Here is a 57,671-nt window from a genome sequence, read left to right on the forward strand (position 1 = left end):
TCCGATGTCGAACAACAGCTGAGCGACGACCTGCGGGAGCTCGTCGCCGGGACCGAGAGGCGGGGCTGGGCGCGGCGGCTGTGGAATATCCTCCTGTATCCGATACAGGGGACGACCTGGCGTCTCGGGCACGATGTGGTCGGGCTCGCGAAGGTATGGGAGCTCAGTGAGCGATACCCCGTGGTCTTCCTCCCGACGCACCGCTCCTATGCCGACTCCCCGCTTCTCGATAAGTCCCTGTCCAGTGCCGGACTTCCCGGCGCCTATCGGCTGGCGGGCGACAATCTGTCGTTCTGGCCGCTGGGCGCTCTCGGCAGACGCAACCGAACGATCTTCATCCGACGCGATTTCGGCCGGAATCCGACCTATCACCTGGCGGTCCGTGGATATCTCGCCCACCTGTTGGAGCAGCGCGCCGACCTGGAATGGTTTCCGGAAGCGGGCCGCAGTCGTACCGGCCGCCTCCGCCGGATCCGGCCTGGGCTGCTCCGCATTCTGATCAATGCCTTCCGCGACGCCCGGCTCGATGATCTGTATCTGATGCCGGTTTCGATCACCTACGACCTCTTACCGGAGGCGCGGGCGCTGGTCGATGAGGACCGGGGCGGGACCAAGCGGCCGGAGGGGTTGCGCGAGATGGTCCGCTACTACCGGGCCAACCGGGTCGCGCGCGGGAGTACGGCGAGAGTGGTTTTCGGCGAACCGATTTCACTGCGACGGCAGTTGATCTCCGCCGGCAGCGGCGGCGACTGGGCCGCGGTGGAAGCGATCACGCGCGAGCTGGCGCACCGGCTGAACGCCGCGACGCCACTCACCATCGAATCGCTGCTGACCCTGGTCTTGGCCGAGGGCGAGCGGGGGCCGCAGGATCTGCGGCAGATCAACCGCGCACTCGACCCGCTGCTCGCCTTCGCCGCGCATCGAGGGATTCCGGTAGTGGGCCTGGATCGTCTGCACGGCCCGCGCAGCCTCCAGCCCATCCTCGATCGGCTGGTCCGAGCCGGCGTCCTCACCGCAGTCCCGGGCTTCTCCCGGCCCGACTACCGGATCGGCTCGGACCAGCACCAGCTCGCGGCCTTCTATCGCTATTCCGGCAGCCACTGGCTGGTCATGCGCGCGATCGCCGAGCTGACCCTGCTGACCGCCGAGGAGTCCGTCGACCTCACCGCGCGGGCACGGCGCTTGCGAGAGCTCCTCGGGCACGCCTTCGTGCTGCCGGAGCCGAAGGATTACGACGAGGCGTTCCGATGTGAGGTCGCGGACCTGGTCCGCGCGCGAAGACCGGAAGACTCGATAGTGGCGGGCCTGGTGAATCAATCGTTTCTCCTCGCGCCCCGGCTCCTCGGTCCGGTACTGGAGGCATTTCATCGAGTGGCGGTGTGGCTGCGAGACAATCCCGAACCACTGCGAGACCGCCGTCGCTGGTCGTTGGGCGAGGTGTTCGCCGAGACCAGCACGGCCACCGTGCAGTGGCCGGAGTCGATCTCTCGTGAGCTGTGCCGGGCCGCCTTGGCCGCCGCGGCCTCGGAGGGGCTGCTGGAGTCCGAACACGCTGCGGCACAGGCACGTTCGGATTTCGCCGAGGAGCTGGGGGAGTTCGTCGATCAACTCGCCCAGCTCGTCCGCTTCGACACCGTGCCCGGACTCCTGAGGGGGTTGGATGAACGCCTTTGAGGCCTATGTCGAGGGCGTCCTGCGGGGGCAGGAGGGGCCGCGGATCGCGGCCATGTTCGACTTCGACGGCACGCTGGTGGACGGGCAGTCGATCACCGCGTTCCTGCCCGCGACGCTGCCGACACTGCCCGCACGGCTGCTCGATCGGCTCCGCCGGCCCGGTATTCCCTCCGCGGAGTTGATGCGCGAACTGGTCGATACCGGACTTCCGCTGGCCCGGCTGCTGGCCTCCGCGTGGCTCGGCGGGAGAGACGGCGAGGGCATTCGATCGGCGTATCAGTTGACCCTGCGACTTTGCGCGGGTACGCGGGAAGTGGATATGCGGCGGGTCGGCGAGCGGGTATTCACCGAAACTCTCGCGAGTCGGCTGCGCGCGGGGCTGTGGGCGCTGGTTCAGGCGCATCAGCGCATGGGCCACACCATCGTGCTGGTCTCCGCCGCGACCCGATATCAGCTCGCCCCTATGGCCGGGGAGCTGGGTATCGAGCATGTGTTGTGCACGGAGCTGGAGGTCGCGGACGGCCGGGTCACGGGTCGACTGTCGGGGCCCCTGCTGTACGGAAAGGCCAAGGCCGCCGCGGTCCGAACCTTCGCCGAAGCCCACGATATCGATCTCGAATCCAGTTACGCCTACGCCGATACCCTGGACGACGTCCCCTTCCTGGAGACCGTGGGCAGACCCTGTGTGGTGAATCCGGGTGCGCCGCTGGCGAACCTGGCCGCCGACCGCGGCTGGGACGTGCTGCGGCCGGATCCGGGACGACTGCTACCCGCGGCCCTCGCCTCGGTGCGCTCGATGGCCGCCTACGGCGGACTCGTCGTGGGGGCGGGCACCGGCCTGTGCGTAGGGGTTCTCGGCGCCGATGGCCGGCGCGCGGCGGAACTCGGCGTGCTGCTGGCCAGCGATACCTACCTCGGTCTCGCCGGAGTCCGGTTGCGGGTGGAAGGCGCCGAGTATCTGCGGTCGAGCCGGCCCGCGGTCTTCCTGTTCAACCATCAGAGTCCGCTCGATCTGGCCATCATGATCAAACTCCTGGGACAGGACTACACCGGATTCGCCAAGGCCGAACTGGCCGCGACTCCAGGCCTGTCACAGCTGGGCAGGCTCATGGACGTCACATTCGTCGACCGCGACGCCAAGCTGCTGTCTCCGGATCTGCTGAAGCCCGCGCTGGCATGTCTCGCGCGGGGGCTGTCGCTGGTTGTCGCCCCGGAGGGAACCCGGTCGCGGACGCCCATGCCGGGCCCGTTCAAGAAGGGCGGCTTCCTCGTCGCCCGGAAGGCGGGTGTTCCGGTGGTGCCCATCGTCATTCGCAATGCCGGTCAGCTCATGGCCCGTAACGCCTGGACCGTCCGGTCGGGCCTGCTCGAGGTCGTGGTCCACGAGCCAATCGACGTGCGCGGCTGGAAGATCCGTGAGCTGGAGACTCGGATCGAGCAGGTCCGCCAGCTCTACCTGGACACTCTGGTCGGCATACCGAAGTCGTCGCCCCACCGCACGCCAGGGGATGAGGAGGCACGATCGTGAGACCCGCGGAGCAGTTCGGCGCCGCTGCCTGGAACCTTCCCCGGCAGCTGAACGCGCTGGATTCCCTGATGTGGCGCTGCGAGGCCGATCCGCGGCTGCGCTCGCCCCTGATCGGGCTCTTCCTGCTCGACCGGATACCCGAGTGGGACCGGCTGCTCGCCGGTCACGACTGGGCGACTCGCATGATTCCCAGGCTGCGGGAGCGGCCCGTCACACCGCCGCTGTTTCCCGGATCACCGGTGTGGACCGCCGATCCGGAGTTCGATCTGAGCCACCACGTACACCGGCTACGACTTCCCGAACCGGCCGGGCGCCGCGAACTGCTCGACCTCGCCGAGACGATGGCGGCCGCACCCTTCGATCCGAATCGACCCCTGTGGGAGAGCGTGCTCGTCGAGGGCCTGTGCTGGGAGGGCACATCGTATGCGGCGGCCTGGATCCTGCGGTTCCATCACAGCATGGGCGACGGTCAGGCCGCGGTGACGTGGCTGACCACGCTGCTCAGCCGTCAGCGTGAGCCCAGATCCGATAAACCCCAACCACCCCCGCCGCCGCAGTCCGCGCAACCGTCGATGCTGTCGGTACTTCCTGCGCTGCTGGGGGCCGACGTCGGCGCCGCCGGTCTGACCCGGCTCGCCGAGGAGGCGCTGCGCGCGATGACACGGCCCCGGGACGCGGCCATGGAGCTCACCCGAATACTGCTGACCGTGGCGGATATGGCGCCGCGGTCGGTCGGCCCGCAGTCGCCGCTGCTGAGCGGGCGGGGCACGACCCGCCGCCTCGACATGACCTCCGTTCCGGTCGACGGGCTGCGCGCGACGGCCAGTGCCGCGCGGACATCGGTCAACGATGTCTTCGTCTCCGCGATGCTGGGCGGCGTGCGCCGGTATCACGAGCTGTACGGTGCGATCCCCGAGACGCTGTCGATGGCGATGCCGCTGAATATCCGTGGGACACGGCCCATTACGGGCAACCGCTTCGGCGGCCTGCGGGTCGCGGGCCCGCTGGCCGAGAAGGATCCACTCATCCGGCTCGCCGGAGTTCATCGTCTGCTCGCGCAGGCGCAGGCGGCCTTCGATCCCACCGGCCTCGACCTGGTCACCAACCTCCTCAATCGAATGCCGACGCCCGTGGTGCTGGAGGTCGCGCGCCGGATCGGGCTGAGCTTCGACCTGCAGCTGAGTCAGATCGCCGTCTTCGACCGGGGCTTCTATCTGTCGGGGGCGGCGATCGAGGATTTCTGGTGCTTCGGACCCGTACCGGGCTGTGCGGCGACCGCGATCATGATCTCGCGCCGGGCGGGCGCGTCGCTGGCCGTCACGGTGGATGCGGCGGCCGTCGACGATCTCTCCGCATTCATGCACTGTGTCGAGGAGAGCCTCATGGAGCTTCGCTAGGCGGGGGCGAGCCGGTGGCCGGCCCGCTCAGGATCATCGCGATGACCTGTGACCGGCCGGTCACCTTGAGCTTCATGAAGATCGAGTGCAGGTGATTCTTGACGGTCGCCTCGGCGATTCCGAGAGTCCGGGCGATGAGCCGATTGGTGAGCCCCTCGATGAGCAGTCCGAGGACCTGCTGTTCGCGTTTGGTCAGCCCCGCAACGGGAAAGTCGATTTCGACGCGGGGGCGCGGAGCCGTATATTCCCCCGGTCGAACCGATAAATGAATCGTTGGATCCACTTCGCAGTGGACGGCTGTTTCCTCGAGCTTCTTGAGGATGTCCGTCAGTTTAGCCAATTGGAAGGATGCCTCCCGGACCAGCTCAATGGTCGTAGCACTGGGCTCGAGAGAATCGGGCACAGGCGTCAATGTGTCACTCTCCTCCATACCGGGACTGCACCACAGGGGTGGAGGGGGCGCGAAGGCGGATCATGGAGTACTTCGGTTCAACAACGCACTATCACGACGTAATTACAATACTATTACGACACTACTATTGCGCAGTCATGATCGACGATCCAGGCCAGGCAACCCTTGAATAGCAGTCAAACCGTTTCGTATCGAACCGATTCTAGGTGTTCCGCTTGCCGAGCGGAAGCTATTCGGGGCAGCTAGATCGCCTAGATAAGTCGTAGTCCGCATCCTTTGGTCCGGATCGTATTTCGTATTTCCGTAAGGGTCGATGCCTGGTTATGTTGCAAATCGTGAAGAACGTTCCTATCGACGTGGCGGTGACGGGTGTCAGCTCCCTGATGCCGGGTTCGGCGGATGTCCCAGGTTTCTGGCGGGATGTTCTGGGCGGTCGCGACATGATGACCGAGGTTCCGCCCAGCCATTGGCTGCTGGCCGACTATCACGACCCGGATCCGCAGGCGCCCGACAAGACCTATGCCCGTCGCGGCGCCTTCCTGTCGCCCACCAGTTACGACCCGCTCGCCTACGGCACCCCGCCGGCCACCCTGCCCGCCACCGATGTCGCGCAGCTGCTGGCGTTGCCGGTGGCCGAGCGGGCGCTGCGCGATGCGGCGGGTGGCGGCGAGCTGTCCGAGGCGGTGCGGGAGCGGACCGGCGTGGTCATCGGCACCGGCGCGCTGGAGCTGCTGCTGCATATGGCCTGCCGGTTGCAGCGCCCGATCTGGCGTAAGGCGTTGCACGACAGTGGGATCACCGGGGAACAGGCCGAACGGATCTGCGACCGGATCGCCGACCACTACGTCCCCTGGCAGGAGGCGACCTTTCCCGGACTGCTCAGCAACGTCGTGGCCGGTCGCATCGCCAACCGGCTCGACCTGCACGGCATCAACGCCACGACCGACGCCGCATGTGCCAGCTCGCTGGCGGCGTTGTCGGCGGCGGTCGGCGAATTGCAGTTGGGCCGTGCCGATCTGATGCTCGCGGGCGGTGTGGACACCCTCAACCACATCACGATGTACATGTGCTTCAGCAAGACCCCCGCGCTGTCGCCGTCCGGGGATTGCCGCCCGTTCTCCGATAAGGCCGACGGCACCATGTTGGGCGAGGGCCTGGCGATGTTCGCCCTCAAACGGCTCGCCGATGCCGAGCGCGACGGCGACCGGATCTACGCGGTGCTGCGCGGCCTGGGCACCTCGTCCGACGGCCGGGGTACGGCGATCTACGCGCCCGTACCGGAGGGGCAGATGCGCGCGCTGCGCCGGACTTACGCGATGGCCGGCTACTCGCCGTCCACGGTCGAACTGGTCGAGGCGCACGGCACCGGCACCACCGCGGGGGATGCGGCCGAGATCGCCGCGCTGGCCGAGGTCTTCGCCGAGGCCGGGCCGCCGGGTCGCCGGTGGTGTGCGGTGGGCTCGGCCAAATCGCAGTTCGGGCATACGAAATCGGCGGCGGGCGCGGTCGGGATGCTGAAGGCCGTTCTGGCGCTTGCGCATCGGGTGCTGCCGCCGACGATCAAGGTGGATCGTCCCAATCCCGAACTGCGTCTGGAGGACGGCCCGTTGTATCTCAACACCGAACAGCGGCCGTGGGTCAGAGGTTCCGGCCACCCTCGCCGGGCTTCGGTGTCCAGCTTCGGTTTCGGTGGCAGCAACTACCACCTCACATTGGAGGAGTACGTGCCTGCGCACGGCGGCCGGGCCGCGTCGCGCATGTACCCACTGCCGTCCGAGCTCGTACTGCTCAGCGCCGGTTCGGCGGCCGAGCTGGTCGAGCGGCTGCGGCGCGGCGACCGAGCGGGGTTCCAGGCGGACGACCCCGCGCGACTGGCGCTGGTGGCGGAGCCGGACCGGATGGACGAACTCGCCGGGGAGGCTGCGGCGCGGCTCGCCTCCGGCTCGACCGAATCCTTCCGGACCCGGTCGGGCATCCAGTTCCGGAGCGGTCCGGCGTCGCCGGGCAAGGTGGCCTTCCTGTTCTCCGGGCAGGGCGCCCAATACACCGGTATGGGAGCGGATGTGGCGATGGCCTTCCCTCAGGCGCTCGCGGCCTGGGACGAGACGGCCGACCTGATGTTCGACCACCGGCCGGTCCACGAGATCGTCTTCCCGCGCCCGGTCTTCGACGAGGACGACCGGCGGCAGCTGGAGGAGACGCTGCGCGCGACCGAGTGGGCACAGCCCGCACTCGCGGTCCAGTGCGCGGCCCAGCTGCGGCTGGCCGCGGCGCTCGGACTGCACGCGGAGTTGCTGGCCGGGCACAGCTTCGGAGAGCTCGCCGCACTGCACGCTGCGGGCTGCTTCGACATCCACACCTTGGTACAGCTGGCCCGTCGACGCGGCGAACTGATGCGCGACGCGTCCGACCGGCCCGGCGGCATGTCGATGATCGGTGGCGATGCCGCACTGACCGCCGGGCTGATCGGCGACGATGCCGAGCTGTGGGTGGCCAACCTCAACAGCCCGGATCAGACCGTGGTGTCGGGAACCCTGGACGCCTTGTCGGCGCTGGAGATTCGGGCCGCCGAACAGGGCGTCACCACGCATCGGTTGAACACGTCGACCGGCTTCCACAGTCCCCTGGTGGAACCCGCGAGCGAGCCGCTGCGGGCGTATGTGGACGGGTTGACCATCACTGCGCCCGAGCGATCGGTGTACGGCAACTCCGACGCCGACCGCTACCCCGATGATCCCGACCAGATTCGGAAACGGCTGGTCCGCCACCTCAGTTCGCCGGTTCGCTTCGCCGAGCAGATCGAGGCGATGTACGAGGCGGGGGCGCGCGTATTCGTGGAGTTCGGCGCCGGTGCTGTGCTCACCGGCCTGGTGGACCGGATCCTCGGCCCCCGCGAACATCTGGCGGTGGCGCTGGATCGCAAGGGGCGCAACGGCGTAACCACGCTCCAACAGGCCCTGGGCGAGCTGGCGGTGCACGGTGTGGCCCTGGATCTCGCGGCGCTGCGGTCGGCGCCGCCCGCCGCGGCGCCGACCCCCGCGAACCGGATGACGGTCGAACTTCTCGGCACCAACTATGGAAAGCCTTATCCGCAGCCCGAAGACGAAGTGGAGATCTTGATGCCGAACCACCAGGCCGAGCCGATCCGGGTCGACACCGACCCGGCAATGCCGTCGCGGTCCGCCGCCGAATCCATCGAATGGCTGGGCGCGCTCCAGGAGATCCAACGGCAGACGAGTGAGGTCCACTCGTCGTATCAGCGTGCCTTGGCCGACGGCCATATCGCCTATATGCGTACCAGCGAAGCCACTCTCAACGGCATGGTCACCGCGCTGGGCGGCGCGCCCGCCCTCGAGCACACACCGATGCCGGTGCGTGAGCCGCAGCAGATACCCCCCGCAGTGGCGGCCGCCCTGCCCGCGGCCCCGCCGGTGCCCGAGCGGACCCTCGGCAATGGGCACTCCGCCGCGGCGCCCGCACGACCTGCCCCGATCGATCTGCCAAATGTCCCGCGGCACAGTGCGACCGAGCATCAGGACTTCTCGCCTGCTCCTGCGACTCATACTCCGCCGCCGCCCTCGGTGCCCGCGCCGGTCGCCCCCGCGCCAGCCCCCGCGGTCGACCTCGAGGAAACACTGCTGTCGGTCATGGCCGAACTGACCGGCTACCCCGTCGACATGCTGGGTACCGATATGGATCTCGAGCACGACCTGGGCGTCGACTCGATCAAACGAGTGCAGATCCTGTCGAGCATCCGGCAGCGTGTCCCCGAGCTGCCGAAGGTGGACCCCGCCGAACTGGCTCGGCTGCGGACGCTGGGCGAGATCTCGACCTACCTGCGCAGGCCGGGCGCCGGCCGGGAACCGGCGACCCAGACCCGGCACCGCGGCGGCAGCGGCGGGCACGACGACGAGGAGGGTGACTCACCGGCTCGTCCAGCGCGCCTGACGCCACAGCTGGTCCCGGTGTCGCCACCGGGTCTGACACTGCGAGGACTGCTGCGGGGCACGGTCGCCGTCACCGATGACGGTGGCGGCATCGCGCGGGCGCTGATCGCCAGACTCCGGGACGCGGGCGTCACGGCCGTGCTCGCCACCGAAGCGGATACGGGCACAGTCGTTTTCATGGACACCGTCGTCTTCCTCGGTGGACTGCGTCGCATCTCCACCCGGGACGAGGGAATGCGGGTGGAACGCGAGGCATTCCGGTGCGCGCGAGCGATGGCGTCCCGGATGACGGCGACGGGCGGCTCCTTCGTCATCGTGCAGGACACCGGTGGCGACTTCGGACTCGGCGGCAGCTATCCGGAGCGGGCCTGGGTGGGCGGACTCGCGGCACTCGCCCGCACGTGTGCCCGGGAGTGGCCGGACGCGGTGGTGAAGGCGATCGACTGCGAGTGCACGGGGCGCAGCCCGGCCGCCGCCGCCGAGGCATTGGCCGCGGAACTGCTCGGCGGCGGCTCCGCACGGGAGGTGGGACTGCGCGCCGACGGCAGCAGAACGCATCTCCGATTACGGCCCAGCGCACTGGTTTCCGGGCGCACCGACGAATTGATCGGCCCGGACTCGGTGATCGTCGTGACGGGCGGCGCGCGAGGGATCACCGCGGCCTGCGCCCTGGCGCTCGCCCGCGCTCGCCGACCGCGACTGGTCTTGATCGGACGAACGACACTGGACGAGGAGCCGGGCGATCTTCGAGACGCCGTCGACGAATCCGGAATTCGGCAGGCACTCGTCGCCCGCGCCCGCCGGGACGGTCGGCAGCCGAAGCCCGCGGCCCTGGAGGAGGAGATGCGCCGCGTGCTGGCGGGCCGGGAGGTTCGCCGCACGGTGGAGGCGCTGCGGATAGCCGGTTCCCCGGCCCGCTACTTCGCCGCCGACGTGGCCGATGCGACCGCACTGCGCCCGGCGCTGGAGCAGATTCGCGCCGAATGGGGCCCGATCACCGGACTCGTCCACGGCGCGGGCGTGCTGGCCGACCGGCTGGTCGCGGATAAGACGGATGAACAGTTCGACCAGGTCATGCGCATCAAAGCCGAGGGGTTCGGTGTGCTGTGTGAACAGCTCGCGGCCGATCCGATCCGGCTGGTCTGCGTCTTCTCCTCCGTCGTCGCCAGCTACGGCAATCCGGGGCAATGCGACTACGCCATGGCCAATCGGATTCTGGACCACCAGGTTTCGGCGTGGCGGGCGCGAGATCAAGGGGCCCTGGTGCGATCCCTGGCGTGGGGACCCTGGCAGGGCGGGATGGTCGGGCCCGAACTCGCCGAGCAGTTCCGGCGGCGCGAGGTTGAGTTGATCCCGGCCGAGGCCGGTGCCGCATCGTTCGTGTCGGAACTGACGACGGATTCGCCGGACGTGCGGGTGCTCCTCGCGGCCGGGGACGCGGCGGCCATGGATCCCGCCCCGGACGAAGTCACCGTGGAAATCGCGCTGAGCGATAAGTCGCATCCGCACCTGCGAGACCATGCGATCGCCGGACGCCGGATCGTCCCGCTGGCGATCATGCTCGACTGGTTTCTGCGGGCCGCCGCCGATGCCGAAGGCCCGGCGGAGCGCGGCACCGTCCTGCGGGACGTTCAGGTGCTCGCCAAGGTCACCGTGCCGGAATCGGGGCGCACACACCTGACCGTCCACACGCACCGGGAGGCAGGGGAGAACCTCCGGATCGAGCTGTCCGGTCAGTACGGCGAACGGCACTGCCAGGCAACGGTTTTCCCCGCCGCCGCGACCGCACCTCAGCCGCCTCGCCACGTCGAGGATCCCGTCGGGCTCAGCCCGGTGGACCGGGCCGAGATGTATGCCGGATCGGTCCTGTTCCACGGGCCGAGCTTCCAGGCGATCTGCGAGATCGAGGGAGCCACAGCGGCCATGGCCGCCGGCACGGTGCTCGGCGTACACCGGCTCGGCTGGCCGGTCGAGCCGTGGCGCATCGATCCGGCCGCCGTCGACGGCGCGATTCAACTCGCCCTGGTCTGGGCCGAGCAGGCGCTCGGCACGACGACCCTGCCGATGTCGGTCCGCGAGTGCCGTTTCCACCCGCTCCCATGGGACGACAAGCCGCTGCGCTGCGTCGTACGGGCCGTCACCGTCGACGACACCGTCGCTCACTGCGATGTCGTACTCACCCGGACGGACGGTACGACCGTCGCCGAGCTGTCCGGACTCGAACTCGTCGCACGTCCCCACTGACCCGAGCGCCATCCCCTTTCTTCGGGCCGAAGTATCCGGTGGTCGCGTGACCGTCCGCCCCTGGCAGCCCGATTCGGCAACCACCACCGGATGAACACCCGCCCGCTCGAGCACGGCATCGGCGCCGTCGAGCACCGCGGCGGGTGCGGAGGTGGCCCACCGGGCAACGGCGCCCGGGCGGATCCGGGATCGACATCGGCGTCGATCCCGGGTTCGACCCTCCGGAACGAATAACGGTCCCCCACCGAATATCGGTGGGGGACCATTGATTTCGCGTCGGTGACGCACCATTCAGGTGGTGCGTCGTCCTCTGCGCTGTCCGGAACCGTCTCGCACGACCGTCGGCCGCTGAGCGTCTTTCGCGCCGGTGGCCGATTTCCGGGCACTCGGTTCCGCGCTGTCCGTCACGGTCACGCTCTGCGCCGGCGGTTCTGTGCCGCGACGCGCGGCCTCGTAGCGGATGCCCGGGATGGGTAGCTGGTTCACGGCGAATTCGGAGAGCTGCCGCAGGGCCTGCATCCCGGGCACGGACCACCCCGCGCCCGCGCCGCCGCCGTCCAGCCGGGCCGCGATCTGCTCGAAATCCTTTGCGGCAGTGCGACAACGGGCGGCATATGTGGTCATGAAGGAGCAGAACTGCGCGGTGACGCCGGGCGCCCCGTGCAGATTGGTCTCGAGTTCCTCCAGCCGGTCGGCGCACTCCGCGAGTGTCGTGGCCGCCGCGGTCAACGGCTGGGGCCGGTCCGGGGCGGTCATTGCGCATCCCGGCGGGTCATGGTCACCAGACGCGGCTGCAGATCCTCGGGTGTGTTGCGGTGCAGGATATCCGATACGGTCCGCGTGTTCTCGATGACCTGCATGCCCGCCGGGGAGAACGTCTCGGTGTGCAGGATGCGCGGCGCGACCAGGGGATTGGTCAGCGCTTGTGAGAACGCGTCGATGGCGATGATCTTGGTGAGCAGTGGGCCCAGGATTGCCTGATCCGATCCGCCTTCCTCGGCGAAGAGTCCGACGTAGAGGTCGACGTCGTCCACGGACCGGTAGAGCTCGTGCAGCGCGCCGTTCACCCTCGCATCGCTGGAGATCTGCCGGAAGTCGTGGACCGGACGCATTTTCAGGTGTTTGCGGTAGGCGTTGTACGGCGCGAGCCGCAATGTGCGGGAGCGGGCGATGCTGGCCAGATCCGTGGGCACCAGGGAGGCGTCGGTATTGAACAAGCCGATCTGTCCGGCGCCCTGCCGCGATGCCTCCTCGAACGTCCGGGCCAATCCGGCCTTGGGCAGCAGCGGACCGGCGTACAGGGTCTGCGTGACGGGAATCTCCCGGCCGCCGACGACGAGCGCGGAGGGGATGAGGCTGTGCCAGCGGTAGACGAGATTGAACTCCACCGAGGCCCAATTCTGCCGCTGCCAAGGTGCTTCGGCCACATCGCGGCTCAGCTTCGGGGTCAGCTTGAATTGGAAATGGTAGGGCGTGATGTGGTTGATGTACTCATCCACCACCAGTTTGAGCAGCAGCAGGATCATGACATTGCGGGTCGTCTGGAACAGCCGCTCGTCATCCCAGGCGGGATTCTCCTCGGCCAGCACCCGCGCCAGCCGATTGTGCTCACGCAGGAACAGAACGGTGAGCATGGTGAAACCGATCTGACTGTTACCGCGGTCGCTGCCGACGGCGAACAGGGTGTCGCGCTGGGCCTTGCTGAGCTCGTTCCAATGGACCACGGACAACGCGGAGAATTCCTGTTTGATCTTGCCCTGTTCGCACAGGTAGGGCGGGAATTCGCCACCGTTGACCGATTGGCTCTTGAGTCGTCCGCCCTCGAAGGCGCGGAGTTGGTTCGTGGCATCGTCGTTCAGCCCGTACAGCTGATTGAGGTCGATGCTGTGGTTCGAGGAATTCTTGCGGGGATCCGGGGGAACATGGCTGTCGCTGCGCAGGAATCCGTCGGTGAACCATTGGGCGAAGTAGGCGAACATCACCGTCGAGCGCCGACACGGGATCATGCCGTTGTCCCGGGTGAACAGGGGTTCGGTCGCCTTGACCGACGGCCGGCCGGTCTCGGCGTCGGCGATCGGCGGCAGATGCCGCCCGCTGTAGGTGCGGTCGGTCAGCGAGGACCAGGAGGTGTACGACGCCATGGTGCTCAGCGGTTCGGGCCGGGGCGGCATCTCGCGGATCGCGGAATCGATGAGAAAGGTGTTGAGCGTCTCTCGCACCGGCGCGATGCGCTGGGCCAGATCCCACGCCGGCTTACCGTTCGTCAGGGCCAGATACCTGAGCCGGTTGGCGGCGCCGTCGGTGGTCATGCTACGGGCTTTCATTTCGCCATTCCTCCTTTTGTGTAACACAACGTCCATGGTTTTATCCGTGAACACGATTGTCGAACCTTTCTTCGTGTCCGATCATTCTCGTTTGTCGCTCTCTTTGTATTGTTTGTGAGCTCGACGGCGGCCCTGATCCGGCGATTCAGGATCCGAGCCGAAACGGCTACGGGCATCGCTCAACGCATTCAGTGTGACCACGGCCGGTGAGCAGGTCAATATTCGTGCTCTGCAACCTTGTATCCCTCCGGACCGGTCCGGTCCCATTACTTTCTTCTCATGGAATGGAGCATCGCACTGCCCAAGAATTGATTTCGGATGGATATTCCGCTCCGACGCCGACAGTGAAGGCCGTGCCTATGAGTACCGAAGTGCTGCCGCGAACACGATCGACCGCGCTCACCTGGAATCCCGATGGCGAGTCGGCGGTCTTCGCCGGGGCCGGGATGGTCGAGCTCGCGGCACGTATCCGTGAGCCGGTGTACATCGTGACCACCGATCACAGACCGGAGATCGGTGTGGCCGTCGGCGGTACGGTCACCGCGCCCGGTACCGGTCCGTATCGAGTCGCTGGGCTGCTGCCACCGCTGCATCCGGAGTGGTTGGGCGACCGGTCATTCGGTGAGACCCACGGGGCCCGCTTCCCCTACATAGCGGGCGAGATGGCCAACGGCATAGCCACCACGACCATGGTCATCGCCATAGCGCGGGCGGAGATGATGGGGTTCTTCGGCGCCGCGGGACTCGCGCCGGCGCGAGTGGCCGACGCGGTCGCGGAACTCGGTGCGGCACTGCCGGATCGGTCCAACTGGGGGGTGAACCTCATCCACTCACCCGCCGAACCGGCGACCGAGGAGGCCGTGGCCGATCTGCTGCTGGCCCATCACGTCCCGGCGGTCTCGCTGTCGGCGTTCATGGACCTCACTCCCGCGGCCGTGCGCGTCGCGGCGAGCGGGCTGACACAGGATGCGCAGGGCCGAATTCGCCGCCCGCGCAACGTCTTCGCCAAGGTCTCCCGGCCCGAGGTGGCCGCCCATTTCATGGCTCCCGCACCGGCGGAACTGCTGCGCGGACTGGTCGACCGAGGTCGATTGAGCTCGGCGGAGGCCGATCTGGCCACGCGGGTGCCGGTGGCCGAGGACATCACCGTGGAGGCCGACAGCGGGGGCCACACCGACAATCGCCCGCTGACGGCCATGCTTCCGGTCATCCTCGCATTGCGCGACACCCTCGCCCGCCGCCATGGCTACGACCGGCCGATCCGGGTCGGCGCGGCCGGTGGGCTCGGAACGCCCGGATCGGTCGCCGCGGCGTTCGCCCTCGGCGCCGCATACGTTCTGACCGGATCCATCAACCAATCCGCGGTCGAGTCCGGACTGTCCACCGAGGGCAAACAGATGCTCGCCGACGCGGGTGTCGCCGATGTGGCGATGGCGCCCGCGGCGGATATGTTCGAAATGGGTGTCAAACTCCAAGTTCTGCGCAGGGGCACCATGTTCCCCTTGCGCGCCGAGCAGCTCTACCGGATCTATTCGAACCACACCTCATGGGCCGCCGTTCCGGAGCGGATCCGGGCCAAGATCGAAAAGACATGGTTCCGAACGTCGTTCGAACAGGTGTGGGCGGATACCCGCACGTTCTGGCTGACGCGGGAGCCGGATCAGGTGGCTCGCGCCGAACGCGACGATCAGCATCGGATGGCCCTGGTCTTCCGCTGGTATCTGGGCATGTCCAGCCGGTGGGCCATCGAGGGGGAGAGCACCCGGCGCGGCGATTATCAGATCTGGTGCGGCCCGGCCATGGGCGCATTCAACCAGTGGACCGAAGACGGTTTCCTGGCCGATCCGGTCAACCGCTCCGTCGTCCAGATAGCCCGGAATCTGCTCGAGGGCGCCGCCGCGATTACCAGGGCGCAGCAATTGCGCAGCTGTGGGGTGGCGGTACCCGAGGGGGCCTTCGCCTTCGCCCCTCGTGATCTCTGCTGAAGACCGAAGTACCGAATTCAACCGATAGATAACCTGTTTGGAGGTCGATCGCATGACGAGTACGAAGACAGTGTCGGATAGCTATCTGGTGAAAGGCCGGTTCCGAACGGAGTCGCAGAATCTTTTCGTCGGCCTGGGTGAGCGCCCGTGACCTCGACCATTGTCATGAGCCCCGCCGTGGTCGAGAACCCCACGGCGCCAGCTCTTCCGGTGCGACGGCGGATGGATGTGACCGGCGTGAATCCGCTGCGGGCACGGCCACGGGTGCAGGAGCTGCTGTACCGCGAACTGCTCACCCCGGCCGATCTGATCGCACCGATCCTGGTGCAACCCGACCACCGGGATCCGGCCCGCTATCGGTACCTGCCCGGCGCGGTCTCGATCTCGGAGGTCGCCGGTCATGCCCAGCAGTTGCGTTCGGTCGGCGTGCGCGCCTGCAAGATACTCGTCTACATCGAGCACCGGACCCCTCACGCCGAAGATGCGTTGAATCCGGACAATCTGATGATCGCCGCCATCCATGCCGTGCGAAATGCAGTGCCGGATATGGTGATCGCCACCGAGGTGTGCGGATGCGCCTGGACCGACAGTGGTGAATGTGTGCTGCTGGGGTCGCGGGGGCGCACCGCGATCGACGCCACCTACGAACTCATGGCGCGGATGGCCGTACTGCACGCGCAGGCCGGTGTCGACATCGTCGGACCGGCGGCCGTGCTGGACGGGTCGGTGCAGGCGACCCGGTTCGAACTCGACGAGGCCGGATTCACCGACGTGGGTGTCGCACCCTCGGTGATCTTCGATTCGGCACTGTTCGACATCTACAAATCGGCGATGAACACCGATCCGGGCCGCGGCAACCGCCGCGGTTTCCAGATCGATCCCTCCCAGCTCGGCCAGGCCCTCGATCAGGCCGAACGCTGGATCGATGAGGGCGCCGATTCGGTGCTGGTACAACCGGCCATGACCTCGATCGACCTGCTCACCCGCCTGCGCGGGGTGATCAGGGCGCCGTTGATCGCGTTCAGCACCTCCGGTGAAGATCAGCTGTTCGCCACGGCGCCGATCGCGGTGCAACTCGAATACGCGCGGGCGCTCAAACGCGCCGGCGCGGACCTGATCATGACCTATGGCGCGCTCCGCCTGGCACGAGCGTTGGAGGACGGGCAGTGAACGATGAACCCTCGATATTGCCACCGCTGGTGGTGCAGGCGCAGAAGGCCGCGGCGAACGCGGGTTTCGCGATGTCGTGCACCAACCGGACCGGTGCGCTGCTGCGAACTCTGGCCGCATCCAAACCCGGCGGGCGGATTCTCGAACTAGGTACGGGGGCCGGTGTCGGCGCCGCATGGCTGCTGTCGGGCATGACGACCAATTCTCAGCTGGTCACCATCGAAACCGACCGTGCGGTGGCCGATCTCGCTCGCGGCGTGATCGGTCCGGATCCCCGGCTCACCCTGTCGATCACCGATGCCGACAGCTGGCTCGACGACTACACCGGCTCCGGTTTCGACATGGTGTTCGTCGACTGCCGGGCCGGTAAGTTCCGTCGCCGTGACGATCTGCTCGAGTATCTGCTGCCGGGCGGTATCTACATCGGCGACGATCTGCTGCCCCAGCCGACATGGCCGGTCGGCCAGCAGACCCGGGTCGGTCGATTCCTGGCCGAGATCCCGACGCAGTCGGGTTTGCGGGTGGCCCTGCTCAATTGGGACTCGGGCCTGGTGATCGGCACTCGAACCGGGCAGCGGTAAGGCCAGGCCCATGTCGCAGACGCGCGTCATCCGAATCGCCACTCGATGCAGTCCGATGGCCGTGGCTCAGGCCGAGCTGGTCGCCGAGAATCTCGCGAACCTCGGTATGCCAACGGAACTGGTCAAGGTCACCTCGGCCGGTGATCGGTGGATGGGCGACCTGTCGCGATTGGGTGGTAAGGGCGCGTTTGTGAAGGAGATCGACGATGCGCTGCACGAGGGGCGGGCCGATCTGGCGGTGCACTGCCTCAAGGACATTCCCGGTGACGCTCCCCTCCCCGCCGGGCTGGCCCTCGCCGCGTATCCACCGCGCGAGGATGTCCACGACGCGGTGATCACATACCTCGGCGTCTCGCTCGCCGAGATGCCGGACGGAGCTGTCGTCGGCACCAGCTCCGTCCGGCGCACCGCCCAGCTGCGCCTGCACTATCCGCATCTGACGGTGAAACCGTTGCGCGGCAACGTCAATACCCGCCTGGCACGGCTCGGCGAGGGGCATTTCGACGCATTGATCGTGGCGGTGTCCGGACTGTATCGGGTCGAGCAGCACCATCGGATCACCGAAACACTGCCGATCTCGACCATGTGCCCGCCGATCGGCGCCGGAATCATCGCCCTGGTGTGCCGAGCCGATGACACCGAGCTGCTCGAGCTGGCCGGACGGCTGGACGACCCCGACACTCATCGGCAGGCGGACGCCGAACGCGCCATGCTGCACGCCCTGCAGGGACACTGCAATTCGCCGATCGCGGGCCTGTGCACCACCGATGCGACAGGGCGACTGTCGTTGCACGGCAAGGTGTTCGACCTCGACGGCTCGCGAGGATTGGACTCCCACCATTGGGGAGTGCCGGAGGACCCCCAGGCTCTCGGCTTCTTCGTCGGCTCGGACCTGCTTCGGCAGGGAGCCCGTGCCCTCATCGACTCCATTCCGCACTGCGGAGTCTGATCAGCACTTCTGATTCTGTCGGTTTCCGTCGTGGGTGAGGATGTGGTGCGCGGCGGCGATCGTCGCATGGGTGGTGGGGGTGGGGCCGTGGTTGATGATGTGGTGCGCGGTGGTGGTGAGAGCCTCGGCGAGGGTCTGCAGGATCGTGGGATGGAGGTTGTGCAGGGGGCTTCTGATGGGTTTGGTCGTCGGCGATAGAGCCTCCTGTTCGGCCTGTTCGACCTGTTCGGTCTGTTCGGCGAGGGCATTCAAGTGGTCGGCGGCGTGGTACAGGGTGGTGATATCGGCATACCGCTGCAGCCAGTACTGGGATGGGTCCGAGTGCGGAAGTTGAGTGGTGAGGTAGATGCCGCGGCCGGGTTGTGTGGTGGTCAGTCCGTGGTCGCGGAGTTTGCGCAGGGCGGCGGCGGCGGTGGCCATGGCGACTCCGTAGGTGGTCATGATCTGGGTTTGGGAAGGGAGTTTGTCGCCGGGCTGATAGTGACCGTTGTAGATGGCGGTGATGAGGTCGACGGCGATTGCGGCGGCTGTGGCGCGGTTGGTCGGGGAGGTGGTCACGGTTGAAGATTTTAATTCAAGTGATCTAGATAGCTTGAATTCGCCGAGGGCCCGAACGAACCTTCACGGGAATTGCCGAACAAGTCCCGGGGAAATCAGACTCGCGGGGTCGCCGTGGCGGCCGGTCGACAACCCGATCCGATAGCGAGGAGTTGCTGTGGCGATGCATCTCGTCAATTGTCCGATCTCGGACGAAAGCGATCAAACCGACGTTCTGGAATCGCGACTGGTTGGTATCGATTGATTCGACTGCCCGGCCATGACCGTAGACCCTCCGGCCTATTTTACCGATTCCTGTGACAATTGGCCCAACTGCGATCCGTTGACTCCGGGGCCGCCCTTAACTAACGTGACTGCTAGACATTTCGCATTCCTGCGTCGCGCATATCTCTTCGAAGCCGCCGTCCGTTACTGCGCCGAATGCGGTGCTCCGGATAAAGCTGAATGCCTGAGCTTTTCGACTGATAAAGGGCATCGAAGGCACGCCATTCTCGGCCGACGAAATGCTGCGCCGCATTCCCATTTCGGACATCACCTCAGGAGGCCGATATGACCCATCCCGATCGCACGGACGCCGACGCCGCGATCCTCATCAAGCTCAGCACCAGAATTGCCGCACCGATCGAGCGGGTCTGGGCAGTGCATACCGATATCGACGCCTGGGCCAGTTGGCGTACCGATATCACCGAATCGCATATGGACCAACCAGTGGAGCCCGGCTCGAGTTTCCACTGGAGCACTCCCAGGCTCGCCATCGACTCGACGATCTACTCCGTCGACGCCCCGCACCGGATCCTGTGGGGAGGATCCGGACACGGCATCACCGGCATCCATCTGTGGACCTTCGAGACCGATGGCGACCACACCGTCGTGTATTCCGAAATGTCATGGGACGGTGAACCTGTCCGGTCCGATCTGGAGAATCAGCGCAACGGGCTGACCCACTCGCTGTCGTCGTGGCTCGACAAGCTCCGCGAAACAGCGGAATCCGCATCCTGATCATCGGCTCGGGGCTGGGCCGCCCGGTGTGGCGGCCCGGCCGAGGGAACGAAAGTGGTCGAGTGATAAGCATTCCCATGGCCGGTGCCCGGGCGGCCGCCGCCGGGGTATTGATTCCGGTAGCCGTCTTCTATCTCGGGCCTCGGATGTACGAGCTGGTCGCCATGCCTTATCGGCTCGATCGCGCGGTGGTCTCGGCGAGTCACTACAACCCGGCGCTCAACGAGATAGTCGACAACGAGAAAAGAACGCTGACGGCCTTCGACGCACTGGCCGAGGCCGAGGCGGCGCTGAAGAGTGTCCTGGTCACCGACGCGACGGTCGCCGCGGAACTCGACGAGCTCATCGGTCGGATCACCGGGGATCTGCAGGCGGTTCTGGACAGCGCCGCAACGAATGTCTCCGCCCTGATCACCGCACTGCGCACCCTGTCGGCCAGCGTCGGCGGACTGCAGAACCCGGCACGGGGCGCGACCACCGCACTCGCCGCCGATCGCGCCACCCTGGCCGCCGTCCTCGACGACGTTCGCCGTACCGCTGCCTCGGTGCACAGCGCTCGCGTCTCGGCCGAGAGTGCCGCCCGAGATCTCGACGGACAGTAGGGAGTAGCACTGTGAACTTCTTCGGACGACTCGGCGGGCCCGCCCGGCTGATCCTGTCGACCGCGGCGGCGGCCGTCCTCGGTGTGTTCATCTTCGTCATAGCCAACCTCGATACCCGCCTCGACAACCAACAGCGCGTCAACGAAACCAGCATCACCGCCTCCCGGAACATCGTCGACGTCAACGACAGGCTGACCAACCAGCTGCGGCAATTGACACAGCTGACCCATACCGCGCAGGACGCACTCGACGCCACCGCGGCGCTGCAACCACTGCTGGTGAAACTGCATGAGGCGATCACTCCGGCCGCGCGTCAGCTGGGCGCGAGTTCCGGGGGAGCGCAGTACACCAATGCCCAACTGGCCGACATCAGCGGCGTTCTCGGCGAGGTTCAGAATATCGTTGTGCCCCTGGTGTCCTCGGCCGATGCGTTCGGCGACCAGGGCAAACAGCTGCTCGCCACCGTGCGAGGGCTGGTCGGTGACCTTCAGACCGCCGTGACCGCCGCGCAGACCATCAACCGGATGCTTCCCCTGCCGGGCTGAGGCGTACCGCCTCGGCCCGTAGCGTTCCCGATCGTCGATTGGACCCACCATGCGCTACGACAAACGCCTGCTATGCACCTTCGTGACCAAGTGGATGGGGTGGCTCGCCGCTGTCCTGGCCGCGGTTCTGCTCGCATTGGTATTGGTTGCCATACAGAAAGGACTCCGAGTCCAACACAGCGCGCACACCGTGGTGAGCGACCTCCGCACCACCAATCAATTCTTCTCCCAGCGTGCCGACTTCAGCGCACCCGCCGCCGCGCAGCGGCAAGTGGAACAGCTCGAAGTCCTACTCACACAACTGAATACCACCGGCGCCGCGGACACCGACCAGCTCGCCGGTCTGCTGCCCGATATGCGATCACTGCTCGCCGCGGGCCAGGGTGACGTGACCATCGCAGGCCGGCTGCGAACAGTCGCGACCACCCTGCAGGGCGGCGCCGCGTCGTTACACCGGATCGCGGCGGATGCGAATACGACGGTCACTGGCGTCGACGATCAACTCGCCGTGGCGATCGATCTCGTCGGCCGATTGAATACCGAACTGCGCCGGACCACAACCAAACTCGCGCCGATACCCGCCCAGGATGCGATCATCCCGGCGCCCGGAGGTGCCCGATGATCACCGGGAAAGCCTTTGCCTCGACGGTGCTGCTGGTCGGCATCGCACCGGCGGTACTGCTGTCGGTCGCGCACGGTTTCGTTCCCACGCAGCGCGATCTCCGTGATCCACTCGGCCGCCCCTCGGCACTGAGCAATCAGCTCGTCGACTCCGCGAGCCAACTCGAAACGCTCGCAACGGGTCTCGTACCCAAACATGCCCAACTGGCCTCCGGCGCATACACTCTCGTACCGCTGTCGAACGACCTGGAACAACTCACCGGTAAGGCCGGCGAACTCTCCGGGCACGCGGCTGAACTCGACAAGTCCACGGCCACTGTGGTTTCGATCGCCGGACCACTGCCCGCCTTGCTGACTCATGTCGCCGACCGGGTCGACCAGATAAGCCCGGCCGTCGACGGGTTGTCGACCTCGGTGGGTTCGGTGGCCACCCAACTGGAAGCCGTCGACCACGGCCTGCTCACCATCCGGACCACGCTCGCCGCACTCGGTCCCAAAGCCGCCGCGATTGCCGCGACACTGGCCGACATTCAGGAAGAAGCCGACCACGTGCGTGAATTCGGTCCGCTGCTCGCCCTCATCGGGCCATGGATCAACGACCTCGATCTGCCGCCGCTGCCGCACAACTGATCCGACCACTCACCGTCACCCTGTGAGAAGGAACCGATGCTCCGTCTCTCCTGGGCGCTCGCCCTGTCCTTTACCATCTCGGCTCTCGCCGGAATCCTGATCCTCACGCGAGATCTGAGCGTAACCAACGACATCTTCAAAGATGGCGTCTCACAAGCGATCACCGTGGACCACACCACCGATGACGCATTGGAGGGTGTGACACACCTCGGTCCGGCAGACGCCGCGGTCAATCAGGGTATGCCCCAGGTAGTCGGCGTGATCGACTCGCTCTCCCGCGCCGACCACACCCTTGGCGACCTCGGCGACCAGCTGCAAGCGCTCGCCGCCGCTCTCTCATCCGCCGACGCGCCGCTCGCCGACATCCTCGGAGCGGGGGGATCGGCAACCGGCCAGGCCGATGCGGCAGCCGGTCAGGCCGCACAGATCGCGAACACCCTCGCGCAGGCCGATTCCCGCGCACAACAACTCGGCCGACTACTGGATCAAACGTCCACACTCGGCAAAACCATCGACTCGAAACTACGAGTGGCCCTACTTCTGCCGACGGCCGGGCCGTAAAGGACCGGTGAGGTAGGTCACGGAACTCTTCGGTCGTGTGCGTTGACCAATGCTACGGCGGTGTAGGAAGCTAAGCAATCGCTTGGCTATCTGTAATCCTCACATAGCAAAGGGGATCTCATGAACGGCACAGGGGTAAAATCGCGACAGATACGTAACATTGGCGCAGCTCAGCGGTTCCCGCGCTTTCCGGGGCTTGTCGCATTCGCATTCATCACATGTGTGTTCACCGCTGCGCCCGCTACGGCAATAGAACTGGATCCGAGTCCCGTCGCAGACATTCCCAGCTGCGCCGGCATCAAGGATACGTCGGGGGTACATGATGCGTCGGGCGCTGGTCCGACCAGGCTGTTCGCCGATAACTTCACCCCGCCGCAGCCCGAGAATTGGTGCAATATCCATTACGGCACCGATACTCTCACCGTCGATTCCGACGGCCTGACCTTCCACAACCCGCCGGACAGCGATACGGGTGTGCAATGGCGGTACGCCGAAATCGTTGGTATTCCAGCGTTTACGGCCGGACAGGCGATGAGCTATACGATCAAGGGGGCCGATCTCGGTAACCTCAACGGCTCGATGGCGTTCGGACTCTTCAATCGCTTCGGTGACCCGGCGTACGTCAGTCTGGCGATGTTCGTGTACCAGCACAGTTCCAGGTTTTCGCCGATTATGAAGCCCTTGCAGCCGATTCTCGACCCGACCACACTGGCCGTGCCCGACGGTTTCTTCCTGATAGTCCGTAAGGCGGGTACCGCGCAGCTCGCGCTGATTCGGCTGGATGAGAAGCTGTTGACCCAGGATCACCGGTACACAGTGCGGCAATCGGACCGGTCCGTCGAATTCCTCATCGATGGTGAAAGCCGTGGCATCTTCGACTACCCGCAGAATGCGGCCGATGCGGCGTATCCCGGAATGGCGAGTATGTGGCTGGACGATCAGTACTGGCCGGAGGATCTCGTACTCGGCACGAACGACAAATCGGAACCGAACACCGTGGAAACCGCAGTAACACTACGGTGTTTCGCGCAGACCGATTACGACGCCGGTGCGACTTCGGGAACCGATTGCCCTGCGGCGTGATCACGAGACGAATTCTCTGGTGTGCAGGGCTGCTATCAGACGGCGTGCCGCCGGTAGCGTCGTATCGGTCGTGGCTTGCGCGCCCCAGATGTAGCCGTCGGGGCGAACGAAGATGCTCTCGACGCCGTGCCGTTGGGTGAAGTCGATGAAAGTGCCCTCGACGTCTTCGAGTAATCCGGGTCCGATCGCCAGGACGGCGATGTTGTGACGATCCAATAAGGCGTCCAGCTCGGGGCCCGGGCGCCGAGAGGTCAGCAGCCTCATCCTCGGTCCAGTCCAATCGTTTGCGAGAGAACACCTTTCACCGCTTCGCAACATCGGTTGCACTGCGATCACACCGGCAAGGCCGGAAGTATCCTCGGCATCGAGGAACCCGTTCTTCAGTGGCGGGATGAGATTCTGGCGCACCGTTTCCATGCGGCCACTGTCCATCTCCGCCCGCAACCTACGGTCGCGCGCGGCGGCCTTGACGGGATCGGTTTCGCCGGCGATCTCGCCTAGTGACTTCGTGATCTCGGTCAAGACGCGGATATGCGGTTTTCTCTCGGCCTCGTAGGTGTCGAGAAGGGTATCGGGTGAGTGCCCGCGCAGGACCCGATCGAGCTTCCACCAGAGATTCGCGGCGTCGCGCACACCGGAGCAGAGTCCCTGCCCGAGAAACGGTGGCATCTGATGGGCGGAATCTCCGGCCAGCAGAATCCGGTCACTGCGCCACCGATCGGCCACGCGGGCATTGAAGTGGTACACGGCCGACCGCCAGAACTCGAGCGCATCGGGATCGACGTAGACCGACATGCGCTGGGTGACCTTGTCATGGTCGTGAAAGGTTTCGGGATCCTCTCCCGGCAGGATTTTCATCTCCCAGCGCCGCAGCGAACCGGAGCAGACGACATATGCGCCGGGCGCGTCAGGGAAACAGTATTGAGTTGTGCGCGGCGGAAGCGGTGTCGGGCGCCGTAGCCACGCATCGACCACGATCCACCATTCGGAGAAGCCCAGGTCGTCCTGTCCGATGCCCAGTCCCTCGCGTATCGGACTGTTGGCGCCGTCGCATGCCACCAGCCATCGACCTCGGATCGACTGGGGGGAGCCATCTTTCGCGTTCAGTGTCACGGTGACGCCCTCGGCATTCTGCGTGACGAGGGATGCCTCGTGCGCCAGATACTCGGTGACATTGTGGAAACGGCGGACCCCGCGTCTGAGCGCACGTTCGGCCGCCGGTTGGACGAACATGAGATTCGCAGGCCAACCGAGGGGATAGGGAGCCGGTGCGGAGTAGAGGTATTTGATCAGCTCACCGTCCATGCCGAGGAAATCGGTGCCGGTGTGGGGCTCGCAGCCCGCGGCGATCTCGTCGGCGAGTCCGATGCTCTGCCAGGTGCACAGCACCTCTTGGTCGATGTTGATCGCGCGCGGCTGTTCGAATATGCCGGGAAACATGTCCACGATGGCCACTCGATGCCCTGCTTGTCCCAGCAGATTGGCCAACGTCGCGCCCGTCGGACCGTAGCCGACGATGATGACGTCGAAAGTCATACTCTTTCCTTCCCCGCTGCCCGACGCTCCAGATAGTCCTCCAACGTCGGCGCTGTCCGCTTGATTCTGGGTTCCTGCCGGTCGGCCCCTTGAAATGGGGTGGCCTCGAAGTACCAGCTCGCCTGCCCCGGCAGCCCCCAGGGCTGCGCGCTGTCCTCGACCTGAACGACGTGCGGCGCCAACTCGGCGTCGATGGTCTGATAGTGACCGTCGAACAACTCGACGCGGTGGCCGTCCGGGTCGCGGAAGTAGGTGTAGAGCGCCCCAGCGAACGGATGGCGTCCCGGGCCCCGCTCGATCGTGTGGCCGTAACCGCGATCGCCGGCCATATCGCAGGCACGCAGCACCTGCGCCGGTTCGGATACGAGGTAGGCGAAATGGTGCAGGCGTGGGCCGGATCCGGTGAACAGCACCAGATCATGGGTGTTGCCTTTACGCCACAGGAAAGCGCCTTCGACATCGTCACCGGCCATCACCGCGTCGGAGATGCGGAAACCGAGTTCGGCGTAGAACGCGGTCTGCGCGTTGTTGTCGGGTGAGAACAGCTGATAGTGATCCAGGCGCTTGGCATAGGTCGCCGGAGCTGTGTGATCCCCGAAGCGGCGATCGACGACATCCATCGTCGCGCACAGCTCGACCGGTACCCCCACGACATCGCGCGTGCGCAGCGTACGTCCCTGATGCGGAACGTCGATCCAGTCGGCGGGAAGCCCTCGCTGTCCGAACCACGTGTGGGCCTTGTCGAGTTCGTCGTCGGTCAGCACGCGCATACCGATTGCCGTGCATTCCGGTCGCGCCTGCGGCGCGCACAGTTCGAGCACCAGCGAGTGATGGCAGGCTTCTTCAGCGGCACGCAGATAGCAGGCCTCCGGCGTCTCGTCCGACACGATCAGGCCCAGGACTCCCGAGTAGAAGTCACGCGAGGCGGCGAGGTCGCGGACAGTCAAACGCACGTGACTCGCGCGGGTGATGAGGAATGGCGGATAGAAGATAGCTTCTGGAAGTGTGGTCATCCGAGACTCCATCGTAGGTTTGTTCGATTATCATGGGACGATGCCCTGCAAAGCGGTCTTCCTGCGATGCGAGGGAAATGATCGATCAAAACACCTGAGACTCATATCGGTGATCTATCCGGAGGGTTCCGCCCATGGCTCACAGTTCGGCTTCGGCGACCAAGCGCACGCTTGCGAGCTCCACCCACGACGCGTTGCGCAAGGAGATCATCGCCGGGCAGATCGAGGCGGACTCGCGACTCAACATTCGCCACCTCGCCGCCCGGTTCGAGGTCGGCTTGGCACCCATCCGCGAGGCACTGAGTCGGTTGTCGACCGAGGGACTGGTCACCCAGACCGATCATCGTGGCTTCACCGTCGTACCGGTCAGCGTCGAGGAGTTGTGGGATCTGCATCACGCCCGTGTCCAGCTCAACGCATTGGCGTTGCGGCAGTCCATCGCGCGGGGCGACGCCGCCTGGGAAGAGCGCATCGTCGTCGCCCGCCACCGTCTGCTGCGCAGTAAACGACCCGCTGACGATGTGTTCGATCCGGAGGCGGATCAGTGGGCGATGGTGCACAAGGATTTTCACCATGCGCTGCTGTCCGCGTGCGAGTCGGCGCGGATCCTGCGTTACTGTGATCAGCTCTTCGATGAATGCGAACGCTATCGCCACATCGCCCGTCGGGTATCCACCGAGCGTCCGGGGGTGTCCGAAGAGCATCGAGCGATCGCGGAGGCAGCGATCGACCGCGAAGCGGACCTCGCGATCGAGTTGTTGACCGAGCACTTTCGCCGAACAGCCGAACGCGCCGAACAGGGGCTCGTCGCGCGTGCCGCAGGGAGCGTCACCGCGGCTGACTGACACGTCACGGCGTATGTCAGAACGCCTGGGGTGAAGATCCCCCGTCGAATCCGATGTTCTGACCCGAGATGTAGCCCGCGTGTTCTGCGCACAGGAAGGCGCAGACTTCACCGAATTCCGCCGGCTGTCCCAGTCGTCGAGCCGCGATGCTCTGGACCTGCGCGACACGTGCTTGTTCATAGGAAATTCCTTCCCGGACCATGGCTGCGCGAGCCAGCTGCTCCTGCCGGGGCGTATCCACCCGCTCGGGCAGCAGATTGTTGAGTGTGACGTTGTCCGCCGCGACCTCGAAGGAAATCGCCTTGACTGCCGCGGTCAACGCCGCGCGGGCGCTCGTGGACAACACATGATGCGGACGCGGGGTCAGAACCATCGCGGAGGTGATGTTCACGACCCGGCCGAAGCGGCGTCGACACATTCCGGGGACGACAGCGCGAATCATCTCCAGCGGCGCCATCAATTGGGCTTCCAACGCGATGGTCCAATCTTCGGTCGTCGTCTCGAAGAAACGCCGCGGCGGCGGCCCCGAGAGGTTGTTGACCAGAATGTCCGGATCGGGGCACAGATCGAGCAGTGCCCGACGGCCCACCGCCTGGGTTACATCGACAGCGACACCGGTGACATCGAATTCGGCCAACGACCGCAACTCGGTAGCCAAGCGATCGTCGTGACGTCCGCAGATGACAACGCTCACCCCCTCTTTCGCGAGCGCTGTGGCGCATGCCAGTCCGAGCCCGGACGTCGAGCCGGTGACGATTGCGCGTTTCCCCTTCAGTCCGAGATCCATGTCCATCCTTAGATCGACCATTTTGAGGTCATTGTAGTATGATCGATCATCACACTCAACGGCTTCGGATATCGATCATTAGCTCGCCCATCGATTGCCGCGCAGGTGCGAGCCGACAGGAAGGTGCGGCCATGCCACTGGATCCAGCTCTCGATGCCCTGATCAAACAGGTCGCGGCCGTGCCGACGCCGGCTACTCCGCTGACGCTTGCCGAGCAACGTGCGGAGCGGCGACAGCTGGCGCTGGCCGTGGCCCCGAGCCCGCCGCTCGCGGTCGGCTCGGTCCGCGACGACACCCTGGCCGGGGTGCCGGTGCGGATCTACTCGCCCCAGGCGACCAGCCCGATGCCGACCGTCGTCTACTTCCATGGCGGCGCCTTCGTCTACGGCGACCTGGACCTCTGTGACCAGATCTGCCGCCGACTGTGCCGGGACGTGCGCGCGGTGGTGGTTTCCGCGGACTACCAGTTGGCGCCGGAACATCTCTACCCCGCCGCACACGACGACTGCCTGGCGGTGACCCGCTGGGTCGCCGAGCACATCGCCGACTACGGTGGCGGGAATCTCGCGGTCGCCGGAGACAGTGTGGGTGCGAATCTGGCTGCCTCGGTAGCTCTCTGCTGCCGGGACGAGGGCGTGCCCTTGGCCGCTCAGCTGCTTGCTTATCCCAGCGTCGACCTGTCGGGCCACACTCACTACCCCTCGCAGAGCATCGACATCACCGGGAATCTGATGAGCCCCACCGAAGCCGCTGAATGCGCCGAGGTCTATCTCTCCAGCGACCCCACCGCCGGGGACCGCGCCCCCGCCTCACCGCTGCTGGCCGAGGACTTCACCGGCCTGGCCCCTGCCGTGATCGGCACCGCCGAATTCGACCCCGTCCGCGACGAGTGCCTCGCCTACGCCGACACTCTCACCGCCGCAGGCGTACCGGTCATCACCCACGTCTACCCCGGACTCATCCACGGCTTCCTCAGCCTGAGCACCATCTCCCCGGCCGCCGACAAAGCCACCGCGGAGGTGTACGCCGAACTCGCGGCACTGCTCGCCGCCTGACAGGCCGGGACCGCGAGCATGTGTCCGTCCCGAATTCGCATCACACACAACATCTTTGACATATGTATTCGAGTACATCGAATGGTAATTAGCCTTTGGGTAGCGGTTGACCTGTCGCTGGTTGTTGTTTGCTGGTAATGGGTTGGGAAAGAGATGTTTTCGTCCGTGCATGTGGGGGAGCTGAATTCGGTCGCTATGTCCGGCGCTGTTGCTGAAGACCTGCTGTGACTCTTCTTAGAAAGGCGGAAACACGGTCTGCTGCTGTTTCACCAGGATTTACGGTGGATGCGACGGTCGGATAGATCGTCGCTAGTTCGAACAACTTGAAGGAATTTTGGTGAAACGCAAGGTAATCGGTCGCGTATTCGCGGCGGTAGCGGTGGGTGCGATGATGACCGCCTCGTTCGCGGGGACGGCGAGCGCCGAAGCGGTGGTGCCGATGCATCAGGATTGGCCCGACTCTCACGATTGGCGCGATCCCGGTGCTCCCTGGGGCGTGGACCGGCACTGCGACCGTCACGGCTTCTGGCACGACCACGACCACGATCAGTTCGGTCACCCCGATGGACGTTGTCACCCGTGGTGACATCGACGACGAGTAGGTGAGTTCCACACACCCCGTCTGATAGCGAGGCACTCTGAGCCCGCATCCGCGGATTCGGAGTGCCTCTGCGTTATCGGTGATCAGTCGCGGGAGGCGCGGCGAGCCGTGCCGCGGTGTGCGGGGACGGTGGTGGGGTCCTCCGGCCACGAGTGTTTGGGGTAGCGGCCGCGGAGTTCGGCGCGGACCTGTGGCCAGCCGGTGCTCCAGAAGGAGGCGAGGTCGGTGGTGACGGCTACCGGCCGCTGGGCCGGGGACAGCAGGTGCAGCAGGATCGGGATCGTGCCGTCGGCCAGTGCGGGTGTGTCGGTCCAGCCGAAGACCTCTTGTACTCGCACCGCGAGTACCGGGCGTTCGGCGGAGTAGTCGACGCGAATTCGGCTGCCGGAGGGCACTTCCAGGCGTTCCGGGGCGAGCTCGTCCAGACGGGCGGCCGTCGGCCAGGGCAACAGGCGGCGCAGCGCGTGGCCGACGTCGATGCGTTCGAGGTCGGCGCGGCGACGTGCGGTGGCGAGTTCGGGGCCGAGCCAGGCGTCGATATCGGCGAGCAGCGATTCGTCGTCGACCGGCGGCCAGGGCGCGCCGAGCGCGCGGTGCAGGAAGTCCAGGCGCTGGCGGAGTGTGAGAGTGTCTGCGTCCCAGCGTAATAGGGCGAGCCCGGTCGAACGCAGGCCAGTGCGCAGTGCGGTGGCGATCAATTCGGGATTCGGGTCGCGTAAGGGCCGCTCCGACAGGACGATCGCGCCCAGTCGCGCCACGCGCCGGGCCGCCACGTCGCCGTTGACCCAGTCCACCTCCTCGGCCGTGGTCAGCAGGCTCGGGGCCGCGCGCCGGGCCAGCTCCACATCGGCGTTGGCGGCCAGGCGAATACGGCCCTCGGACCGGCCCGGATCACGCACGGCCACCGCGACGGCCAGCCATTCCGAATCGGCCAGGCCGGAACCGGGCGGCAATGTCACCGCCGTACCGCTGGCCATGAGGTAGCTGGCCGATCCGGGGGCGCGGCGCCGGGCCAAGTGTTCCGGATGAGCAAGCGCGACAACGAAAGCCGGATCGTCCTCGCCCTCCGCTGTGCCGTCCACCAGCCGGGCGAGTCGCCCCACCTCCCGTTTCCACCGCGGTGGGGATTCGCGGCGCAGCGCGCGGAGCGCGGCCACCACATCGACTCCGGGGGCGAGGGTGTCGTCATCGAGGAGTGTGACCACCTCCGCCGCGGTCCTCGCACCGACCGCACCGGCACCGTCGAGTAGGGCGCGGGCGAGTCTGGGGTGCAGGCCGAGCGCGGCCATCCGCCTGCCGCGGTCGGTCACCGTCGCGTCCTCGGATACGGCTCCCAACGCCCGCAACACTTCTCGGCCCGCGGACAGCGCACCTGCCGGCGGGGCATCCCACCACGTGAGGCCCTCGCCGTCGGGCGTACCCCAGCAGGCGATTTCCAATGCCAACCGAGTCAGGTCGGCGGTGCGGATCTCCGGTTCGGGATAGGCGGGCAGCGTGGCATGTTCGTTCTCCGGCCAGCACCGCCAGACCCGGCCCGGCCCTTCGCGACCCGCGCGCCCCGCACGTTGGTCCGCGACGGCCGCCGACACTCGGACCGTCGCCAGCCCGGACATTCCGCGCCGGTGATCGGTGCGCGGCACGCGCGCCAGCCCGGAGTCCACCACCGCGCGTACTCCGGGCACGGTCAGGCTGGATTCGGCTACCGCGGTGGACAATATGATCCGGCGCCGCGCACCGTGGGCCAGCGCGAGGTCCTGCGATGCCGCCGAGAGCCGCCCGTGCAGGGGAACCACATCCACCTCCCGCAGCCCGGACAGCAGCTGCGAAGTCCGCCGGATCTCCGCCGCACCGGGCAGGAAGACCAGCACATCCCCGTCGGTCTCGGCCAGCGCGGTCCGCGTCGCGCGCGCCACCTGCGCCTCGATCTTCTCTCCCTTGATCGGCGGCACGTACGCGATATCCACCGGATATGTTCGCCCCCGCACCTCGAGCGTCGGCGCGGGCCGATCGTCACCGAGCAAGTCCGCCAATCGATCCGCGGCCACCGTCGCCGAGGTGGCCAGCACCCGCAGATCCGGCCGCAACCCACCCCGCGCATCCAGCAACAACGCCAGCAGCAGATCGGCGTCCAGATGCCGCTCATGGCATTCGTCGAGCACCACCACATCCACCCCGGCCAATTCCGGATCGCCCTGCAGCCGCCGTACCAGCAGGCCCGAGGTCACCACTTCGATCCGGGTGCTCGCGCTCACCCGCCGATCGCCGCGTACCGAATAGCCGACCGTGGCCCCGACCTGCTCGCCGAGCAATGCCGCCATCCGGGCGGCCGCCGCCCGCGCCGCGAGCCGCCGCGGTTCGGCCACCACCACTCGCCCGCTCGTCGCCGCGGCCAATGCCAACGGCACCAGCGTCGTCTTGCCGGTCCCCGGCGGCGCGACCAGCACCGCGGTACCGCGCGCGCGAAGTGTGTCGCGGACCTCGTCGAGGGCCGCGCGGACGGGAAGGTCAGGCAGTTCGGGCAGTTTCATCGCCCGACCAGTGTGCCGGTCCGGCCCGCGGGTCCCATCGCGCGGCCCACTCGGCGCCCTCGACCTGTCAGTGGCTCGAACCCTCGGCCAGCGTCAGCTTGAAACCCACATGGCTGGCCTGGAATCCGAGCTTGTCGTAGAAGCGATGGGCGTCTGCCCGGCTGGCGTCGGAGGTCAATTGCACCAGGGCACAACCGCGTTCGCGGGCCCGCCGCACACACTCCTCGATCAATCGCGATCCCAGACCCATGCCACGTACCGACCGATCCACGCGTACCGCTTCGATCTGCGCCCGCACCGCACCCTGACGGGCCAACCCGGGCAGATAACTCAGCTGCGCCGTTCCCACCACGGCACCGTTGTATTCGGCAACCAGCAACTCCTGCCGCGGATCCTCGTCGATGTCGGCGAAGGCGGATCGATACGGGCGCAGATCGTCCGGAGATTCGCGCGTGCTGCCCAGCGCGTCGTCCGCGAGCATGGCCACGACCGCGGGGACGTCATCGATCGTCGCGGACCGAAAGGTGATGTCGTTCATGCCTGGATCACATCATGCGTCGATTTTCAGGATGGCTCGGCTATGCGAGCGAGCGCCGCAGGAAGTCCAGCTGCAGGCGCAGGAGATTCTCGGCGACCGACTCCTGCGGGGTCATATGCGTGACGCCGGACAGCGGCAGCACTTCGTGCGGCCGACCGGCGGCCAGCAGCGCCGAGGACAACCGCAGAGAGTGCGCGACCACCACATTGTCGTCCGCGAAGCCATGGATGATCATCATCGGCCGGTGTGGCTCGGCCGCGTCGACCAGGCCCGCGTCGTCGATCAGCGAATTGCGCCGGTAGACCTCCGGCTGCTCGTCCGGGTGGCCGATGTAGCGCTCTTGGTAATGGGTGTCGTACAGACGCAGATCGGTGACCGGCGCACCCACCACGGCCGCGTGGAAGACGTCCGGGCGGCGCAGCACCGCGAGCGCCGCCAGATATCCGCCGAAGGACCAGCCGCGGATGGCGACCCGGTTCAGGTCGAGAGGGAAGGCATCGGCGAGTGCCCGCACCGCGTCCACCTGATCCTCGAGGACGACCGCCGCGAGGTCGTCGCGGATGGCTTTCTCCCAGGCCGGGGAGCGACCCGGAGTGCCGCGGCCGTCGGCGACCACGACCGCGAATCCCTGGTCGGCGAACCACTGCGAGGTCAGATGCGGATTATGCGCGGCGACCACCCGCTGGCCGTGCGGACCGCCGTAGGGATCCACGAGGACGGGCAGTGGGGTCGCGCCGTCGTGATCGCGGGGGAGCAGCACAGCGCACGGGATACGCCGGGCGCCCGCCTCGGTGAGGGTCACCCTCGGGGACAGACCGGGATCTTCCGCATACGAGGCGATCGTCGCCACCCGCGTCCCCTTGCGAAGCACCTGTACGTGGGTGCCCGGCCGCTCGAGTGTGGCGGACACCAGCACGGTGACGCCCCCGGCGCGCACCGCCGAGTGCACGCCCCGCTCGCGCGAAACACGCTCCAGGCCAGCCTCGTTGACGCGATAGACGTGCACCTCGCCGGTCTCGGGGGCGGCGGCCTCGGCGCCCGCGGACGCGGTGACCAGCACGTCGTCCCGCCCGGCGTCGAGTACGGCGCGCAGGTGCAACCGCGGGCCTGTCAGTGGGCGTTCATCGACCACGAGGACCCGTGCGCCGTCCTCATCGGCGATCCGCACGAGGTCTCCCGACGGGCTCCAACAGGGCGTGCCGGGGAAAAGATCCAGCCACACCGGATCCTTCTCGGCGTGCACGATCCGGGTCGCGCCGGTCTCCGGGGACACCGCCAGGGACAGCTGACTGCGCTGATCGCGCGCCTGGACGAGCAGCAGCGGATCACCCGCCTTCGACCAGTGCACATGCGCGAGATACGGATAGCGCGCCCGGTCCCAGACGACCTCCGTGCGCACCCCGTCCAAGCCGATCACGAACAGCCGCACATCCGCGTTGTCGGTGCCCGCCGCCGGGTAGGCGACGCGCTGTGGATCATGCTCGGGCCGGGCCGGATCGGAGATCCACCAGCGCCGTACCGGCGTATCGTCCACGCACGCGACCAGCACCCGCCGCGAGTCCGGTGACCACCAGAAGCCCCGGGAGCGGCCCATCTCCTCGGCCGCGATGAACTCGGCCAGCCCATAGGTGACATCGGCCGATTCCGGCTCGGCGAGCGCCCGCTCGTCGGTGCCCTCGGCAGTCACGACCCGCAGCGCACCGTGCGCGACATAGGCGACGTGCCGGCCGTCGGGGGACGGGCGCGGGTCGATCGCCGGTCCGGCGGCGGGAAGCTCACGTGCCGTGCCCGTCCGCAGCTCGGCCGCGAACAACCGGCCTGACAAGGCGAAAGACGCCAACTCCACGGCCTCGTCGGTGGCGTAGCCGACGATCCCGGCACCGCCCTCGCGGCTGCGTTCGCGACGCGCGCGCTCCTCGGGCGGCAGATCCTCGGCCGCACCGCCCAGCAGGACTCGGGGGTCGGCCGCCACCCGCTCCTCGCCGAGCGCCATATCGAGAACCCACAGGGAATTCGCCGTATCCGTACCGGAGGTAGAGCGCAGGAATACGACTCGCGCGCCGTCGGGCGCCACGGTGAAAGCACGCGGCGCGCCGAGCGTGAATCGCTGGGTGCGAGCGCTCCGGCGGGGGAAGGAGTCGGTCGTCGTCGACATGCTCCGACCTTACTGGCCCTGCCGGAGAAACTTCCAGTCGCCCGGGACTTCTTCTGCCAGTGAGTGTTTCGTGCTGGAGAAGGCGACCGGGGATGCGGTGCCGTTCCAGGACGGCCACCGATCCGGCTGCGCGATGTCGGTGGCTTCGCCGGGCGCGCGAGCGCAGCACGGCGAATGTATATCCGCAGGTAGGGGAGATTCATCGCCCGCGATGTTCGTGATGGTAGCCACAAACCACCCGTTTCACCGTAGCGTTCGCCGACAGTTTGCCGACAACATCCCCGACACCTGAAATCACCGGTGGATGCGCAAGACGGTTGCCCAGCAGTGCAGGGCAGCGCTACCGGTGGAATTACCAATAGTTCGCCGACGCTGCTATGGGTCGGCCGAAGAGGAAGAGGAATCGAGAATGCGGAAACTGACGATCACCCTGGGGCTCACCGGAGCGCTGGCCCTGTCCGGTGCGGCCGTGGCGCAGGCGTCGCCTCCCGGTCCGTCGCCGGACTGGAGCAAGACGAGCCCGGTATGCCAGGTTCTGCACGAACCGATCTATCAGTTCATGATGCACAACCCGCCGCAGCTGTCGTTCCTCAACCTTCCCGCCACGATGCTGCTGGTTACCATCTGCTCTTGATCGGGGGCCGAAACCTGCTGCCCGGCCGGGCATTTCGTTCGAGTGTGCTGCGGCCGGGCCTGCGGGTCTATCCGTTCACGACCCGTGAACAAGCACCGACGACACCTCGGCGGCCCACTGCCACGGGGCGGAGGTGCCACCGGGCAGGGAGTTGAAGTACTCCCAGCCGTCCACACCCGCGAAGTCCGGATAGCGCTGAATCAGTTGGCCGAGAGTCGATTTCAGGATGCTCGGGTCGACGTAGCCGCTGCCGCAGTTGGCCGGGTTGGTCAGCGTGCCGGCGACTACCTTGCTCGCGGGCACCACGCCGTGCCGAATGATATCGTCGTAGCCGGAGGTCGAGCTCAGATCGCCCCAGCCGCAATAGAACTGGGTGTTGAACCACGAGATTTCGCGACCCTTGTCCCGGTACAGCGCGTCGTAGTCCACTCCGGACAGGCCACCGCCGCCGCTGAGTTCGGGCGCGACCGGCGCGAGCGTGACGAGGAAGCCCGGCCCGAAGTCCGCCCGCAGCGCGTCGATCACCCGCTCCAGGCCGGGAAGCGACATCGACTCCTCGACGTCGAGGTCGACGCCGTCGAGCCGGTAGGTGGTGACCAGGTTCTTCAACAACGGGTAGTAGGTGGCGAAGTCGGTGTCCAACCGCTGGAAACTGCCCCGCCCCGCGCCGCCGAGCATGGCGATGACGCGCACGCCCTGCTGCCGCATGGTCCGCAGGTCGGTCCACATCTGGGTGTATCGCGGCGAATTCGGTGGATCATCGTTCAGGTGCACCACGCCGTTCGCGTTCAGGTGCACCGCACCGACGATCAGGTCGGTGGTGCCGGTCCGATGCGACGTCAGGTCCAGCGGCGATACGTACCGCCCGTTGTCGTACTGGGTCTGATAGTAGAGAACGACGTGCCGGCCGGTGGCCGCCTGCGCGGTGGTGGCGCCGAGTAGTGAGAACAAGACGATCAGGACCGAGCCGAGCGCGATACCGAGCTTCCTCATCCCGCGATGCTAACAGCCGTATTTTGTTGTGCCTCAGTCCAATTGATCGTGCGATAGATCGCACCCCTATGAGCTGCCGTCGTATGCCCGGGCCTGATATCGGAGTGCGGTTGTGCCAGCCTCCGGGAAGCTCTCAGCGGCGCGTGGTGCGCAGGCAGCGGCAGATCATGGGTACGTCGGTGCGGGTCCAGGGCTGGCGGTCGAGGAATTCCCGGACATTCCGCTCGAGTCGGTCGCGCTGGTCCGGTGGCAGTGTGATCACGCCGCTGTAGGTCGTCAGGAGACCGGCGATCTCCTCCCGCGTCATCGGCAAAGACCATGTCACCGTGTGGGTTTCGATGGGGGAGAACGGGGCGTCGGGCGGGAACTCGATCGTGCGGTTACGACCGCCCGCGGGGCGGTCGGCCTCGCGCGATGCCGCGGCCAATTCGTTGAGCTCGGTGATCCAGGGCACGCTGGGGTCCCGGTGGTTCCAGATCACGCCGAGCACGCCGCCGGGGCGGAGCACGCGCGCGATCTCGGGGATGGCGAGCTCGGGGTCCAGCCAATGCCAGGCGGCCGAGATCAGCACGGCGTCGACCGAGGCGTCGGCGAGCGGGATGTCCTCGGGACGGCCGACCAGTCCGAGGGCCTCGGGGCAGCGCTCCGCCACGATGTCGAGCATGCGCTGATCGGGCTCGACGGCGATGACCTCCGGCACTCGGCCGATCAGCTCGCGCGTGACGGCACCGGTCCCGGCCGCGAGGTCGAGGACCGTCTCGGCGCCAGGGGGTAACAGCCAGTCCAGCGCCTCGATCGGCGGGCCCGGACGATACCGGTCGTAGTCGGTCGCGACCGACCCGAATGACAATGCACGCGAATCCCGATCTGCCACAATTGCAGCGTAACCCGTCGTGGCTCGATACCTACCCTTGCGGTCTGCTGCGCCTGGCCACTTGGAACTGTTCGTACGGCCGCATCGGCTGCACCGGGCGTAGGAACCGGTAGGTGCATTGTATGACCGCGCCGGTCATGGGATTTCGCAGCAGGACCACGTCGTCGTTGGTCTCCGCTTTGGTGAGTTCGGTAGCGAAGAATCGCGTGAACGCTTTCGGCGACTGCGAATAGCAATAGTTGAAGATTTCGTCGAGCCGCTGCTGGGGGACGAGTCCGGGGCCCATGACCCGCAGCAGGTATATCAGGCGAGTGGCGACGGCCTGCCAGTTGACCAGAAGGTCCTGTGCGGGCTTGGTCATGACCCATTCGACGAGGTTCGTGGGTCGCGGCGAGTCGTGGTCGGCCGGAGCGAGGGTGGGTACCACTCGGCGTGCGATTCCGTTGGCGGCCAGCACATCCAGGTGCGGGAAACTGAAGTAGTAGGCGGGATTCGCGATCATCTCCAGATGGTCCAGATCGTCGTCGTTGACGGTGGGGGGCCAGGTGCCCACCCGAAGCGTATCGATGTCGTTGAGCGCCAGCGATGCGACCTTGCGCAGCATCCAATCGGGCAGATCCAATGCATGACACCAGGCGACCAGGCTTTCGGTGCCGGGGTTGCGCTGGCCGGCCTCCCACTTTCGCAATGACGACAACGTCGTCGAGGCCGCGAGCGCCACCTCTTCCTGGGTCAGCTCCAGCGCCTCGCGCCGTCGGCGTAGGTAGACACCGACCTCCGGACGATCACATGTCCACGAGATCCGGTCGGCCCCGGGACGTTCCCGGACGGGCGGGACCGGACGCTCGGATCGGCGGGGTGCGGACGTGTGGTCGGGCTCGAGTAATGAAGGTGCGGCAATCTGCACGGGCCAGCCTTTCTCGATCATGACAACGCATCCACTTCGCAGAGCGACATATATGTGACGGATCACAGAAAGTTACGGTGACCTCCGTCACGTGAGTGCCGGGTTTGTGTAATTAACTTCGGCGACACCGGAAGTTCACCATCCGTCGTGCATTTGGACGGGGACCGGGACAATTTGTGTTACTTCAAATCCGATCGTTGCTGTGTTCGAGGTCTGAGGCAATCGGAAATCGTTTACTACCAGCGTGTTTCGTGTTCCTTCGGCTGGAGTGCCGGACTGATCGCCCGCTCCTCAATGTGGGTTGCCAGGCGATTGCGATGGTCAGTCTCGGTCGATGTCATGTCCCACCGTCGATGCCTGGAAGCAGCGTCGAAGTTGGGAAGAAATGCCTGATCCAGTTGATACGGAATGGGGTTGAGCGATTCGAGTCGGTTGTTTGCTTCTTCGTCGCTGTACGTGTCGGGGGTAGTCGACGGATCTGTTGGTCGGATTTGCGAGCCGGTCCTCTGTCCTGCACAGTCTTGCTCGCATCGAGGATTTCGATAGACCAGACAGTCGGTCATTGGTTCACGTGCCCAACCGGGCCGAGGACGAGTTCACCGCGACGGCTACCGCCGGGCGAGGCGACTCGTCACCCGAGTAGAAAGCAAGACCTGGTGCCACTTTCGGAAAACGACGGACCCGACCGGGGCCAGTCGGAGGCGACCGAGATCATCGGCGTCCCTGGTGATCTCGTCAGCCCCAAGGGCGAGGAGCCGGTGTCATTTCTGCGGCGGGGCTGGGGGCGGGTCACCGACCAGGTCGCGGCGGATGACATTCGCCGATATCTGCCGTATGCCGCTGTCGCGGCCGCTGCGATCGCCGCGGTGATCGGGGTCTGGGCTGTCGGTGGGCCGAAACCGGCGAAGACCAGCGCGGTGGGGGATACGGCTTCGACGTCGGAGCTGTCGCACACCTTCGACGACATCGCCGCATTGGTGCCGGGCGTGCCGACTGGGCCCGGTGCGTTGGCCGGGACCCCTGCCGATGTGCCACTTCCGGTGGCGGAGGCGATCTCCGACGCCGAAGACCCCGGGCAGGAGATCGCTCCTGTCGCGGTGACGGCCCCGGCCGAAACCGTTGGCGGCAACCAGGCTACGACCGAGACGGTGACCCAGACCGAGACCGGCCCGCCGTCCACGATCACCGAAACGTCGACCGTGACCTCGGTCGCTACGCCCTTGCCGAGGTTCTCGCTCACCGCCAGTGCTTCTGCTTCGGTGCAGGTGAGTTATCAACCGGGAATCGAACTCACGCAGAGTCCGGCCGGTACTCCGTCGACCGTCACCGTGGTCGTCACGGCCGATCCGCCGTCGACCGCGACCGCCGTCGCCCCATCGGAAACCTCACGCCCGCAAGTGAAGCCGACGACACAGCAGCCGCAGCCGTGCCGAACGGCGGCAGCGACCTCGAGCGGGAAGAAGTCGACGACACCCGCGCCGACACCGACTGTCGCACAACCCCCGTCGGTGACCCGGACGCCGCAGACGACACCCTCGGCGAAGCCGACCACCACATCGACCACCCGCACCTCGACTACGACCACGTCGACTACCACCACATCGACTACGCCGCCCGCGTGCAGGTGACGGTGACCGACACATCTCCTCGATTCCGCCTGCGGCGCAACGCAATAGTATTGTCGTCGATCGTGATGGTCGCCGTATTCGGTTGTGGCCGAGAGCCGCAGCGTTCGGCGCCCGGTCCCGGCGATCCGCTGCCGTCGATTCGACTCGTCGCGGCGAATCGGCATGCCGATCCGTTACGCGAATGGGCGCAGCGCCGAGCCGACAAGTACGGGATTCCCGCTCGGGCGCTACAGGCCTACGGATACGCGACCGTCGCACTGGCGCAGACGCAACCCGCGTGCCATCTCGGATGGACCACGCTCGCCGGCATCGCCCGGGTGGAAAGCGATCACGGCAGGCACCGGGGAGCGACGATCGCGGCCGATGGTTCGGTGCGCCCGCAGATTCGCGGCATCCCGTTGGACGGAACCAGCGGTACGGCCCGGATCCTCGACACCGATGCCACCGGCCGAACCGGGTATGCGCGAGCGGCGGGACCGTTCCAATTCATCCCGGGCACCTGGAAACGATGGGGTGTGCGTGCCGACACCGAGTATCGAACCCTGGCAACGATTCTGGAGAACGGCAAACCATCCGCCTCCGGTGATTCGATAGGCAGTCCGGATAATATCGACGACGCGGCCCTGACCGCCGGGCGGTACCTCTGTGCGTCGGGCGGTGACCTGGCCACCTACGACGGCTGGCGAAGAGCCGTCCTCGCCTACAACCACTCCGCCGTCTACGTCGGACAAGTCCATGCCGCCGCAACGGGATACACCGAGTGATGCTGCCGATCGAATAGCTGTTGTACTGGCCGATCGGCGGGAGACGAGTAATTACCCGCGGGGTCGACTCGATCGATTATCGACGGCTGTGCCGCATTTCCGGGCGCGCGGCCCGAAGGGCTTTGTCCTGGCTCGATTAAGGCAGTGAAATGTGTTGGGCGGTCGACTTGTTGAAGGTTCCGAGTCGTGCTAGGAATGACGCGGCCGAGCATTAGTGGGCTCGGCCACGGTCGTTTGGTGGGGACCAAACAGGTCGCGAAGAAATCCCGATGAGGAGATTCTATGAGTAAGTTCCGCATGTTCACCGCCGCCGTCCTGACGGCATCGGGCCTGGCCATGGGTGCGGCTGGCGTCGCTTCGGCCGCCGAGACCCCCGCCCCTCCGGTCAGCACCGGCTCGGCCCCGGGTCTGCCGCTGCTGATCGGCAAGATCCTGTCCGGTAGCGCCGGGACCCCGGTGACCCCGCCCAAGCCCGCCGCGCTCGAGGTCACGCCGTAGTTCACCGGCAGTGCGGATTCCGCCACGGCGGGATACCTGAAGTAGCGGCACACCGATCGGTGTGACCGCCGCATGCCCCTTCTCTCGTCATCGGTGCCCGCGCGGGGATCCGCCGGTGGCGGTGCGAAGGTAGCGGGAACCGGCAGTGGATGGTTCTCGCGACCCGACCGGGCCCGCCTGTTCGACACGGGCGGCCCGGTTTCGGGCATTCACCGATCTCAACCGTCCTGCGGGGCCGATCATTTCGCCGCGAGAGACTGTCGCCCGATACGGCCCGGACCCCCTAATCCGTTCACCCGCACGCGATCACACGACAGTGACGTGCCGAACGCCCTGCGTGCGTGCGATTCCGGGTCGGATCGCAGGGAGCGCTCGGCTTTGCGCCGCCCCATCGAGCCCCTCTATAAGACCAGCAGGCGCAATACTCGGACCAGGAACTCCGAGCCGGGAGGATCGATGTCGAGTATCAGGCCACCGGCTCCTGGGTCGGTCGGACGAGCCGCGTCGGCCACCCCGACGAGGCGGCGGTCGCTGGCAACGTTATTCGCCGGTGCGGTGCTGATGAATACCGGCGCGGTCGGGTTGTCCACCGTGGCAACGATGTTCGCGGCGGAACTGGCGGGGCCGGGTGCCAGCGGGCTGTCCAACGCGGCGCTGGTGTCGGGTACCGCGGCAGGTGCGCTCGGCACGTCCGCACTGATGGCCAGGCACGGCCGCCGTACCGCGCTGCTGGTCATGTATTGCGTTGCGGGCGTGGGTGGGATGATCGCGGCCGTCGGCGCACTCCGCTCGTCATTGCCGACGCTGCTGGTCGGCGTGCTGGTATTCGGCGGAGGATACGGCGCGACCCAGTTGTCCCGCTATGCCGCCGCGGACGTACTGCCCGACCATCGGCGTGGATTCGGGGTGTCGCTGATCGTGTGGGCGGGGACGGTGGGCGCGGTGGCCGGGCCTGCCCTCATCGCCCCCGCGTCGTCGGTCGCCGCATCCGCGCGGCTGCCCGGGCTGTCCGGGCCGGTCGCGGTGTCGGCGATGCTCGCCATCGCGACCGTGGCGGTGACCCTGGCGTTGCCCCGCACGGCGGGCCGGGCCGAGGAGGTCGACGACGAGCGACCGTCGCGGTCGTCGCTCTGGGCGGGGCTGCGCGGGCGGGCGGTGCTGATGCCGCTGGTGACTATGGTTGCCGCACAGGCGGTGATGGTGACCGTGATGACGATGACGCCGGTGCAGTTGCGCCATCTCGGCAGCGGGCTGGACGTGGTGGGCTGGGTGATCAGCGCGCATATGGCCGGTATGTACGCGCTCGCTCCGGTATCCGGCCGGATCGCCGACCGCTGGGGCGGCCGGGCCACGATGACGGCCGGTCTCGCCCTGCTGTCGGTCGCGGCGGTGACCGTTGTGGTGGCGCCGGGCTCCTACCGGCTCTGGATGCCCATCGGGCTGTTTCTGGTGGGCTACGGCTGGAATCTGGTGTTCGTCGGTGGCAGCGGTTCCCTCAGCCGCGACCTGCCCGCCCGGGAGCGCGCCCGGTTGCAGGGGGGCGTCGACGCCGTCGTGTGGGCCAGTTCGGCGGTGGCCAGCCTGGCGGCGGGGCAGTTGTTCGCCGCCGGTGGATTCCGGTTGGTGGCCGTGGTCGCCGCGGCGGTCGCCGGATTTGCCGGGGTGGTGCCGCTCGCGGTCGTTCGCCGTCGGGTCGACGGTTAGCGCGGCGGTTGTCTTGCCTTGTGTCAGCGGCGAATTCGTCCGTGTCAATCGATAGGGGGATGGCCGAGGGAAGGGGTGGACGGCCCGGTCCCTCGATAGACTGAGCAGTCTCGATGTCGTGATTCCACGATGTGGACGATGGGTAGTTCGGTGATCGATCTGGGTGCGGCACAGTCGCCTTCGGCCGGGCGCGGCGTGCGCCCCGGCGAGGCCGAGCCGATCGCCGTGGTGGGCATGGGATGTCGAATGCCCGGCGGGGCATCGAGTCCCGAATCGTTCTGGCGGTTTCTGCGCGCGGGCGGGGATGGTGTCGTCGAGGTGCCGAGGTCCCGGATGGATATCGCGGGTTCGCACCGGGCCGGACTGCTCAGCGGCATCGACGAATTCGACGCCGAGTTCTTCGGGGTCTCGCCCCGGGAGGCCGCCTCCCTGGACCCACGGCACCGGCTGTTGCTGGAGGTCGCGTGGGAAGCGTTGGAACATGCGGGATGTCGCGCCGACCGACTGGTCGGCGGGCCGGTCGGCGTATTCGTCGGCGTCTCTCACGACGAGGGTGCCCGAACTCATTCCGGGGCAATGGATTCGGTGTCCGCGCATGCGCTCACCGGCCGCGCGGCCTCGTTCGCGGCCGGTCGGCTGTCCTATCATCTCGGGCTGCGCGGGCCGTCGCTCGCCGTCGATACGGCGACCTCGTCCTCGCTGGTCGCCGTGCATTTGGCCGGTCAGAGTCTGCGTGCCGGTGAATCGGATCTCGCGCTGGCGGGCGGGGCCAACGTCCTGCTGTCCCCGGACTGGTTCCGGGTGCTGTCGGAGGCGCGCATGCTGTCACCGACCGGATGTTGCCGGGTGTTCGACGCGGCCGCCGACGGCTATGTGCGCGGCGAGGGCTGCGGCGTCGTCGTGCTCAAACGCCTGTCCGACGCGACGGCGGACGGCGACCGGATCTGGGCCGTGATCCGAGGTTCCGCGGTCAACTCCGACGGGCGCAGCCGCGGCATCACCGCACCCGACGAGGACGCGCAGGCCGACCTGATCCGCGCCGCGTTGCGCGCCGCGGGAATGCCTTCGGAGCGAGTCGATTACGTGGAGGCGCACGGCACCGGCACGCCCCTGGGCGATCCGGTGGAGTTGCGCGCGTTGCGCGCCGCACTCGGCGCGAACCGGAACGGGCGGCCGCTGCTGGTCGGCTCGGTGAAGACCAATATCGGTCACCTGGAACCGGCCGCGGGAGTCGCGGGCCTGATCAAGGCTGTGCTGTGTGTCGCGCACGGTGAGATCCCGCCGCATCTGCATCTGGACACCCTCAATCCCGCGGCCGGGATCGACGGTTCGGATATCGCCGTTCCCACCGAGCCGACCGTGCTGCCGCGCCGGGACCAGCCGTCGGTCGTCGCAGTGAGCTCGTTCGGCGCCAGCGGCACCAACGCGCACGTGATCCTCGAACGGGCCGGCGCCACAGTCGACAACAAGCCGACCATGCCGGACCGCACCGCGCAGGTGCTCGCGCTGTCGGCGAAATCGGCTGCCGCCCTGACGGAACTGGCCGCCAGATACTCCGCCCGATTGTCCGCGATGGATGAAAGTCGGCTCGCGGACCTGTGTTTCACCGCGAACACCGGCCGCGCGGCGTTCCCGCACCGGGCGGCGTTCGTGGCGAGCACCGCGCGGGGCATGCGGGAACGCCTCTCGGAGAGGGGTTCCGCGCATCACGAGGGTGCGGGGCGGATCGTATTCCTGTTCTCCGGCGAGGATGTGGTCTACGGGGGCATGGGTCGCCTGCTGTTCGATACGGCGCCGCGCTTCCGGGAGACCCTGGACGAGGCCGACGAGGTGCTGCGACCCTTGCTGGGCCACCCGCTGTCGGATGTGCTGGAACGGGACGATCTGCTGGCCCAACCGCGGTTCGCCCGACCGGCGCTGTTCGCGGTCGAGTACGCGCTGGCTCGACTGTGGCGGCAGTGGGGCGTGGAACCGGATGTGCTGCTCGGTCGTGATATCGGTGCGCAGGTGGCCGCGTGTGTCCGGGGTGCGCTGGATTTCGCGGACGGATTGCGGCTCGCGACCGAGGGCGGATCCGACTGTGCGCCCGGCGGATTCGCCGATGCGGTGCGCGAGGCAGCGGCGCAGGGGGCCGGTATCTTCCTGGAAATGGGCCCGGCCCCCACCCTGCTCGGTCTGGTCGGTGACGCGGTGCCGGACGCGCTGCGGTTGCCGTCACTGCGGCGGGGACACGACAACTGGCAGGTGCTGGGGGAGAGCGTCGCCGCCCTGTACACCGCCGGTGTCGCGATCGACTGGCGTCGCTTCGACGAGGGCAGGGGGCGGCGTCTAGTGACCGCGCCGACCTATCCGTTCCGGCGCGACCGCTACGGCAACCCCAGCCGGTCCGAGGAGTTGATCCCGTTGCCGGGCAGGCGGTTACCGTCCCCGCTGCCCACCGCGCAGTTCGAATCGGTGTTGTCCCCGGCCGCGCACCGGGTGATCGACGAGCAGGTGGTGGCGGGCAGGCCGCTGGCCGGGGCCGGTGTCCACCTGAGCATCGCGGTGGCCGCGGCGCAGGAGTTGACCGGATCCGAGGCGGTGACCGTCCGGGACTACGAGCTGACTCGGGCGTTGTGGCTGGAGCCCGATGACCGCAGCCGCGTCCAGTGCGTGGTCGAGCCGGACGGGTCGTTCCGGCTCTATGCGGCCGACGCGGCCGAACCACCGGTCTGGGACCGAATCTGCCTGGGGCACACCGCCTCCGGCGCCGAGCCGTCCACTGTGGACATCGCGGCGATCCGAGGGCGACTGACCGGCGAGCTGACCGGCGACGACCTGTACCGGCGGCTGTGGCGGCGCGCGGTGTACCTCGGCCCGGCGGCACGCTGGATCGACCATATCTGGCACGCCGACGGCGAGGTGATATCCCGGCTCAGACCTCCCGAGGACACCCGATGGGATGGGAACACACCTCACCCCGCGCTGACGGATGCGATGTGCCACACCATCTTCGGATGCCGCCCCGACCAGCCGCCGGTGATCACTCGGATGGAACGATTCACCTGGCACGGTACGACCACCGACCAACCGCTGTACTGCCACTGCCGAGTCGATCCATACGCCGACTCGCCGCACCCGCCGCTGGCGACATTCGTCCTCGCGGAGGCCTCCGGCCGGGTCGTCGCCGAGGCCCACCGCGTGGAATTCCGTGCGATACCGCGCGAGCACCCCGTCATCGTCCACGACCACCCGGCCCGCGACGCGATGGCCGCCGAGCACCCCCTTGCGCAGTCCCGGCCAGTCCGCCCGCAACCGGTCCTCGCCGAGGGATCCGACGCCGTACTCCGTTCCGCAGGGCCAGGATCGGGTCATGCCGACCAGGTGCGAGCGCTGGTCATCGCCACCCCGGCCCGGGACGCGATGGCCGCCGAGCACCCCCTTGCGCAGTTCCGGCCAGTCCGCCCGCAACCGATCCTCGCCGAGGAACCCGACGCCGTACTCCGTTCCGCAGAGCCAAGATCGGATCATGGCGACCGGGTGCGAGCGGTGGTCATCGCGACTCTGGCCCGGGTTCTGGGGGTGCGCGAGGGCGATCTCGACCCGGAGGCGTCCCCGACCGATCTCGGCCTGGACTCCTGGATGGCGATCGAGGCGCAGGACGCGCTGCGCGACGACCTGGGCGTGGCGCCGCCGCTCGACGCGTTCCTCAACGCGCCCAGCATCGCCGGGCTCATCGCCGAACTGGTCGGCGCGCACGCCGACACACCCGAGCCGCAGCGCGTGCCGTCGACACCGGATGAGCGCGCTCGCCACGACCCGTTCCCGCTCACCGACCTCCAGCACGCGTACCTGGTCGGCCGGTCGACGGCGTTCGAGCTCGGCGGGGTGTCCACGTACTCCTATGTCGAGGTCGACGTCCTCGGGCTCGATCTGGACCGGCTCACCTCGGCGCTGCGGGTACTGATCCGGCGGCACGACATGCTGCGCGCGGTCGTCGGCCCGGACGGCGCCCAGCGGGTGCTGGCCACGGTGCCCGAATTCACCGTGCGCACAGTGGATCTCGCGGACCGGTCGGTGTCCGACCGGGACAGTGCGCTCGACGGCATCCGCAGCGAGCTGAAGAGTCAGGTTCTCGATGCGGCCACCTGGCCGCTGTTCGATATCCGGGCCACCCGCCTCGACGCACGCACCACCCGCCTGCATATCGGCCTCGACGCGCTGGTCGTGGACGGCTGGAGCGCGGCACTGCTGTTCCGGGAATGGACCACGGTATATCGGGAGGGCGCGCGGGCGCTGCCGGAGCTGTCGTTGACCTTCCGCGACTACCTCACCGCGCTGCGGGAGCGCCGCAGCGAACACAGGCGCGCCGAGGCCGAACGGTACTGGCGCCACCGCATCGCCGAACTGCCCGAGGCGCCACGGCTTCCGCTCGCCACCACCCCGGCCGATGTGGGGGTCCCCGAGTTCACCCATCACACCACGACGCTGTCCACCACGGAATGGGCCGAGCTGCGACGGCTCGCGGGCTCGCACGGCGTCACCCCGTCCGCGGCGCTGTGTGCCGCGTATTCATGGATTCTCGCCACGTGGAGCGGCACGAGCGCCTTCACCCTCAACGTGATGTTCTCCAACCGGGTGATGCTGCACGAGCAGGTGGACGCCGTGGTCGGGAACTTCAGCACCACAACACTTCTCGCGGTCAGCCTCGCCGATGAGACCTTCACGGGTCTCGCCGAACGGATCCAGAGCCGACTGTGGACCGACCTGGAACACGGCGAGATGTCCGGCGTCGAGGTACTGCGCGAAGTCAACCTCGCGCGCGGCAACATCATCGGCGCCAGCATGCCGGTGGTATTCGCCAGCATGGTCAACTTCGCGGGCCGGGACACCGCGGGCGCCATGACCGGCATGGTGCATCACCTGCGCGGCCTCGGCGAGGGAGCCACCGAGGTGTACAGCTGCGTGCGCACTCCCCAAGTGTGGCTGGATCATCAGGTCATCGAGGAGGGCGGCGAACTGGTCGTCAACTGGGACGTGGTAACCGGCCTGTTCCCGGACGGCATGATCGAGACGATGTTCGACGCGTACGCGGAACTGCTGCGCGGCCTCGCCACAGACGAGTCCGCCTGGCAGCGGCCCGCGCCGATCCTGGTGCCCTACGCCGACCTGCTGGCCCGCCGATCGGCCAATGCCACAACAGAATCCGTCGACGAGGGCCTGCTGCACGAGCCGTTCCTCGAGCGGGCCAAGGAGAATCCACACGCCCTCGCCGTGGTATCCGCGGCGGCGACCCTCACCTACGGTGAACTCGACCGGCGGTCGGCGACACTGGCACGGCGGCTGCGTGATTCGGGCGTCGGCAGCGGAGCGCTCGTGGCCGTGGTGATGGACAAGAGCGCGGACCAGGTGGTCGCCGTGCTCGGCGCGCTTCGGGCGGGCGCGGGCTATGTGCCGGTGGACGCCGACGTACCGGCCGAGCGGTTACGTGTGCTCCTCGGCGAGTCCGGCGTCGCGGCGGTCCTGACCCAGCGGGAGGTCGAACAGCGCACCCAGTGGCCGGTCGGCTGGGACCGGCTGTGCGTCGACGACCCCGAAGCGGACGACACCACCGAGGACGAGCCGCTGCCGTCTTGCGGCGCCGGGCCGGACGATCTGGCGTACGTGATCTTCACCTCCGGTTCCACCGGAACACCCAAGGGCGTGATGATCGAGCACCGCGCGGCCCGAAACACCGTGCTCGATATCAACGAACGGTTCGGGATCGGCCCGGCGGACCGGGTGCTCGGACTGTCCGCGCTGAACTTCGACCTGTCCGTCTACGACATCTTCGGCACGCTGGCGGCGGGCGCGACCCTGGTGCTCCCGGAACCGGAGGCCTACCGGGAACCGGCCCGCTGGGCCGACCTCGTCGCCGAATACGAAGTCACACTGTGGAACAGCGTGCCGACGCTGATGGAGATGTTCGTCGACCACCTGGCGACGCGGGAGCACCCGCCCTCGATTCCGCTGCGGGTGGTCCTGCTCAGCGGCGACTGGATTCCGGTGACCCTGCCCGACCGCATCCGAAAACTGGCCCCCGACACCATGATCTGCGGTCTCGGTGGCGCGACGGAGGCCTCGATCTGGTCGATCCACCATCCGATCGATCGGGTCGATCCGGCCCGGACGTCGATCCCCTACGGAAAGCCGTTGCGCAACCAGCGGTTCCATGTGCTCGATGAGGCGTGGCGCCCCTGCCCGACCTGGGTTCCCGGCGAGCTCTACATCGCGGGCGCCGGCCTCGCGCGCGGCTATCTCGGCGATGAGGCCAGAACCAAGGCCGCCTTCGTCCGGCACCCGACGACCGACGAAAGGCTGTATCGCACCGGAGATCTCGGGCGCTACCTGCCCGACGGCGCCATCGAATTCCTCGGCCGACGGGACACCCAGGTCAAGATCAACGGATATCGGGTGGAGCTCGGTGAGATCGAGGCCGCGCTGCTGCGCGACCCCAGGGTCCGCGCCGCGGCCGCCGTCGTCGTCGGCGAGCAGCAGGTCCGGCGGCTGGCCGCATTCGCCGTGCCCGCCGACGCTACCGTCACGCCCGAGGAGTTGGCCATGGCGCTGCGCGCGCAGCTGCCCGACTACCTGGTGCCCGGACATATCATGCTTCTCGACGCACTACCGTTGGGCCGCAACGGAAAACTGGACCGCGCCGCACTGCCTCGGGTCGAACTGTCCTCACCCGCCCCGGCCGCGCTCGTCGCGCCGCGCGGCGACGTCGAGCAGGCGCTGGCGGATATCTGGGACGAACTCTTCGACGGCCGGGAATTCGGCAGGGACACAACGTTCTTCGCCCTGGGTGGGAATTCGTTGCTCGCGGTGCGCCTGATGGCTCGCATCGACGCGCGGCTGGGCCGTTCGCTGCCCCTGTCCGCCTTGTTCGACCACCCGACCATCGCGACGCTGGCCGAGGTGGTGCGGGACGGGCGAGCCGAGACCGCGCGCCGTGCCGCACTGGTGCCGATCAGCGAAACCGGTTCGGCGACACCATGGATCCTGGCGCATCCGGTCGGCGGCGATGTGCTCTGCTATTCGGACCTGGCCCGGCTGCTGGGACCCGACCAGCCGGTGTACGCGCTCCAGACGCCGGATACCGACCAGCCGCTGACCACCATTCCCGACCTGGCCGCGCACTATGTCGACGTGCTCGTCGACGCGCTCCCGCGCGGCCGGTACCGGCTGGGCGGCTGGTCCATGGGCGGCATGATCGCGCTGGAGATGGCGGCGCAGCTGACCCGGCGGGGCATCGAGGTCGAGCTCGTCGCCATGGTCGACGTACTGGAACCGCCGACTCCCCGCGACGCGGCCGCCCCCGACGACGCCACACTCCTGTCCTGGTTCGCCAGGGATCTCGCGGGCCTTGCCGAAACCGATTGGACCCCCGCCGAACTGGGCTCCCTGAGCGACCTGTGCGACCGGGCGCGCGCCGAGGGCGTCCTGCCCGCCGACGTGGACGCCGACACCCTGTCCGCCATCGTCGCACGGTTCTCCCGCAACACCTGTGCGCTGCTGGCCTACCGGGCGCCCACCTACGCGGGCCCCGTGCGGATCTACCGCGCGGCGCAGGGAGCGACCCTCGCGACGGCCACCGCGTGGCTGACGCACTGCACAGGAGATGCTCGGATCATCGACCTGCCCGGCGATCACTACGGCATCGTTCGCCCGCCCCATGTCGACGCCCTCGCCGAAGCGCTTCTGACGCACAGGTAGTCGATCCCGAGGCTACTGTGCCGACAGTGCAGGGCCACGAGCGACGCGGGGTTCGGTGTGGAGGTCGGAGAGATCGACGCGGCGGGTCTCGCGTTTGAACTGCCAGGCGAACCAGGGCCACCAGGCGATATTGCGGCCGGTGCCGCTGAGGTAGAAGCTGCCGCATCCGCCGCTGTTCCACACCGAGGTTTCCAGGCGATGATCGACTCGATCGACGAACCCCTCCTGAGTGTCGGGGCGAACCTCGAGCGCACCCAGACCTCGTTCGCCCGGTTCCTTCCGGACAGTGACCCCTCGTCGGGTGTTTACGGGAAGTGAGAGGGAAGCAGTTCGCGGCTCATCAGAGGAGAAAGTACTCGCCGAGTATAAGGACGAGGCGATATCGAAGATCACGTTCGACATAACGACGCTCCTTCGGCCGTTTGTTATGGCATGGGGATCGTTGCCCACAGGTCGCAGTGATGTTGGTGGGTGAAGTCGGTGGTGGTAGTGGTGTCGTCAGGTTGCAGCGTGAGGACTTGGCCGTCGGTGTGGAGTGGCCAGTCGGGTTGGTTGGGTGTGTGGGGGTTTACGGTGTTCACGAACGCGGCCCAATAGTTGATCATCTGGGTGGACAGGTTCTGTTGGGCGGTGGTCGCTGGGTCCGGGTCCGGGAACCCGGTGACGTGGAACAGGTAAGGCATCTCGAATGCGTGGCCGGCTCCCAACGGGAACGGCACTGTGGGCATGGCGGTGGGGGCGGCGGCGTTGCGATCGTCGAATTCGTAGGCGTAGACCGGACCGGTGTGGGTCAGGGAGTTGGCCATGTCGGCGATTGGGCAGGCGAAGGCGTAATCGGTGAACACTGCGGCCTCGGCCGATGTCGGATGGGGGTAGTCGGCCAGTGGGTAGAGGGCGGTGACCTTGTCGGCGTCGCGCCCGAAAGTCTGGGCCACCGCTTCGAGGTACTGCCCGGCGGTGTCGGGTTGTTTGGTGGCGCCGTATTGCTGTGCGAGGAAGGTGGTGAACTCGTCGTGGTTGTTGCCGATCAGTACCGGCACCTTGGTGGCCTTGCCTTCACGCATCGCGGCGATGGGGTTCTCCGGCAGCAGCGGTTGACCGGTGACGGGCCCGGGTATGCCCTCACCAGCGGCGCCGTCGTAGCTCAGCGGAGTGGCAAGCAGTGTGTCGATCGGTAGCGCGCGCAGGCACCGGGCTACCGCGATGGGGTCGGTGCCGGGGCAGCCGACCTTGGTGGCGTAGTCCTCGCTGATGCCGACCGCGGTCTGCCGGTTCGCCTGGGCCGAGCAGGGTCCGCTTTCCATGATTGCCGCGTGGAACAGCCCCGCCGAGGCGGGCGAGACCAGGTCATCACACACCGCCATCGCACCGGCCGATTGCCCGGCCAGGGTGACTCTGGTGGGGTCGCCGCCGAACGCGGTGATGTTGTCGCGCACCCAGCGCAGCGCGGCCTGCTGGTCCATCAACCCGAAGTTGCCGACCTGCCCGTCGTCGTGGGCCAACGCCGGATGAGCCAGGAATCCCAACGCACCGAGTCGGTAGTTGAGGGTGACGACCACCATGTCCCCGGCGGTGACCAGCCGCGACGGATCGTAGAGATTGCCGCTGCCGTTCCGGAATGCCCCGCCAGGAACCCACACCATCACCGGCCGCTTCTTCTCCACGGCCCGAGCCGGAGTCCACACGTTCAGGAACAGACAATCCTCGCTGCCACCTTCGCGGTCGAATGTGTCAGCCGACTGGGGACATTGGGCACCCATGGCAGTGGCGTCGCGGGTGCCGCTCCAGTGCGCGGGGGCCGCGGGGGGTTGCCACCGCAGGTCGTCGACCGGTGCTGCGGCGTAGGGGATTCCGGTGAACGCGCGGTGCTCGGCGGTCACGGTGCCCCGCACCGGCCCCGACTGGGTGTCGACCACCGCAGCATCGGCATCGGCTGAGCTACCCCCTCGCTCGGTGGTGCCGCACGAAGTCAACGATCCCAACGTCACACCGACCGCGGCCAGAGTCGCCAGCGAGCGCATCACAGCTCTCGGTCTTCGGGTCCGCGACCTCGGATTCGGATCGGTCCGGGTAACCAGGACACGGCCGGGATTCGGACGATCTGTGTTCATCGGAGTTCCTCTCCTTCTGCGTGTGATTCCGGTTCACCGCAGGCGTCCCGCGGGTCGGTCCTCGCCAGCACGGCGATAGCGGAACGCTACTACTGAAGTGCAATCCGATTTCCGAACTGTAATTCAGCTAACATTCAGTTATGGAATCACCGGCCAGCCGCTCGTCTCCCCGGCAGAACCGCCGCAAGGAACGCACCCGCACCCGGATCCTGGAAGCGGCCGAGGAGTTGTTCGCCGATGGCGTCGAGGCGGCAACGATCGAACGGATCGCGGAGCGGGCCGATGTCGGAGTCACCACTATCTATCAGCACTTCGGTGGGAAAGACGACCTGCACCGGACCGTCGTCGCGCGGGCGTTCGAACGCCACGAGCACGACATGCTCGCCGCCTGCGAATCCGACGCCGAGCCGGTCGAGAAGCTGATCGACGTCATCGGCACTCACGTCGGCTACTACCTCGAATCGCCACAGCTGTTCGCGATGATCCACCTGCGCCGAGGCAATCCCCACCCCGCACTGGCCGACGACCCGGTCGCGACGGCGATCACCGCTCGCGTGACCCGAATAGACACCTCGATGGTCGCCATCATCGATGCCGGCATCGGCAACGGAACACTGCGCCCGGTCGACAGCGCCGACACCACACGGTTCCTGTGGGGAACAACGAACGGCGTCATAGCGCTGGCCGCCCGATCCGATCGACTTCGGCTCACCACCACCGAGCTCCGAGACGCACTCGTCCAGGGCTTCACCATCTTCTTCGAAGGACTCGTCGCCGACCCGCTACGCGGCCCCGACGGCCGCCTCTCACCCGCGCTGCGCGCACGGCTGCGCAACGTCTTCGAAACCGCCCGAACCGCCCCGACCTAATGCGCGACGACCTCTTCGGGATGAAGAGATCGTGGGTTTGAATCCCGCTCGGCCGACCGGACCGGTGCCAGATGCGAGGCGACGAGTTCGTAGGAGCGCAGCCGATCGGCCAGGTAGTGGGTCGTCAGGCTGGAAGGACCACTGCCGAATCTGGTTGGGCGCCAGTGGTGAAGGAGCCCTCGACGGTGCCTCGGTTCAGATCGAGGACATCGACCCGGTTCTCGTGCAGCAGTGACACATAGGCGATCGGTGCGGTGGGGTGGAGGGTGGCTCCGGAGGGTTGGCCACTCAGTGCGGTGGTCCAGATCGTGCGGAAATCGGTGCCGTACAACGTCACCGACTTGGTCTCCAGATCGGTGACCAGGAGTTGATCCTGACCCACCGGATACACACGCAGTGGATCCCCCTGGACCGGAAGTGAATTGGTGACCTGCATGGTGTGGGCATCGATCGCCACGACCGCCTTGCCCTCGGCAATGCACCGATTCAGCGCGACCGCGGCGCGTATCGGCAAGTTACTGCTGGAGTTCTGGGAGGAGCCTGGAGGGGATTGATGCGAGGCGCGAGGCGACGAGTTCGTAGGAGCGCAGCCGATCGGCCAGATCGTAGACGGGCGTGTACAGCATCAGCTCGTCCGCGGCGGTGATCTCGAGCAGGTCGGTCAGTTGCCGGGTGACCGTATCCGGGGATCCCTGTGCGCGGCTTTGCCGTTGGCGTTGCAGGATCTGCTCTTGGGCGGCCGAGTAGCGGTAGGCGGCCGCCTCCTCGGGAGCGAGAAACTCCACCGGCTTTCCTTCTTCCAGGTGGACTGCCCCGATGTCGCTGGGCCCTGCCAAATGGTCTGCGCGGTCGTCGGTGTCGGCGCAGATCGTCCGCACGCACAGCAGCACATAGGGCTCGGAAAGCCATGGCGACGGGCGGAATGCCTTGCGGTACGCGGCCAATGCCTCCAGGGTGTTGTGGGGTCGGAGGTGGTGTGCGATCGCGAGGGGAAGTCCGAGTTCCCCGGCCAGTCGAGCGCCGGTGGTGCTGGAGGACAGCAGCCACCGCTCGAGCGAGGCGTGATAGTTCGGTAGCACGGGCGGGTCGGCGTCCTCGTCGAACAGGCTCAACACGGCGTGGACATCCCGCTGATACTCCTCGTCGGTGGCCGGGTCGGCGCCGCGACGCAAGGTCCGCGCGATCTCCGCGTTACGGGTGCCCGGGCCGCGGCCCATGCCGAGGTCGATGCGTCCCGGATGGAAAGCGTCCAGGGTGGCGAACTGTTCGGCGACGACCAAGGGCGCTTGGTTGGGCAACATCACCCCGCCCGACCCGACCCGCAGGGTCGAGGTGCGGGCGAGAATCTGACCGATGATGACCGGCGGGGAGCAACTGGCGAATGCCCGGTTGCCGTGATGTTCGGCCGACCACATCCGGTGGTAACCGAGTCGCTCGAGGTGACCGGCCACGGTCACCGCGGCGTGCAGCGCGTCATGCGCCGAGGTGCCTTTCTGCACGATCGCCAAATCCAGCGCTGACAGCGGAACAGAGATCACGCCGCCAACCTACCCGACGAAATCCTCAGGGGGCCAAACGTTTACCGACCTCCTCGAGCATCGAACGCGCGGGCGAGATTCACCAGCCAGTGGACCTCGTCGGCGTAATCCTCACCGCGAGGCGCGGCGAGCCCATCCCCGGATCCCGTGCGGGGCCGCTCGGCGCGGGCTTTGGCGGCGATCGCCGCCTTGAGCCGGGACGCCTCCGCGGCCACATCGTGGCCTTCCGCCTGAATCGGTGGATCGAGGGGCGGATAGCCACGTAACGCGTGGCGCGCATCCTGAATCTCTATGACCCTGCGGTACAACCGATAGCTCACATCCCGCAGCGTCAGCCAGTCGGCGAATCTGGTGCGGGGCATCGAGGCCGTGAGCGCGAGCTCCGGAGTGGCCTGCAGCAGTGCCCGCCACAACGGATACAGCCGGGCACAGGCCACATAGTCCCGTGCCAAGCCATGCGCTGCCGACACCCTCGGACCCCAGGACGGCATGGTCAGACCGATAGCGAACAGAATGACGCCGACCCCGGCGGTGAGTGAGGTGACGAACTCCCAGCCCAATGGCCGCAGTCCCAGATACGGCGCGACGACCGCGGTAGCGCGGTGCAGGCAATAGATCAGGTAGTCGGCGGCACCTGCCGCGGTGACCCAGAGACCCCATCGCAGCCAGGCCTGGCTGGACAGCCGCGCATACCGCAGGCTCAGCCGCGCGATCTCGACCATTCCCGCGCCGACCGCGATCACATAGAGCAGCAGATACGCCGCGCCCTCCGGCCGGTGCGCGTTCTGGACCAGGTAATGCGCGGCCCGAGCGTGGCCCGGTCTGGAGGCGACGACCCACAACACGACCAACGCCACGACGAACAGGCCCGCGACAGCCATCCGTGTGCCGACATGCCGCCACGCCCGCGGACCCGGGTGGACCCAGAACATCAGCGCCACCAATATCGCGGCGCTCGCGATCACGCTGGCAAGGTGGGTCACCAGTATCGCGATATCGGGCACCCCGATCCGTTCGTCCACCCACGCCGACACCGCCGGGGTGGCGAAGGTGAACGAGATCGCCTTGCAGAAGAAGGTGACCAACAAGGCGATCAGCGAGGGGTCGCGCCGATTCAGCCTCAGATCCCATAGCTTGTACGACAACGCGAGCACGCAGACGGCCGCACCGATGGGGAACACCACGTACTTGGGATCAGTCACCGCGGTTCACCATTCCTTACCCCATCGAGGGGCCAGGGACTGGCTCAGGCGCTGAACCGTGCTCGGGTCGGCACTGGTGTCAGCTGGTTGCCGAGCGGTCCAGTGCCGGGCTCGCTGCGCCAAGACCGAGGCCATCACCTCGGCCTCGGTCTCTTGGCGATCGTCGTAGGCCGAGCGTGGCAACATCGACCGCAGAAGCTGGATGTTCAGGTCCGGGAACAGCATTCGGGCCAACTCCCCGTCGATCAGCCCCTCACCACTGTGTCCGCAGATCATGTGGCCGAGCTCGTGCAGGATGATGTGTTCCTGGCGGAGTCGGGTCGTATCGGCCTCGTAGAACACGAGATCTTCGGTGTCCGTGGAAATCCACAGCCCGCACGGCCGGGACACGGGGAGCGGGACCGCCACCGCGCGGATCGGCCGACCGCGCATGGCCGCGATGGCCGCCATCAGTTCGTCGAGGCCACAGGAGGCAGGTAACCCGAGTTCACGGATCCTGCTGTCGCACGTCCGGCGCAGACGTCTCATTTCGCGATCGGGCCATCGGCCGGGTGAGGTAGGCACGGGCACGTCACTCTCCGGCCGGGGGGAGGCCGCTCTCCTCGCGCATCTTGTCCATCACGGTCAGCAATGCCTTCAATCGGTCCTCGGGAAGGCCCTCCGCCCTGAGCATCACCTCCCGCAGTCCGCCGGCGGCCACTGCGGCCAGTAGCTCCACTTGTTCACTGATCCGGTCGGCAAGGTCGGTATCGAAGTCGTCTTCGAAGAACGCCCTGCCTGCCTTCAGACAGAACAGCGTGGCCAACGCCGACAGCAGCTCCCGGCTGGGATTGACCTTCTTGCCGGTACGCAGCTGCCACAGATACTGGCGCGATACCGACAGATTCGGATCGATCTCCTTGAGCTTGTCGGCCACCTGCTCATAGCTGAGACCGCTGACAACGGGGCTGCGCCGCCACAAGAAGTCCAGCTTGCCGGACAGTGTTTCAGGGCACCCGCCCTCGGGCATCGCCTCACCTCATCCGTGTCCGCACAGCTCATCGCCGCCGCGCCCTGGTCAACTGTGAACTGACAGTTGACAATTCGTGGTCGACGCCACTTTAATCCTTGTGAGAGGAATTGATCAACCACTTGGGATCGCCCTGCCACGCAGGGTGATTCACCCACTGCCGGGTACGCACAACGCCTCCGGTCGATACACCGGCCCAAGCTGTAGGAGGGGAGGGGTCGGTGTATCGACCGGAGGCGTTGTGAATCAACATGTTACAACGAAACGTCACCTACATCGGGAGATCGCGAGTTCGGCCGACGCGGAGGTGGTGAGGCCGATGCGGCGGCTCGATTGGG

General features: G+C 67.1%; 47 protein-coding genes (2 of these 47 only partly in view). 25 read left to right on the forward strand and 22 right to left on the reverse strand.

Annotated features, from left to right (window positions below; genetic code table 11):
• The 3 genes in view from ACIA76_RS37565 to ACIA76_RS37575 are tightly spaced (each overlapping or abutting the next) and all read left to right on the forward strand, a layout consistent with a single transcriptional unit that may run on beyond the window.
• Window positions 1-1,674 carry the 3' portion of a 1-acyl-sn-glycerol-3-phosphate acyltransferase gene (locus ACIA76_RS37565; protein ID WP_397159201.1) on the forward strand. The gene continues 132 nt to the left of window position 1, outside the view, so the window shows 1,674 of its 1,806 coding nt (coding positions 133-1,806); its start codon lies off the left edge, out of view; its stop codon occupies window positions 1,672-1,674.
• Window positions 1,661-3,202 (forward strand): HAD-IB family hydrolase, encoded by a 1,542-nt coding sequence (locus ACIA76_RS37570; protein ID WP_397159203.1) that lies wholly within the window; start codon window positions 1,661-1,663, stop codon window positions 3,200-3,202. Before ACIA76_RS37565 ends, ACIA76_RS37570 begins: the two co-directional genes overlap by 14 nt.
• Complete coding sequence (locus ACIA76_RS37575) at window positions 3,199-4,599, forward strand: wax ester/triacylglycerol synthase domain-containing protein (protein WP_397159205.1); 1,401 nt, start codon at window positions 3,199-3,201, stop codon at window positions 4,597-4,599. The genes ACIA76_RS37570 and ACIA76_RS37575 overlap by 4 nt, the downstream gene beginning before the upstream one ends.
• On the opposite strand, the gene ACIA76_RS37580 is transcribed toward ACIA76_RS37575, so the two are convergent.
• Complete coding sequence (locus ACIA76_RS37580) at window positions 4,583-5,029, reverse strand: helix-turn-helix transcriptional regulator (RefSeq protein ID WP_397159207.1); 447 nt, start codon at window positions 5,027-5,029, stop codon at window positions 4,583-4,585. The genes ACIA76_RS37575 and ACIA76_RS37580 overlap by 17 nt on opposite strands.
• A 317-nt stretch (window positions 5,030-5,346) precedes the next feature.
• Between ACIA76_RS37580 and ACIA76_RS37585 the strand changes: the two genes are divergently transcribed.
• Window positions 5,347-11,202 (forward strand): SDR family NAD(P)-dependent oxidoreductase, encoded by a 5,856-nt coding sequence (locus tag ACIA76_RS37585; RefSeq protein WP_397159209.1) that lies wholly within the window; start codon window positions 5,347-5,349, stop codon window positions 11,200-11,202.
• 291 nt (window positions 11,203-11,493) lie between these two features.
• Here the strand turns inward: ACIA76_RS37585 and ACIA76_RS37590 are convergent, their stop codons facing one another.
• Together ACIA76_RS37590 and ACIA76_RS37595 are read right to left on the reverse strand one after the other, a co-directional pair.
• Window positions 11,494-11,958: a hypothetical protein gene (locus ACIA76_RS37590; protein ID WP_397159211.1), complete on the reverse strand. Its 465-nt coding sequence runs from the start codon at window positions 11,956-11,958 to the stop codon at window positions 11,494-11,496.
• Complete coding sequence (locus ACIA76_RS37595; protein ID WP_397159213.1) at window positions 11,955-13,526, reverse strand: peroxidase family protein; 1,572 nt, start codon at window positions 13,524-13,526, stop codon at window positions 11,955-11,957. Before ACIA76_RS37595 ends, ACIA76_RS37590 begins: the two co-directional genes overlap by 4 nt.
• 359 nt (window positions 13,527-13,885) lie before the next feature.
• Here ACIA76_RS37595 and ACIA76_RS37600 point away from each other — a divergent pair, with 359 nt between their 5' ends.
• From ACIA76_RS37600 to hemC, 4 genes are all read left to right on the forward strand, one after another.
• On the forward strand, window positions 13,886-15,511 hold the full coding sequence (locus ACIA76_RS37600) for a PfaD family polyunsaturated fatty acid/polyketide biosynthesis protein (protein WP_397159215.1): 1,626 nt from the start codon (window positions 13,886-13,888) through the stop codon (window positions 15,509-15,511).
• Window positions 15,512-15,658: 147 nt separating this feature from the next.
• Entirely contained in the window at window positions 15,659-16,681 is a 1,023-nt protein-coding gene (locus ACIA76_RS37605; RefSeq protein WP_397159217.1) for a hypothetical protein, read from the forward strand.
• Window positions 16,678-17,262, forward strand: a complete 585-nt coding sequence (locus ACIA76_RS37610; protein WP_397159219.1) for an O-methyltransferase — start codon at window positions 16,678-16,680, stop codon at window positions 17,260-17,262. The genes ACIA76_RS37605 and ACIA76_RS37610 overlap by 4 nt, the downstream gene beginning before the upstream one ends.
• A 10-nt stretch (window positions 17,263-17,272) precedes the next feature.
• Window positions 17,273-18,211 carry a hydroxymethylbilane synthase gene (hemC, locus tag ACIA76_RS37615; protein WP_397159221.1) on the forward strand — a complete coding sequence of 313 codons (939 nt, stop codon included), beginning with the start codon at window positions 17,273-17,275 and terminating at the stop codon, window positions 18,209-18,211.
• On the opposite strand, the gene ACIA76_RS37620 is transcribed toward hemC, so the two are convergent.
• Window positions 18,212-18,769 carry a GntR family transcriptional regulator gene (locus ACIA76_RS37620; RefSeq protein ID WP_397159224.1) on the reverse strand — a complete coding sequence of 186 codons (558 nt, stop codon included), beginning with the start codon at window positions 18,767-18,769 and terminating at the stop codon, window positions 18,212-18,214.
• Window positions 18,770-19,318: 549 nt separating this feature from the next.
• Here ACIA76_RS37620 and ACIA76_RS37625 point away from each other — a divergent pair.
• The 7 genes from ACIA76_RS37625 (at window position 19,319) to ACIA76_RS37655 (ending at window position 23,810) form a co-directional block, all read left to right on the forward strand.
• On the forward strand, window positions 19,319-19,768 hold the full coding sequence (locus ACIA76_RS37625) for an SRPBCC family protein (RefSeq protein WP_397159226.1): 450 nt from the start codon (window positions 19,319-19,321) through the stop codon (window positions 19,766-19,768).
• Between the two features lie 77 nt (window positions 19,769-19,845).
• Window positions 19,846-20,370 carry a hypothetical protein gene (locus ACIA76_RS37630; protein ID WP_397159228.1) on the forward strand — a complete coding sequence of 175 codons (525 nt, stop codon included), beginning with the start codon at window positions 19,846-19,848 and terminating at the stop codon, window positions 20,368-20,370.
• Window positions 20,371-20,381: 11 nt separating this feature from the next.
• Window positions 20,382-20,915 carry a hypothetical protein gene (locus tag ACIA76_RS37635; RefSeq protein ID WP_397159230.1) on the forward strand — a complete coding sequence of 178 codons (534 nt, stop codon included), beginning with the start codon at window positions 20,382-20,384 and terminating at the stop codon, window positions 20,913-20,915.
• 49 nt (window positions 20,916-20,964) lie between these two features.
• A complete protein-coding gene (locus ACIA76_RS37640) occupies window positions 20,965-21,537 on the forward strand; it encodes a hypothetical protein (protein WP_397159232.1) in 573 nt (190 codons plus the stop codon).
• Window positions 21,534-22,166 carry a hypothetical protein gene (locus ACIA76_RS37645; protein WP_397159234.1) on the forward strand — a complete coding sequence of 211 codons (633 nt, stop codon included), beginning with the start codon at window positions 21,534-21,536 and terminating at the stop codon, window positions 22,164-22,166. The genes ACIA76_RS37640 and ACIA76_RS37645 overlap by 4 nt, the downstream gene beginning before the upstream one ends.
• 36 nt (window positions 22,167-22,202) lie before the next feature.
• Window positions 22,203-22,727: a hypothetical protein gene (locus tag ACIA76_RS37650; RefSeq protein WP_397159236.1), complete on the forward strand. Its 525-nt coding sequence runs from the start codon at window positions 22,203-22,205 to the stop codon at window positions 22,725-22,727.
• 120 nt (window positions 22,728-22,847) lie between these two features.
• Window positions 22,848-23,810, forward strand: a complete 963-nt coding sequence (locus ACIA76_RS37655) for a hypothetical protein (RefSeq protein ID WP_397159237.1) — start codon at window positions 22,848-22,850, stop codon at window positions 23,808-23,810.
• On the opposite strand, the gene ACIA76_RS37660 is transcribed toward ACIA76_RS37655, so the two are convergent.
• Together ACIA76_RS37660 and ACIA76_RS37665 are read right to left on the reverse strand one after the other, a co-directional pair.
• Window positions 23,811-25,346 carry a bifunctional 3-(3-hydroxy-phenyl)propionate/3-hydroxycinnamic acid hydroxylase gene (locus ACIA76_RS37660; RefSeq protein ID WP_397159239.1) on the reverse strand — a complete coding sequence of 512 codons (1,536 nt, stop codon included), beginning with the start codon at window positions 25,344-25,346 and terminating at the stop codon, window positions 23,811-23,813. It lies immediately after the preceding gene.
• The gene (locus ACIA76_RS37665) at window positions 25,343-26,359 is read right to left on the reverse strand and encodes a VOC family protein (RefSeq protein WP_397159241.1); all 1,017 of its coding nucleotides are present in this window, start codon (window positions 26,357-26,359) and stop codon (window positions 25,343-25,345) included. Before ACIA76_RS37665 ends, ACIA76_RS37660 begins: the two co-directional genes overlap by 4 nt.
• A gap of 134 nt (window positions 26,360-26,493) precedes the next feature.
• On the opposite strand from ACIA76_RS37665, the gene ACIA76_RS37670 reads away from it, so the two are divergent.
• Window positions 26,494-27,204: a GntR family transcriptional regulator gene (locus ACIA76_RS37670; protein ID WP_397159243.1), complete on the forward strand. Its 711-nt coding sequence runs from the start codon at window positions 26,494-26,496 to the stop codon at window positions 27,202-27,204.
• 16 nt (window positions 27,205-27,220) lie between these two features.
• On the opposite strand, the gene ACIA76_RS37675 is transcribed toward ACIA76_RS37670, so the two are convergent.
• Complete coding sequence (locus ACIA76_RS37675; protein WP_397159244.1) at window positions 27,221-27,991, reverse strand: SDR family oxidoreductase; 771 nt, start codon at window positions 27,989-27,991, stop codon at window positions 27,221-27,223.
• Between the two features lie 131 nt (window positions 27,992-28,122).
• Between ACIA76_RS37675 and ACIA76_RS37680 the strand changes: the two genes are divergently transcribed.
• Together ACIA76_RS37680 and ACIA76_RS37685 are read left to right on the forward strand one after the other, a co-directional pair.
• Entirely contained in the window at window positions 28,123-29,046 is a 924-nt protein-coding gene (locus tag ACIA76_RS37680; protein ID WP_397159246.1) for an alpha/beta hydrolase, read from the forward strand.
• Between the two features lie 337 nt (window positions 29,047-29,383).
• A complete protein-coding gene (locus tag ACIA76_RS37685; protein WP_397159248.1) occupies window positions 29,384-29,632 on the forward strand; it encodes a hypothetical protein in 249 nt (82 codons plus the stop codon).
• Window positions 29,633-29,730: 98 nt separating this feature from the next.
• Here ACIA76_RS37685 and hrpB read toward each other — a convergent pair whose 3' ends face one another.
• From hrpB to ACIA76_RS37700, 3 genes are all read right to left on the reverse strand, one after another.
• Window positions 29,731-32,175, reverse strand: a complete 2,445-nt coding sequence (gene hrpB, locus ACIA76_RS37690; protein WP_397159250.1) for an ATP-dependent helicase HrpB — start codon at window positions 32,173-32,175, stop codon at window positions 29,731-29,733.
• Between the two features lie 67 nt (window positions 32,176-32,242).
• Window positions 32,243-32,713: a GNAT family N-acetyltransferase gene (locus ACIA76_RS37695; protein ID WP_397159252.1), complete on the reverse strand. Its 471-nt coding sequence runs from the start codon at window positions 32,711-32,713 to the stop codon at window positions 32,243-32,245.
• A 40-nt stretch (window positions 32,714-32,753) separates the two neighbouring features.
• Entirely contained in the window at window positions 32,754-34,868 is a 2,115-nt protein-coding gene (locus tag ACIA76_RS37700; protein ID WP_397159254.1) for a prolyl oligopeptidase family serine peptidase, read from the reverse strand.
• 409 nt (window positions 34,869-35,277) lie between these two features.
• On the opposite strand from ACIA76_RS37700, the gene ACIA76_RS37705 reads away from it, so the two are divergent.
• The gene (locus ACIA76_RS37705) at window positions 35,278-35,502 is read left to right on the forward strand and encodes a hypothetical protein (RefSeq protein WP_397159256.1); all 225 of its coding nucleotides are present in this window, start codon (window positions 35,278-35,280) and stop codon (window positions 35,500-35,502) included.
• A 75-nt stretch (window positions 35,503-35,577) separates the two neighbouring features.
• Here the strand turns inward: ACIA76_RS37705 and ACIA76_RS37710 are convergent, their stop codons facing one another.
• The 3 genes from ACIA76_RS37710 to ACIA76_RS37720 all read right to left on the reverse strand — a co-directional run bounded on the left by ACIA76_RS37710 (window position 35,578) and on the right by ACIA76_RS37720 (window position 38,297).
• Window positions 35,578-36,495: a glycosyl hydrolase family 18 protein gene (locus ACIA76_RS37710; RefSeq protein WP_397159258.1), complete on the reverse strand. Its 918-nt coding sequence runs from the start codon at window positions 36,493-36,495 to the stop codon at window positions 35,578-35,580.
• Window positions 36,496-36,628: 133 nt separating this feature from the next.
• Window positions 36,629-37,369, reverse strand: coding sequence for a class I SAM-dependent methyltransferase (locus ACIA76_RS37715; RefSeq protein ID WP_397159260.1), 741 nt, complete (start codon window positions 37,367-37,369; stop codon window positions 36,629-36,631).
• A 31-nt stretch (window positions 37,370-37,400) separates the two neighbouring features.
• Window positions 37,401-38,297 carry a helix-turn-helix domain-containing protein gene (locus ACIA76_RS37720; RefSeq protein ID WP_397159263.1) on the reverse strand — a complete coding sequence of 299 codons (897 nt, stop codon included), beginning with the start codon at window positions 38,295-38,297 and terminating at the stop codon, window positions 37,401-37,403.
• A gap of 635 nt (window positions 38,298-38,932) precedes the next feature.
• Between ACIA76_RS37720 and ACIA76_RS37725 the strand changes: the two genes are divergently transcribed.
• From ACIA76_RS37725 to ACIA76_RS37735, 3 genes are all read left to right on the forward strand, one after another.
• Window positions 38,933-39,904: a hypothetical protein gene (locus ACIA76_RS37725; RefSeq protein WP_397159265.1), complete on the forward strand. Its 972-nt coding sequence runs from the start codon at window positions 38,933-38,935 to the stop codon at window positions 39,902-39,904.
• 65 nt (window positions 39,905-39,969) lie between these two features.
• Window positions 39,970-40,668 (forward strand): lytic transglycosylase domain-containing protein, encoded by a 699-nt coding sequence (locus ACIA76_RS37730; protein ID WP_397159307.1) that lies wholly within the window; start codon window positions 39,970-39,972, stop codon window positions 40,666-40,668.
• A gap of 282 nt (window positions 40,669-40,950) precedes the next feature.
• A complete protein-coding gene (locus ACIA76_RS37735; protein ID WP_397159267.1) occupies window positions 40,951-41,166 on the forward strand; it encodes a hypothetical protein in 216 nt (71 codons plus the stop codon).
• Window positions 41,167-41,567: 401 nt separating this feature from the next.
• Here the strand turns inward: ACIA76_RS37735 and ACIA76_RS37740 are convergent, their stop codons facing one another.
• On the reverse strand, window positions 41,568-41,756 hold the full coding sequence (locus tag ACIA76_RS37740; protein ID WP_397159269.1) for a hypothetical protein: 189 nt from the start codon (window positions 41,754-41,756) through the stop codon (window positions 41,568-41,570).
• A gap of 10 nt (window positions 41,757-41,766) precedes the next feature.
• Between ACIA76_RS37740 and ACIA76_RS37745 the strand changes: the two genes are divergently transcribed.
• Window positions 41,767-42,870, forward strand: coding sequence for an MFS transporter (locus ACIA76_RS37745; RefSeq protein WP_397159271.1), 1,104 nt, complete (start codon window positions 41,767-41,769; stop codon window positions 42,868-42,870).
• A 138-nt stretch (window positions 42,871-43,008) separates the two neighbouring features.
• Window positions 43,009-50,604 carry an amino acid adenylation domain-containing protein gene (locus tag ACIA76_RS37750; protein ID WP_397159273.1) on the forward strand — a complete coding sequence of 2,532 codons (7,596 nt, stop codon included), beginning with the start codon at window positions 43,009-43,011 and terminating at the stop codon, window positions 50,602-50,604.
• Between the two features lie 12 nt (window positions 50,605-50,616).
• Here ACIA76_RS37750 and ACIA76_RS37755 read toward each other — a convergent pair whose 3' ends face one another.
• Complete coding sequence (locus ACIA76_RS37755; RefSeq protein WP_397159276.1) at window positions 50,617-51,006, reverse strand: hypothetical protein; 390 nt, start codon at window positions 51,004-51,006, stop codon at window positions 50,617-50,619.
• A gap of 23 nt (window positions 51,007-51,029) precedes the next feature.
• The gene (locus tag ACIA76_RS37760; RefSeq protein WP_397159278.1) at window positions 51,030-52,625 is read right to left on the reverse strand and encodes a carboxylesterase/lipase family protein; all 1,596 of its coding nucleotides are present in this window, start codon (window positions 52,623-52,625) and stop codon (window positions 51,030-51,032) included.
• Window positions 52,626-52,855: 230 nt separating this feature from the next.
• Here ACIA76_RS37760 and ACIA76_RS37765 point away from each other — a divergent pair, with 230 nt between their 5' ends.
• Entirely contained in the window at window positions 52,856-53,584 is a 729-nt protein-coding gene (locus tag ACIA76_RS37765) for a TetR/AcrR family transcriptional regulator (protein ID WP_397159280.1), read from the forward strand.
• A 124-nt stretch (window positions 53,585-53,708) separates the two neighbouring features.
• Here the strand turns inward: ACIA76_RS37765 and ACIA76_RS37770 are convergent, their stop codons facing one another.
• From ACIA76_RS37770 to ACIA76_RS37795, 6 genes are all read right to left on the reverse strand, one after another.
• Window positions 53,709-54,098 carry a YncE family protein gene (locus ACIA76_RS37770; RefSeq protein WP_397159283.1) on the reverse strand — a complete coding sequence of 130 codons (390 nt, stop codon included), beginning with the start codon at window positions 54,096-54,098 and terminating at the stop codon, window positions 53,709-53,711.
• Window position 54,099: 1 nt separating this feature from the next.
• Window positions 54,100-55,122, reverse strand: coding sequence for an LLM class flavin-dependent oxidoreductase (locus ACIA76_RS37775; RefSeq protein WP_397159285.1), 1,023 nt, complete (start codon window positions 55,120-55,122; stop codon window positions 54,100-54,102).
• Between the two features lie 41 nt (window positions 55,123-55,163).
• A complete protein-coding gene (locus tag ACIA76_RS37780) occupies window positions 55,164-56,324 on the reverse strand; it encodes an MAB_1171c family putative transporter (RefSeq protein ID WP_397159288.1) in 1,161 nt (386 codons plus the stop codon).
• A 6-nt stretch (window positions 56,325-56,330) separates the two neighbouring features.
• A complete protein-coding gene (locus ACIA76_RS37785) occupies window positions 56,331-56,852 on the reverse strand; it encodes a hypothetical protein (RefSeq protein WP_397159291.1) in 522 nt (173 codons plus the stop codon).
• 43 nt (window positions 56,853-56,895) lie between these two features.
• Window positions 56,896-57,333 carry an XRE family transcriptional regulator gene (locus ACIA76_RS37790; protein WP_397159293.1) on the reverse strand — a complete coding sequence of 146 codons (438 nt, stop codon included), beginning with the start codon at window positions 57,331-57,333 and terminating at the stop codon, window positions 56,896-56,898.
• Between the two features lie 267 nt (window positions 57,334-57,600).
• Window positions 57,601-57,671 carry the end of a BTAD domain-containing putative transcriptional regulator gene (locus ACIA76_RS37795; protein ID WP_397159295.1) on the reverse strand. The gene runs 2,884 nt beyond the window's last position, so only the last 71 of its 2,955 coding nucleotides appear in the window; its start codon lies beyond the right edge, outside the window; the stop codon is at window positions 57,601-57,603.

The organism is Nocardia sp. NPDC051570, from assembly GCF_044454005.1.
GTDB lineage: Bacteria > Actinomycetota > Actinomycetes > Mycobacteriales > Mycobacteriaceae > Nocardia.

Coding starts and splice junctions, on each gene's coding strand:
- ACIA76_RS37660 (WP_397159239.1), bottom strand. CDS start 25,346: ATGACTTTCGACGTCATCATCGTCGGCTACGGTCCGACGGGCGCGACG.
- hemC (WP_397159221.1), top strand. CDS start 17,273: ATGTCGCAGACGCGCGTCATCCGAATCGCCACTCGATGCAGTCCGATG.
- ACIA76_RS37760 (WP_397159278.1), bottom strand. CDS start 52,625: ATGCGCTCGCTGGCGACTCTGGCCGCGGTCGGTGTGACGTTGGGATCG.
- ACIA76_RS37730 (WP_397159307.1), top strand. CDS start 39,970: ATGGTCGCCGTATTCGGTTGTGGCCGAGAGCCGCAGCGTTCGGCGCCC.
- ACIA76_RS37665 (WP_397159241.1), bottom strand. CDS start 26,359: ATGACCACACTTCCAGAAGCTATCTTCTATCCGCCATTCCTCATCACC.
- ACIA76_RS37670 (WP_397159243.1), top strand. CDS start 26,494: ATGGCTCACAGTTCGGCTTCGGCGACCAAGCGCACGCTTGCGAGCTCC.
- hrpB (WP_397159250.1), bottom strand. CDS start 32,175: ATGAAACTGCCCGAACTGCCTGACCTTCCCGTCCGCGCGGCCCTCGAC.
- ACIA76_RS37790 (WP_397159293.1), bottom strand. CDS start 57,333: ATGCCCGAGGGCGGGTGCCCTGAAACACTGTCCGGCAAGCTGGACTTC.
- ACIA76_RS37695 (WP_397159252.1), bottom strand. CDS start 32,713: ATGAACGACATCACCTTTCGGTCCGCGACGATCGATGACGTCCCCGCG.
- ACIA76_RS37640 (WP_397159232.1), top strand. CDS start 20,965: ATGCGCTACGACAAACGCCTGCTATGCACCTTCGTGACCAAGTGGATG.
- ACIA76_RS37755 (WP_397159276.1), bottom strand. CDS start 51,006: ATGTCGAACGTGATCTTCGATATCGCCTCGTCCTTATACTCGGCGAGT.
- ACIA76_RS37630 (WP_397159228.1), top strand. CDS start 19,846: ATGGCCGGTGCCCGGGCGGCCGCCGCCGGGGTATTGATTCCGGTAGCC.
- ACIA76_RS37675 (WP_397159244.1), bottom strand. CDS start 27,991: ATGGATCTCGGACTGAAGGGGAAACGCGCAATCGTCACCGGCTCGACG.
- ACIA76_RS37595 (WP_397159213.1), bottom strand. CDS start 13,526: ATGAAAGCCCGTAGCATGACCACCGACGGCGCCGCCAACCGGCTCAGG.
- ACIA76_RS37625 (WP_397159226.1), top strand. CDS start 19,319: ATGACCCATCCCGATCGCACGGACGCCGACGCCGCGATCCTCATCAAG.
- ACIA76_RS37745 (WP_397159271.1), top strand. CDS start 41,767: ATGTTCGCGGCGGAACTGGCGGGGCCGGGTGCCAGCGGGCTGTCCAAC.
- ACIA76_RS37705 (WP_397159256.1), top strand. CDS start 35,278: ATGCGGAAACTGACGATCACCCTGGGGCTCACCGGAGCGCTGGCCCTG.
- ACIA76_RS37785 (WP_397159291.1), bottom strand. CDS start 56,852: ATGAGACGTCTGCGCCGGACGTGCGACAGCAGGATCCGTGAACTCGGG.
- ACIA76_RS37710 (WP_397159258.1), bottom strand. CDS start 36,495: ATGAGGAAGCTCGGTATCGCGCTCGGCTCGGTCCTGATCGTCTTGTTC.
- ACIA76_RS37735 (WP_397159267.1), top strand. CDS start 40,951: ATGAGTAAGTTCCGCATGTTCACCGCCGCCGTCCTGACGGCATCGGGC.
- ACIA76_RS37645 (WP_397159234.1), top strand. CDS start 21,534: ATGATCACCGGGAAAGCCTTTGCCTCGACGGTGCTGCTGGTCGGCATC.
- ACIA76_RS37650 (WP_397159236.1), top strand. CDS start 22,203: ATGCTCCGTCTCTCCTGGGCGCTCGCCCTGTCCTTTACCATCTCGGCT.
- ACIA76_RS37600 (WP_397159215.1), top strand. CDS start 13,886: ATGAGTACCGAAGTGCTGCCGCGAACACGATCGACCGCGCTCACCTGG.
- ACIA76_RS37700 (WP_397159254.1), bottom strand. CDS start 34,868: ATGTCGACGACGACCGACTCCTTCCCCCGCCGGAGCGCTCGCACCCAG.
- ACIA76_RS37720 (WP_397159263.1), bottom strand. CDS start 38,297: ATGATCGAGAAAGGCTGGCCCGTGCAGATTGCCGCACCTTCATTACTC.
- ACIA76_RS37590 (WP_397159211.1), bottom strand. CDS start 11,958: ATGACCGCCCCGGACCGGCCCCAGCCGTTGACCGCGGCGGCCACGACA.
- ACIA76_RS37765 (WP_397159280.1), top strand. CDS start 52,856: ATGGAATCACCGGCCAGCCGCTCGTCTCCCCGGCAGAACCGCCGCAAG.
- ACIA76_RS37680 (WP_397159246.1), top strand. CDS start 28,123: ATGCCACTGGATCCAGCTCTCGATGCCCTGATCAAACAGGTCGCGGCC.
- ACIA76_RS37655 (WP_397159237.1), top strand. CDS start 22,848: ATGAACGGCACAGGGGTAAAATCGCGACAGATACGTAACATTGGCGCA.
- ACIA76_RS37570 (WP_397159203.1), top strand. CDS start 1,661: ATGAACGCCTTTGAGGCCTATGTCGAGGGCGTCCTGCGGGGGCAGGAG.
- ACIA76_RS37750 (WP_397159273.1), top strand. CDS start 43,009: ATGGGTAGTTCGGTGATCGATCTGGGTGCGGCACAGTCGCCTTCGGCC.
- ACIA76_RS37580 (WP_397159207.1), bottom strand. CDS start 5,029: ATGGAGGAGAGTGACACATTGACGCCTGTGCCCGATTCTCTCGAGCCC.